General features: G+C 42.2%; 40 protein-coding genes. 14 read left to right on the forward strand and 26 right to left on the reverse strand.

Annotated features, from left to right (window positions below; translation table 11 throughout):
• Positions 1-197: 197 nt before the first annotated feature.
• The 5 genes from HHA43_RS09280 to rplM form a co-directional block, all read right to left on the reverse strand.
• The gene (locus tag HHA43_RS09280; RefSeq protein ID WP_168418858.1) at positions 198-848 is read right to left on the reverse strand and encodes a hypothetical protein; all 651 of its coding nucleotides are present in this window, start codon (positions 846-848) and stop codon (positions 198-200) included.
• A gap of 16 nt (positions 849-864) precedes the next feature.
• Positions 865-1293 carry a ClpXP protease specificity-enhancing factor gene (locus HHA43_RS09285; RefSeq protein WP_168418859.1) on the reverse strand — a complete coding sequence of 143 codons (429 nt, stop codon included), beginning with the start codon at positions 1291-1293 and terminating at the stop codon, positions 865-867.
• Between the two features lie 10 nt (positions 1294-1303).
• Entirely contained in the window at positions 1304-1957 is a 654-nt protein-coding gene (locus HHA43_RS09290; RefSeq protein WP_168418860.1) for a glutathione S-transferase N-terminal domain-containing protein, read from the reverse strand.
• A gap of 223 nt (positions 1958-2180) precedes the next feature.
• On the reverse strand, positions 2181-2567 hold the full coding sequence (gene rpsI / locus HHA43_RS09295; RefSeq protein WP_154321029.1) for a 30S ribosomal protein S9: 387 nt from the start codon (positions 2565-2567) through the stop codon (positions 2181-2183).
• Positions 2568-2579: 12 nt separating this feature from the next.
• Complete coding sequence (gene rplM / locus HHA43_RS09300; protein ID WP_004909012.1) at positions 2580-3008, reverse strand: 50S ribosomal protein L13; 429 nt, start codon at positions 3006-3008, stop codon at positions 2580-2582.
• Positions 3009-3274: 266 nt separating this feature from the next.
• Between rplM and HHA43_RS09305 the strand changes: the two genes are divergently transcribed.
• The 4 genes from HHA43_RS09305 (at position 3275) to HHA43_RS09320 (ending at position 6375) form a co-directional block, all read left to right on the forward strand.
• Complete coding sequence (locus HHA43_RS09305; protein ID WP_154321028.1) at positions 3275-3664, forward strand: hypothetical protein; 390 nt, start codon at positions 3275-3277, stop codon at positions 3662-3664.
• A gap of 62 nt (positions 3665-3726) precedes the next feature.
• Positions 3727-4695: a 4-hydroxythreonine-4-phosphate dehydrogenase PdxA gene (gene pdxA / locus HHA43_RS09310; RefSeq protein WP_154321027.1), complete on the forward strand. Its 969-nt coding sequence runs from the start codon at positions 3727-3729 to the stop codon at positions 4693-4695.
• A gap of 19 nt (positions 4696-4714) precedes the next feature.
• Positions 4715-5527, forward strand: coding sequence for a 16S rRNA (adenine(1518)-N(6)/adenine(1519)-N(6))-dimethyltransferase RsmA (gene rsmA / locus HHA43_RS09315; protein ID WP_168418861.1), 813 nt, complete (start codon positions 4715-4717; stop codon positions 5525-5527).
• Positions 5527-6375: a symmetrical bis(5'-nucleosyl)-tetraphosphatase gene (locus HHA43_RS09320; RefSeq protein ID WP_168461525.1), complete on the forward strand. Its 849-nt coding sequence runs from the start codon at positions 5527-5529 to the stop codon at positions 6373-6375. The genes rsmA and HHA43_RS09320 overlap by 1 nt, the downstream gene beginning before the upstream one ends.
• Positions 6376-6458: 83 nt before the next feature.
• Here the strand turns inward: HHA43_RS09320 and HHA43_RS09325 are convergent, their stop codons facing one another.
• The 6 genes from HHA43_RS09325 to hflX form a co-directional block, all read right to left on the reverse strand.
• Complete coding sequence (locus HHA43_RS09325; RefSeq protein WP_168418863.1) at positions 6459-6911, reverse strand: DUF2147 domain-containing protein; 453 nt, start codon at positions 6909-6911, stop codon at positions 6459-6461.
• 108 nt (positions 6912-7019) lie between these two features.
• Positions 7020-7463, reverse strand: coding sequence for a DUF2147 domain-containing protein (locus tag HHA43_RS09330; RefSeq protein WP_168418864.1), 444 nt, complete (start codon positions 7461-7463; stop codon positions 7020-7022).
• 179 nt (positions 7464-7642) lie between these two features.
• Positions 7643-8089, reverse strand: a complete 447-nt coding sequence (locus HHA43_RS09335; RefSeq protein WP_168542481.1) for a DUF2147 domain-containing protein — start codon at positions 8087-8089, stop codon at positions 7643-7645.
• Between the two features lie 88 nt (positions 8090-8177).
• The gene (locus tag HHA43_RS09340; RefSeq protein WP_096901575.1) at positions 8178-8852 is read right to left on the reverse strand and encodes an LrgB family protein; all 675 of its coding nucleotides are present in this window, start codon (positions 8850-8852) and stop codon (positions 8178-8180) included.
• A 9-nt stretch (positions 8853-8861) separates the two neighbouring features.
• The gene (locus HHA43_RS09345) at positions 8862-9233 is read right to left on the reverse strand and encodes a hypothetical protein (protein ID WP_096901574.1); all 372 of its coding nucleotides are present in this window, start codon (positions 9231-9233) and stop codon (positions 8862-8864) included.
• 34 nt (positions 9234-9267) lie between these two features.
• Positions 9268-10608 (reverse strand): ribosome rescue GTPase HflX, encoded by a 1341-nt coding sequence (hflX, locus tag HHA43_RS09350; protein WP_168542483.1) that lies wholly within the window; start codon positions 10606-10608, stop codon positions 9268-9270.
• 321 nt (positions 10609-10929) lie between these two features.
• On the opposite strand from hflX, the gene HHA43_RS09355 reads away from it, so the two are divergent.
• Positions 10930-11748 carry a lysophospholipid acyltransferase family protein gene (locus HHA43_RS09355; RefSeq protein ID WP_168418866.1) on the forward strand — a complete coding sequence of 273 codons (819 nt, stop codon included), beginning with the start codon at positions 10930-10932 and terminating at the stop codon, positions 11746-11748.
• 57 nt (positions 11749-11805) lie between these two features.
• On the opposite strand, the gene HHA43_RS09360 is transcribed toward HHA43_RS09355, so the two are convergent.
• Positions 11806-13368 (reverse strand): phospholipase D family protein, encoded by a 1563-nt coding sequence (locus HHA43_RS09360; RefSeq protein WP_416240604.1) that lies wholly within the window; start codon positions 13366-13368, stop codon positions 11806-11808.
• Between the two features lie 228 nt (positions 13369-13596).
• On the opposite strand from HHA43_RS09360, the gene HHA43_RS09365 reads away from it, so the two are divergent.
• Entirely contained in the window at positions 13597-14607 is a 1011-nt protein-coding gene (locus HHA43_RS09365) for a metallophosphoesterase (RefSeq protein WP_096901572.1), read from the forward strand.
• A gap of 56 nt (positions 14608-14663) precedes the next feature.
• Here the strand turns inward: HHA43_RS09365 and HHA43_RS09370 are convergent, their stop codons facing one another.
• Together HHA43_RS09370 and trhA are read right to left on the reverse strand one after the other, a co-directional pair.
• Positions 14664-15977 carry an MFS transporter gene (locus tag HHA43_RS09370; protein ID WP_168461520.1) on the reverse strand — a complete coding sequence of 438 codons (1314 nt, stop codon included), beginning with the start codon at positions 15975-15977 and terminating at the stop codon, positions 14664-14666.
• A 186-nt stretch (positions 15978-16163) separates the two neighbouring features.
• On the reverse strand, positions 16164-16811 hold the full coding sequence (gene trhA, locus HHA43_RS09375; RefSeq protein WP_168418869.1) for a PAQR family membrane homeostasis protein TrhA: 648 nt from the start codon (positions 16809-16811) through the stop codon (positions 16164-16166).
• A gap of 98 nt (positions 16812-16909) precedes the next feature.
• Here trhA and HHA43_RS09380 point away from each other — a divergent pair, with 98 nt between their 5' ends.
• Together HHA43_RS09380 and HHA43_RS09385 are read left to right on the forward strand one after the other, a co-directional pair.
• Positions 16910-18130, forward strand: a complete 1221-nt coding sequence (locus HHA43_RS09380; protein ID WP_168542487.1) for a class I SAM-dependent methyltransferase — start codon at positions 16910-16912, stop codon at positions 18128-18130.
• 23 nt (positions 18131-18153) lie between these two features.
• The gene (locus HHA43_RS09385) at positions 18154-18576 is read left to right on the forward strand and encodes a GNAT family N-acetyltransferase (protein ID WP_168542489.1); all 423 of its coding nucleotides are present in this window, start codon (positions 18154-18156) and stop codon (positions 18574-18576) included.
• Positions 18577-18675: 99 nt separating this feature from the next.
• Here HHA43_RS09385 and HHA43_RS09390 read toward each other — a convergent pair whose 3' ends face one another.
• The 4 genes from HHA43_RS09390 to HHA43_RS09405 form a co-directional block, all read right to left on the reverse strand.
• Positions 18676-19017 (reverse strand): hypothetical protein, encoded by a 342-nt coding sequence (locus HHA43_RS09390; RefSeq protein WP_168461516.1) that lies wholly within the window; start codon positions 19015-19017, stop codon positions 18676-18678.
• Between the two features lie 169 nt (positions 19018-19186).
• Positions 19187-21322: a 3-hydroxyacyl-CoA dehydrogenase NAD-binding domain-containing protein gene (locus tag HHA43_RS09395; RefSeq protein WP_168542491.1), complete on the reverse strand. Its 2136-nt coding sequence runs from the start codon at positions 21320-21322 to the stop codon at positions 19187-19189.
• A gap of 10 nt (positions 21323-21332) precedes the next feature.
• Positions 21333-22538, reverse strand: coding sequence for an acetyl-CoA C-acetyltransferase (locus HHA43_RS09400; protein WP_168542493.1), 1206 nt, complete (start codon positions 22536-22538; stop codon positions 21333-21335).
• A 233-nt stretch (positions 22539-22771) separates the two neighbouring features.
• A complete protein-coding gene (locus tag HHA43_RS09405) occupies positions 22772-23782 on the reverse strand; it encodes an AraC family transcriptional regulator (protein ID WP_168461512.1) in 1011 nt (336 codons plus the stop codon).
• Between the two features lie 210 nt (positions 23783-23992).
• Between HHA43_RS09405 and HHA43_RS09410 the strand changes: the two genes are divergently transcribed.
• From HHA43_RS09410 to HHA43_RS09425, 4 genes are all read left to right on the forward strand, one after another.
• Positions 23993-25111, forward strand: coding sequence for a CaiB/BaiF CoA transferase family protein (locus HHA43_RS09410; protein WP_168542495.1), 1119 nt, complete (start codon positions 23993-23995; stop codon positions 25109-25111).
• A 272-nt stretch (positions 25112-25383) separates the two neighbouring features.
• On the forward strand, positions 25384-27027 hold the full coding sequence (locus HHA43_RS09415) for a nitrite/sulfite reductase (protein ID WP_168418877.1): 1644 nt from the start codon (positions 25384-25386) through the stop codon (positions 27025-27027).
• A complete protein-coding gene (locus HHA43_RS09420; protein WP_168418878.1) occupies positions 27020-27505 on the forward strand; it encodes a DUF934 domain-containing protein in 486 nt (161 codons plus the stop codon). Before HHA43_RS09415 ends, HHA43_RS09420 begins: the two co-directional genes overlap by 8 nt.
• Positions 27506-27790: 285 nt before the next feature.
• Complete coding sequence (locus HHA43_RS09425) at positions 27791-28777, forward strand: diaminopimelate dehydrogenase (RefSeq protein WP_168542497.1); 987 nt, start codon at positions 27791-27793, stop codon at positions 28775-28777.
• A gap of 149 nt (positions 28778-28926) precedes the next feature.
• On the opposite strand, the gene polA is transcribed toward HHA43_RS09425, so the two are convergent.
• Positions 28927-31686 carry a DNA polymerase I gene (polA, locus tag HHA43_RS09430; protein ID WP_168542499.1) on the reverse strand — a complete coding sequence of 920 codons (2760 nt, stop codon included), beginning with the start codon at positions 31684-31686 and terminating at the stop codon, positions 28927-28929.
• 227 nt (positions 31687-31913) lie between these two features.
• Between polA and HHA43_RS09435 the strand changes: the two genes are divergently transcribed.
• Entirely contained in the window at positions 31914-34838 is a 2925-nt protein-coding gene (locus tag HHA43_RS09435) for a DUF2339 domain-containing protein (protein WP_228284173.1), read from the forward strand.
• A gap of 49 nt (positions 34839-34887) precedes the next feature.
• Here HHA43_RS09435 and HHA43_RS09440 read toward each other — a convergent pair whose 3' ends face one another.
• On the reverse strand, positions 34888-35811 hold the full coding sequence (locus tag HHA43_RS09440; RefSeq protein ID WP_168418882.1) for a mechanosensitive ion channel family protein: 924 nt from the start codon (positions 35809-35811) through the stop codon (positions 34888-34890).
• 9 nt (positions 35812-35820) lie between these two features.
• Entirely contained in the window at positions 35821-36642 is an 822-nt protein-coding gene (locus HHA43_RS09445) for a hypothetical protein (RefSeq protein ID WP_168418883.1), read from the reverse strand.
• A 103-nt stretch (positions 36643-36745) separates the two neighbouring features.
• Between HHA43_RS09445 and gspE the strand changes: the two genes are divergently transcribed.
• Complete coding sequence (gspE, locus tag HHA43_RS09450) at positions 36746-38233, forward strand: type II secretion system ATPase GspE (RefSeq protein ID WP_168418884.1); 1488 nt, start codon at positions 36746-36748, stop codon at positions 38231-38233.
• 138 nt (positions 38234-38371) lie between these two features.
• Here gspE and HHA43_RS09455 read toward each other — a convergent pair whose 3' ends face one another.
• The 5 genes from HHA43_RS09455 to HHA43_RS13170 form a co-directional block, all read right to left on the reverse strand.
• On the reverse strand, positions 38372-39196 hold the full coding sequence (locus tag HHA43_RS09455) for a carbon-nitrogen hydrolase family protein (protein ID WP_168418885.1): 825 nt from the start codon (positions 39194-39196) through the stop codon (positions 38372-38374).
• Between the two features lie 21 nt (positions 39197-39217).
• Positions 39218-39745, reverse strand: a complete 528-nt coding sequence (gene gigB / locus HHA43_RS09460; protein WP_168418886.1) for an anti-anti-sigma factor GigB — start codon at positions 39743-39745, stop codon at positions 39218-39220.
• A gap of 113 nt (positions 39746-39858) precedes the next feature.
• Positions 39859-40827 carry an RsbU family protein phosphatase GigA gene (gene gigA / locus HHA43_RS09465; RefSeq protein ID WP_168542503.1) on the reverse strand — a complete coding sequence of 323 codons (969 nt, stop codon included), beginning with the start codon at positions 40825-40827 and terminating at the stop codon, positions 39859-39861.
• A 101-nt stretch (positions 40828-40928) separates the two neighbouring features.
• Positions 40929-41846, reverse strand: a complete 918-nt coding sequence (locus tag HHA43_RS09470) for a VacJ family lipoprotein (RefSeq protein ID WP_168542505.1) — start codon at positions 41844-41846, stop codon at positions 40929-40931.
• 68 nt (positions 41847-41914) lie between these two features.
• Positions 41915-42169, reverse strand: a 255-nt coding sequence (locus HHA43_RS13170; protein WP_216076200.1) for a hypothetical protein, incomplete at its 5' end; no start/stop codon positions are given.

Genomic DNA, 42169 nt, shown 5'->3' on the forward strand with positions numbered 1-42169 from the left:
TCTTCGCGCTGATGGTAGTGTGGGGTTACCCATGTGAGAGTAAGTCATCGCCAGCTCATTATTCAAACACCCTCAACAAGCGTTGAGGGTGTTTTTTTATGCCTGAATTAAAATTAAAAAGAATAAAAATAAAGAACACCAAAAAATAAAACCATCAATGGATGGTTTTAAATTGGTCTAGTTTGACTGAAGTGTTATCAAGCAAATAATTGAGTAACAGCACACCAAAGAATAGCAAGAATCGCAATTGCAACAATAGGCTCTAAAACTTTAGACCATGTTGGAACAGTTGCTTCTATAAGCTCAATTTCTGCGTGATTGTCGTGGCTATGTTGTTGAACCATTTGATTAAACTCCTTCATTGATGCTTCTAATGATAGCTCTTCTTGTGGAATTGGTTTAGAGCCTTTTAGCTCTGTTAGTTCGTTTGTTGACCAAATCCAATCATCAGCCTGACCAGATAAATGCTCGATTTGGCCAAGCAATAACTCGCCTATGCCTTTATTACCAAAATTGCCAGTATGATCCAGTTGCTTGAGCTCAGCCAATTGTAAGGCTAGTATTTCACTAATGTTGTGCTCTAGTTCGGTTTTGCTTAGTGTGGATTCATTGGCAGTTGATGTGGTTAGGCGGCGTGCAACTTCTTGAATATAGAGTTCATCTTGGCTATCTATTTCCTGATAAAGTTTTTGATTATCTTCACGCCATAAACTTACCAATTTACCTAGGCTGAGTGCGTTAATTTCTTGAATATATTGATCACGCTCTACCGAGTCATATTGTTTCAAAAGCGATGGCTTTTGAAGTTTAATCTGCGCTGCAAAATATTGTACTAAATCAAAAGCCATTCACTACTCCATTGTTTTAATCTAATAATCTAAGGCTTGGTTTTTTCTTAGTTTGTTCGGGTTTTTCTTCAGTCTTTAATTCTAAAGCATCTTCATCATTTTGGATATGTTGATACTCGCTCGGATCAAAGAATAAGCCTTGTCCATTTTCTCGAGCGTAAATCCCTAGTACCGCATTCATTGGCACATATAAGTCGCGTGAAACACCACCAAAGCGTGCGGAGAATGTAATTGCATCATTGCTCATGTGTAAGGCGTGTACAGCATGTGGAACAATGTTTAATACTATCTGACCATCCTGCACAAATTGTTCAGGAACAAGCGTATTCGGCTGTGTAGCGTCTACCAATAAATGTGGCGTGAGTTGGTTGTCGCAAATCCAGTCATAAATTGCGCGAGCTAAATAGGGACGGGTCGGACTTAAGTTGATTTCAGATTCAGACATAATGTGCTCTTTAAGTATGAATTAAAAATTCCTGATAGCGGTTTTTTTCCTGCAATGTCATTGATTTTAAAAATGCAGGGCGATTAAAAATACGCTGGCAATAGAGAAAAATAGGTCTACAGTGTTGTTTGGGTAGCTCAATGCCCATGGCTTTGAGTCGTATAAATAATGGCGCTAGCATGCAGTCTAAAATATTAAATGTTTCAGACATAAAAAAAGGATAATGTTGAAACAGTGGTGTGAGTGAAATGAGTGTATCACGTAATTGTTTTTGTGCTGTACGTTGTGCTTGGCTATTTAAGCTGTCAGGGTGGCGCAGCATGTCATCGGCGAGCTTGAACCAATCGTGCTCAAAGCGCCAGATATATTGACGTTGTTCTGCGCGTGGCATAGGGGCATCGGCATAGAGCTTATTTTGTCGATAACGATCATCTAGATATTCTGAAATTATGCTGCTATTGAATAATTTGAGATCATTTTCTAATAATATGGGCAATTGATTGTAGGGATTGAGACTAGCGAGGTCTTCATCCTCATGATCGACAAGAATCAGTTGATATTTGATTTGTTTTTCGGCAAGAACGTAACGAATCCAATGTGAGCGAAAGTCGTCTGCATGACTATAGAGGGTGATGCCTTGTAAAGGTGCGTTTTCGACTGACATAATCCGATATAAAACCAAATGAATAGAATAGGATACTAGACTTGGTGACTAAAATCACGCAGCAAACCTGACAAAAGTGTATGAGATATTTATTGAGATGCTGATTGGGTTTTATAAGTAGCTAAAGTGTAGATTTTGGTTGAATCGTATATCTTGGTGTTGTTATGCAAATAAAAAAGCCTTGGAAAATCCAAGGCTTTTTGTGTCCGATTAGGTAAACGAATTAACGTTTAGAGAATTGTGGACGTTTACGTGCTTTACGTAAACCAAGTTTCTTACGTTCAACTTCACGAGCATCACGAGTAACGAAACCAGCTTGACGAAGAGCAGGTTTTAAAGTGTCGTCAGATGCGATCAATGCACGAGTAATACCGTGACGGATAGCACCAGCTTGACCACCAATACCACCACCAGCAACAGTGATGTAAAGGTCATATTTGTCAGTAGCTTCAAGAAGTTCTAACGGTTGACGTACGATCATACGAGCAGTTTCACGACCGAAATATTGCTCAAGAGTACGGTTGTTAATTACGAGTTTACCTGTACCAGCTGATAAGAAAACACGTGCAGTTGCGGTCTTACGGCGACCTGTACCATAATTAGTAGCCATGTGCTGTATCCCTTAGATGTCCAAAACTTGTGGCTGTTGAGCTGTGTGAGGATGCTCAGCACCAGCGTACACTTTCATTTTCTTGATCATAGCATAACCAAGAGGACCTTTTGGCAACATGCCTTTTACAGCGCGTTGGAAGATTTCTTCTGGTTTGTGAGCAACTAATTTCTCGAAATTAGTTTCACGGATACCACCAGGGAAACCAGTGTGGCGATAGTATTTCTTATCAAGTGATTTGTTACCAGTCACTTGAACTTGCTCAGCATTGATAACAACGATGTAGTCACCAGTGTCAACGTGAGGAGTATAAGAAGTTTTGTGCTTACCGCGTAAACGACGAGCGATTTCTGTCGCAAGGCGACCTAGAGTTTTGCCAGAAGCATCAACAACGTACCAGTCGTGTTGAACTTCAGCTGGCTTAGCGCTGAGAGTTTTCATTAAACCACTACCTATTATAGTTGGTTTGGACTATGGAAGCTGTCCAAACAAAAAGGAGTCCGAATTCTACCTGAAATTAACTAGAACCACAATGGAAATGTCACATTTTAAGCGCTATATTTTAGCGAGCTTAAATACAAAAGAAAAGTTGAATAAATTTGTAACATTCAACATTAAAAGCCTAGATTTATGCTGTTTTAAATCGCCTTTATAGGGTTATAAGTAAAGTTTTTAGTAGATAATATTGAAACAAAAGGGGGGATAGGATGTCGCAAGATTTGCAATCAGAAATACAGCAGCAGTCTGATCTACCTACTTCAAAATTCATTAAATTTATTGCTGGATGTTTTATTACATTGCTCAGTGTCTATATGCTGGCTTTTGTAGTATTGGGTGCTGTATATGGTGTGGATGTGTTTAGCATCTTATTACTGTATTCAATTTTTTTCCATTTAGCACTTTTCCCATTTTTATTGTATGGCGTTGGTGGAATCATTTTGCTGTGTTTAGCAGACACCCAATATCGGGAGGTGCTGAAAAAATCACAAAAAATATTGATGATGGGGCTGTTATTGGGTGTTGCTGTTACCGCTATTTCTGAATGGGCGCATGTGCAAGGGATTTTGCAGACTCGATTTATCTTGGACTGGAAATAAAACAATCAACTAAGATGGCGCTATACTTTAATTATCCTTAGATAAATCTGGACTGAGCATTTATGCGACCTTTATATGTCACCAGTGGTGAACCCGCAGGGATTGGACCTGATATTTGCTTGAGTTTGGCAGACCGAGTGGATGAGCGTCCAATTGTGGTATTGGCAGATCATCAATTATTACAACAACGTGCCGAAATTCTAAACCAAAAAGTCGAATTGATTGAATATTTAGGTCAGCAGCACGCAGCTGCAGTGGGGCAGTTGTATGTTGAACATGTGCCCTTGGCCGCAGAGGTACAACTTGGTCATTTAAATGCTCAAAATGCGGCTTATGTGTTAGAGCAATTACGTCGTTCTGCATCGTATGCCATGACGGGCAAAAGTGTCGGTGTTGCGACAGCGCCAGTACAAAAATCGATTATTAATGAAGCGGGCATTTCGTTTAGTGGACATACTGAATATTATCAGGAGTTTGCAGGTGTAGAACGTGTGGTGATGATGTTGGCGACTAAAACGCTACGTGTTGCCCTCGTAACAACGCATTTACCGTTACGTGCAGTCGCAGATGCGATTAGCAAAACCCGTTTGCAGCAGGTGATTGATATTTTGCTGCATGATTTAAAAAGTAAATTTAAGATCGAGCATCCTAAAGTGTTGGTGTGTGGTTTGAATCCACATGCGGGTGAAGATGGTTATTTAGGCATGGAAGAAATTGAAGTCATTAATCCTGTGCTGCAAAATTACCGTAACCGTGGGGAAAACCTAAGCCTGAGTTTGCCTGCAGATACGTTGTTTACCCCTGAAAATTTAAAAGATGCTGATGCAGTATTGGCGATGTATCACGATCAGGGTTTACCTGTGTTAAAATCTCAGGGCTTTGGTGAAGCAATTAATATTACTTTAGGCTTACCGTTTATTCGCACTTCAGTCGATCACGGCACAGCGCTCTCCCTCGCAGGTACAGGACTTGCGAAAAGTTCTAGCTTGCATGTTGCTGTCGATTTAGCGCTGGATTTAGCACGTTCATAATCTCAGCTTGGAAATCTTTATGTATCAAATTAATGCCCTAAACCCAAAGGAAGAAGGGCATCAGGCTCGTAAACGCTTTGGTCAAAACTTTTTACATGACCAACGTGTGATTGCCAAAATTGTACGCTCTGTTAACCCACGTCCGGGTGATAATATTATCGAGATTGGGCCGGGTTTGGCTGCATTGACCTCACCTTTAATTGGTGAGTGTGATGCCTTGACTGTAGTGGAGTTAGACCGTGATTTGGCTGCAGGCTTGCCAGGGCGTGTACCGCATCCCGAACGCTTGACCATTGTTGAAAGTGATGCCCTGAAATACGATTTTAGTGAATTATTTGCTGAAGGCCGTCCTTTACGTGTGGTCGGGAACTTGCCTTACAATATTTCGACTCCGTTATTGTTCCATCTCTTAGAATTTGGCGACAAAGTCAAAGACATGCACTTTATGCTGCAAAAAGAAGTGGTGGATCGTATTACCGCATCGCCAAACACCAAAGAATATGGGCGTTTGTCGGTGATGATGCAATATTACTGCAAGCCAACCTTCTTGTTTGAAGTGCCGCCTGGTGCATTTAACCCACCGCCTAAAGTGACTTCTGCTGTATTTCGCTTAGAACCCTATGCAACCAAACCAATTATTGCCAAAGATGAAAAGGCATTGGCACGTTTGGTGTCGCATGTTTTTACCCAGCGTCGTAAAACTTTACGTAATAGCTTAAAAGGCATGTTGGCTGAAGATGCATTTGAGCGTGCAGGGGTAGACCCAATGGCACGTCCTGAAACTTTAAGTTTGGAAGCATTTGTCGCATTGGCAGATCAAATGGTGAGTTAATGGCAGAAATTCGATACAACTATGTGATTGGCGATGTACAGGGCTGCTTTGAAGCCCTGAAACTGTTACTTAAAGAAATCCAGTTTGACCCTGATCAGGATTTTATCTGGTTTGCTGGCGACTTGGTTGCACGTGGTGAAAACTCAATTGGTGCATTGCGCTTTATTAAAAAACTGGTCGATCGCGGCGTTGCAGCAACAGTTTTAGGCAATCACGATTTGACGCTGTTAGCAGGCGCACGTGGCTTAAAGAAAATTAAAGAGCAAGACAATACCCGCGATGTAATTGATGCGATTGACAGTGATGATTTAATTGACTGGCTACGCAAACAGCCTTTGTGTCTTTTTCCGAATGAAAATACGATTTTGACCCATGCAGGTATTCCCCATATTTGGGATGCTGCACAAACAGCAGCCTATGCTAAAGAAGTCGAAGCGGTCATTGGGCATGAAGATTTTGCTGTGGTGGATGCATTTTTTAAGGAAATGTATGGGGCAGAACCTACAGTTTGGTCGGATGATTTAACGGGACATGCGCGTTTACGTTGTATTACCAATTATTTGACCCGTATGCGTTTAGCCAATTTACAGGGTGGTTTGGAGTTCAGCTTTAAAGATGCCTTAGATGACCCGATGCCAGAAGGTTTTAAACCGTGGTTTGAATATCCATCTTTAGCTGCGCAAACACATCAAATCGTATTTGGTCATTGGGCGGCATTGCAAGGGAAAAGGGTAGCTGACAATATTCAAAATGTAGATGGCGGTTGTGTGTGGGGCAATCAGCTCATGGCGTATCGTTTGGAAGATCAGCAATTGTTTGCAGTGGATAATCCGCTGGCAGAATGGTAACAATACTTTATCTTTATAATTTGAAAATGTGATGTCGAAATGAAAACAGCCACCTATTAAAGTGGCTATTTTTATCTTGAATTTTATTGAATCCGAATCCAAGTTTGGCTTCGACCTAGTGTAGATACCCCCATATAAGCGCGCAAAGTCAAGCGCTTACCTGTCGAGTTGAGGCGAATTTTTGCATCGTAAATACGACCTGCCAATGGATCAATTACGCGTCCTTTTTCGTAATTATTGCTGTCTTTGACTTGTTGTAAGCCTTTTAAAATGTCCATCCCTAAAATAGGTTGGTTAGTATAGGGCGCAGGGCATTTATTACAGAGTTCACGTGGGGTATAACCTGGACGTGGAGTTACTTTAATAATTTTACCCGTATAGGTTTGATTGGCTTCTTTACGAATTTCGATGACAGCTTTGGGTGAGCCTGTTTTATCATCAATTTGTTGCCAAGTGCCCGCTAAATCTTGTGCCATCGCCAAAGTGCTAAGGCTGCCGAAGATGACGGCTATTCCTAAAGCCAATTTTTGAATCATTTTATTTCCCTTACTCGGTCTTTGCAGCTAGTCTAATCTCTGAATAGGGCTTGAACAAAGCCCTGAGGATCTTGAAAAAATGACCGATGCGACACTATGCGTTAGATTTTATTGACGAATCCACGTTTGTGTCCGACCAATGGCGGAAATTCCGACATAACCACGCAAGGTTAGGCGTTTACCGTTGGCAGCAAGACGTCCTTTTAAGCTGTACATTTTGCCTGCAAGTGGATCAAGAATACGCCCGTTGGCATAGTTGTTGTTATCCACATGTTGTAAACCTTTAATAATTTCTAAGCCTACAAGTGGTTTATTGGTATATGGTGCAGGGCAATCGACACAAATGGTTTTAGGGGTATAGCCTGCACGTGGTGTGACTTTGACAATTTTACCCGTAAACGTGCCATTTTCCGCTTTGGTAATTTCAATTAAAGCCTTAGGTGAGCCAGTTTTGTCATCAATGCTTTGCCAAGTTCCAGTTAAGTCTGCAGCAAATAAACTGCCACTGAACATTAAGCTTGCAAATGCACCTATCAGTAAATTTTTCTTCATATCAGTTCCTTTGATTGCCGAAATTGATCACAGAGGTTTATTCAAGATATAAAGCGGGTTGTGGTAGGAGTCAAGCGATTTGAGAAAAAATTAATCTTAAAGTTGCGACTAAAATGTAAGAAAACTAATAAAAAATGCCACGAACGTGTGGCATTTTGAGTGAAAAGTAAAGCGATTAATTAGTCGCTTTTAATCCAAGTTTGGCTGCGTCCTAGAGCAGATACGCCCACATAACCACGCATGGTCAGACGTTTGCCATTGCTGCTTAATTTGGCTTTGGTGCTGTAGATATTGCCGTTTAATGGGTCAATAATTTTTCCACCAGAGAAGTTAGTACCACCTGTATGTTTTAAGCCTTTAAGTATATCCATTCCTAAAATAGGTTGGTTGGTATAAGGCGCAGGACAGTTGACACAGGTATCTTTAGGGGTGTAGCCAGGACGAGGGGTAACTTTGACAATTTTAGCCGTATAGGTGCCATTGGCTTCCTGACGAATTTCTAAAATTGCTTTTGATGAACCTGTTTTGTCATCAATATTTTTCCAAGTACCCGTAATATCTTGAGCTAGCGCAAAACTTCCTAACGCTGAGCAGATTAAGGCAACGGTGAGTCTCATCTTGACCATGTTCAATGTTCCTTGTTTTTGGCTAACTGTATATTTCATAGTAAAAAGAAAGTTAAAACTCGACAAGTCTAAATAAGTGATTGCTCAGTCACATTTTTTGTAAATACAGTATAAAAGTTGGCAGCCATACTGCGGTAAATACTGCATTGACGGCCATACCAAAGGCGGCATAACGTCCAGCTACGCTACCACGTTGCCAAGCTTGGGCGGTCCCAATTGCATGCGCAGCCAGACCTAAAGCCAAACCAGAGGCACGTTCATCATTGATGTGTCTTAAAATAAAAGGTGAGAAAGCAGCACCTACAACACCCGATAAAATCACAATCAAGACAGCCAGTTGAATTGGGGCTTCCAAAAGTGTGGCGATGTTAATGGCAATAGGTGTGGTTACGGCACGTGTAGCAAAGGCCATAATATCGGCACTAGACATGTGCAAGGCATAGGCCAGTCCCATAGGTAGGGCTACAGCACTGATGCTGGCAAACAGTAGAATACCTAAAATGGCTTTTAGTGGTAAATCGTCATAACGCATGGCGGCCAGAGGAATGGCCAGTGCCACCGTCACATAACCCAATAATTGATTAAAAATAGGGTTGGTTTGCGCCATGTAATTTTCGTAAGGAATCCCAAAAATGTATAACAGTAGCAGCACAAAGAACATGCCAAAGACAATTACAGGAATTTGCGGTACTTTTTGGTTGCAGGGTTTTGCCAGAACATAGGCAATGAGGGTAATTAAAAAGCCATATAAAACAGATAACATTTTAATCTCCTACAACCAGCGTTTTGCCATTTTGGCATAGAGCCAAAGCGGAATGAGGGTGCTGATACACAGTACAATCAGGAAGATTGGTATTTGTTTGCCCATGTGGGTCAGCATGATCAATGAACCTGCGCTAATAGGTAAAAAGGCAAATGCACTTTCTTTCATGATTTTGTTGTTGGTATCGACCAAACGAGCAGGAATTTTACTGAGTTTACGCCAAGTAAATAAGACCGCCAATAAACTGAGCAAGCCCACTAAATTGCCAAGTTCTGGGTGATTAAACTGAGTCATGATCCATACTGCGGCTTCACGAAACACAATAATCAAGAGGAGTGTGCCGATCCATGCTGGCCAGTCTATCTGTTTTATTCTGCTCATTTTGATCTTTCGTTAAAATTTCACTTATCACGTTTTAACCGATCTGATCGTCAATTTCAAATGCTTCTAACGGACGTTTAAATTGTTCCGCCTGCGCACCTAAAATTTCTTCAATCGGTAAATGTGCCTGTTTAATCAGTTGTTCCAATTTGTGAGGCGCCATATTGACCTGTAGCAGCAATTGTCCTTGATCATCATAGTGTTCAGATTGAATGACGTTTAGTTCATACAGTTGATTGCGCAATTTGCCATAGGCAGGTTGCAGTTTGAGTTCAAATGGCTGAATTTGTCCCATCAGACACTCATGCACGGCCTGTTTTAATAATTCCAGTCCTTGGCCTGAATGCGCTGAAACATAAACACGGTCAGGTTGATGCGGTTTGGCATAGACAATTTTGGCCGTTTCACCTGACGCATCAATTTTATTGTAAACCCGAAGAATAGGCACATCTGCGCCAATTTCTTTGAGTACGCCTTCCACCGCTTCAATTTGTTCCATCAGGTCGGGGCTGCTTGAATCAATCACATGCAACAGCAAACTGGCTTCCAAGGTTTCTTCCAATGTGGCTTTAAAAGACTCCACCAGTGAGTGAGAAAGGTTGCGTACAAAACCTACGGTATCTGCGAGGACTAAGCGACCAATGCCATCCCATTCTAAGCGGCGTAGCGTGGGGTCAAGGGTTGCAAACAGTTGGTCTGCCGCATAGACATCACTTTGTGCCAAAATATTAAATAGGGTAGATTTTCCTGCATTGGTATAGCCAACCAGCGACACGGTTGGAATAGCGGCTTTTTGTCGTGCTACTCTGCCTTGGGCACGGGTTTGACGCACTTTGTCGAGTTTGGCTTTGAGTTGCCCCATACGAATACGTAATAGGCGGCGGTCTGTTTCAAGTAAGGTTTCGCCTGGCCCACGTAAGCCGATACCACCTTTTTGGCTGTCTAGGTTGCTGCGACTGCGCACCAAGCGTGAAGACAGGTGTTGTAATTGTGCCAATTCAACTTGTAATTTACCTTCGTAAGTACGGGCACGCTGGGCAAAAATATCTAAAATCAGTTCGGTACGATCGACCACACGGCACTGCATCACTTTTTCTAAATTACGTGCCTGCGCGGGGCTGAGTGCATGGTCAAAAATCACCAAATTAGCATCGTGCTGTTGTACCAATACGGCAATTTCTTCGGCTTTGCCTGAGCCAATAAACAGTTTGGCATCGGGTTTGCTGCGTTGTGTGTAGACGTGTTGTACGACCTCTGCACCTGCAGATTCAGCCAAGAGCTGAAATTCTTCGGCATCTAAGTCTTCGAGTATTTGTACCTGAACACTCACCAGTACAACACGTTCGCCTTCTTGATGAGGCACAAAATTTTCCACTCAGCGCAATCTCCCTACTAAAGCTTTATTCTAGTAGAAAAACTGATCGTGCAGGGAATTAGATGACTGGATTTTTTTGTGCCTATCTTTATTGCTATTTAGGCGTTGGTCACAGCAATTGGGGGGATTTCTATACTGAATTTGCCTCATTTAAATTTTGCAAAAAGTCGCATTTTTAGCGGGCAGATTCGGTTTTTATTATCAATGCAAGTTCAGATTGAACAGTATAGAATGAGCAAAATATGTGTTGTTCGATCTATAGACCAAGTTTACTTGCGACTTATATTCGATATTTTGCGTTTAACAATTAGTGATCACCTTATGAACCCAGCTGTTGAAACTCATTCCTCTCCAATTCATGGCTTTGCCAAGTTTGCCTTATACAGCAAAAAAGTACTGGCCACAGCGGGAGCTATTGGCGAAGGGTTTTATCTGGTCTATCGTCACCAATTGTATAAAGACACCAACAACCCGCATAACACCCGTTATGTCCAGTATTTTTGCCGTCAGTTGTGCAAAGTTTTTAATATTGAAGTGCAAGTTCATGGTGAAATTCCGCATGATCCTGCGCTATGGGTCAGCAATCATATTTCATGGTTAGATGTTGCGGTATTGGGTTCAAGTGCTCGGGTCTTTTTTCTTGCCAAGGCTGAAATTGAAAAATGGCCGTTATTGGGTAAATTAGCCAAAGGTGGCGGGACGCTATTTATTAAGCGTGGTTCAGGAGATTCGGTCAAAATTCGTGAACAAATCACGCAATTTTTAAAGCAGGATATTCCTGTGTTATTTTTCCCTGAAGCAACGACTTCAGATGGTACTAAAATTAAAAAAGTACATGGTCGTATTTTAGGGGCTGCAATTGAAGCCAAACGCCCAGTACAAATTTGTTTGATTTGTTATGTGAATCAACAGGGTGAGCTAGATACCGTTGCTCCGTTCATTAATGACATGACTTTTGTAGACCATGTGAAAGATGTGTTGGAAATGCCTAAAGTAACGGCACATTTAATGGCACTGCCTGCAATTTCGGTAGAAGGTCACAACATAGAATCTTTAACTGCCGTGGTGCAAGCGAACATGACCGAAGGTTTGGCAGAGTTACATGCCAAAGTGTTGAAACCACAAGCGGCTGCATCATAAAAGCGGTATGAGCTGAGCTGATTTAAAAATCAGCTCATGCATATAAACAAGTTAAGACTACATAAAGCCTTCAATTGGCAGCCATGAGGCGACTTTCATGGCCCCACGTTGATACCATTTCATACCTGGCTCTTTTTTCAGAATTTTGGTTTCACCTTGTGGTGTTTTCATTTGCCACTGAATATTCTGCTGTGCATCTAGAACCAGTTTGTAGGCATATTTAGCCAAATTAGCATCCATAGTTTGGTGTACGGCACGGGCCAAAGGTGGGCTGTTTAAAATCACACCAATTTCGGTATTTAAATAAGCCGAACGTGGATCAAAATTAAAAGAACCAATAAAGACCTGTTTTTCATCTAAAGCCATGAGCTTGGCATGCAAGCTGGAACGGCTCAGACCTTTCATGCTGACTTTGGCTTTTTTGGAAATTTCATCGGTATGCGTGTTGAGGTTTTCCACTTCAGGGCGAGCCAAGAATTCATAAAGTTGCACATTGTTGGCCAGTAAATCCTGCCGATATTTGGCATAAAACGCATGTACCACAGGTACATCATTGGCTTTAAAGGAGTTGGTCAAGACACGTACCTGAATACCATCATCGGCTAAGTCTTTAAGTTTTTGAGCACCAGACTGTTCAGGGACGAAGTAGGCCGAAATAATATCGACACTATTGCTGGGCTTTTCCAAGTGATTGAGTAACTGAAAATTGAGATGCTCTTCTTTAGAGGCACGATCTTTAATTTTGCTTGGAGCATCTTTCACGACTTCGGCACTGACCCAATCAAACTGGATGTTGTGCATCATCCATTCTTCAATGGCTTTGGAGCGTCTAACCAAGTCTAGATAATTTTGTACAGTGGCTTCTTGGTAGTGTTGTTCGAGTTGTTGCTTTAGACCTTCATAACGCAAGGTGTAATGGCGTGGATTGACCAGTTGCTTGACTGAATAGGCATAGTCATCGTTCCAGTATTCATCAAATGAATGGATGATTTCATCGGAAGCTGAGCCGACCAGCATGACATCCACATCGGAAAATTGATAATTTTCACTGACGTTATAGTACTGATTACTCATATTGCGACCACCAATCAGAGAAATTTGGTTATCGGCAATAAAGCTTTTGTTGTGCATGCGACGGTTAATACGTTTTAAATCCAGAATCATGTCCATCGCACGATAATGACGAAAGCGATACGGGTTATATAGTTTGATGTCGATGTTGCTGTGCTGATCGAGTGCGAGATAAATGCCTTCCATTTTCTTGGCATTGTTATCATCTACCAGTAAACGTACTTTTACCCCACGATCTGCTGCGCGAATAATGGCATGTAGCGCAAGTGCGCCAATTTTGTCGTTATCCCAAATATAATATTGTAGGTCTAAAGATTTTTCTGCTCTATTAATCAGGTAGATACGAGCTGCTAAAGCTTCTAGCGGGTCATAAAGAACATGATAACCCGTCAGTTGTGGATTTTTTTCGCGTAGTGGCAACACAATTTTGGCCAAACTGGTTTGGTCGGTTGCAGTTTCAAACGCCATCTGAATTGGATGTTCAATTTGTTTGGGCAAGGTGCTGCAGCCTGAACTGGTCAGAATAAGGGCACAACTCAGCCATAACACATAGCGGCGTTGGAGGTTGCATCGAATGGATGAGCTGCGGTCTGCCAAATTCAATTCCTTTTTTTGCAGATGGGGAGAAAATAAGTCAAAAATAGAGTTTGAGTATAATTGTCAGCTATGAAAAGATAAATATGACAATGGTGTGTAGACGACGAGCAAAGGCACTGTGTTGCTATCTAAATAACAGCAACATTGAGCAGCTGCAGTATGACGTAACAGAGAACAATTATGTGGAATAATGATTCGGTGGTGTTGTATTTCTATATTGGCATGGCAATTTTAGCGGTGTGGGCGGTTTCGCAAGCATGGCGCAGTCAGGCCAATACCGAAACCATTCATCCGTTCAAAGCTTTTGTGCATTTATTAGCATTTTATTTGTCTTATCTGTTGCCGCCATTGGTGTTCTTTAGTGTCTATGCAGGAATGCAAGGCTATTATTCTGTTCACGAAGCGATTTTTGTATTTGTGGTTAGTGCCGTATTAAGTTATGCACGTTTTATAGAACCGCATTTAATTCAGGTTAAAACCACCAAATATCAGATTCATGCAGACCGCCGTTTATTAAAGCCTGTCAAAATTGCCTTAATTGCAGATTTACATATTGGTTTGTTTTCTGGGCATGAACGTCAACTCAAGCAAATTGTGAAAAAAATCAATTTGCAAAACCCCGATATTGTGGTCGTGGCAGGAGATTGGACCTATGAACCTGAAAATAAACTGGCTCAGGAACTTGCTGTATTAAAAGAGATTTGTGCACCTGTGTATTCGGTCAATGGGAACCATGACGAACAGTACCCAGGTCCGCCTATTCAAGAACTTTTACAAACGGCTTTGGCACAAAATAATGTAATTGATATTGAAGGGAAGATTGTCGAGTTTGACGAGTTCCGTTTGTTGGGTATTGGCGATTTGTGGGCAGGTAAAACCGACATGCGTTATATGCCCGATTTACCTCAAGACAAGCCGTGGGTGTTGTTATCACATAACCCAGATACAGTAGATATGGTACCTAAATTACCAACTCGTCCGCTGATGTTGGCAGGACATACCCATGGTGGGCAAGTTGAGTTGCCATGGTTAACCGATTATGTGATGAAAAAAGTATCGATTTTAGGGCATAAAAAAGGTTTATATCGGCATGATCATGCTGATGTTTTTGTGACGGTGGGCACGGGCATGGTGGGTGTGCCGTTTCGTTTTGGCGTGCCGCCTACCATTGATATTATTGAATTGTTATGACATTAATTTAAATAAAAAACCAGCCTCGGCTGGTTTTTTAATGTGATTTTATTTACTTAGATTTGATTGTTCACATCATCATGCTTGGTTTCACGAATCAGTAAAAAAGCCATTAAAGATAAGATAGATGCCGCACTCAGGTAATAGCCGACTGCTGCTAAGCCATAGCTGGTGGCAAGTTTAGTAGCAATGAGTGGGGCAAAAGATGCACCAAAAATACCTGCCAAGTTAAAGGTCAAGGCAGAACCTGTGTAGCGAACAGAAGTTGGAAAAATCTCGGATAAGACCGTACCAATTGGCCCATAGGTCAGTCCCATAATGGCCAAGCCAATGCACAGGAAAATAAAGACCACCCATGTACTGCCCGAAGCAAGCATATCGGCAAAGAATAAACCAAAAATCGCTGAGATAATACACACTGCAATTGACGTAGTTTTACGCCCAAATTTTTCTGCCAATACCGCAGACAAAGGAATAAAAGCCGCAAAGCATAAGGTGGCTAACAGTTGAAGTTTTAAAAACTCTTCACGTGAATAGCCTAATTGTTTGGTGCCCCATTGTAAGGCAAATACCGTGGTTAGATAAAACACCACAAAGGTACAAATAGCAGCTACGGTACCTAAAACCAGCATTTTAGAATGCTTTTTAAAGACCTGAATAAATGGCACATTCACTTCTTTTTGTTTATTGAGCACTTTTTGAAAGGCTGGGGTTTCATGTAATTTTAAGCGAATCCATAAACCTACAATGACCAGTAAGGCACTGGAAATAAATGGAATACGCCAACCCCACGCCATAAAGTCTTGTTCAGACATTAAAGCACCTAAAGTTAAGAAAGAGCCTGTCGCCAGAATGAAGCCAATGGGTGCGCCTAATTGCGGGAACATACCATACCAAGCTCGCTTGCCTTCGGGTGCATTTTCAGTGGCTAATAGTACTGCCCCCGACCATTCTCCACCTAAGCCTAAGCCTTGTCCTAAACGGCATAGTGCCAAAAGTAAGGGTGCAACAATACCAATTTGTGTATAAGTTGGCAGTAAGCCAATACAGACGGTGGAAATGCCCATGGTCAGTAAGGCTGCAACCAAGGTGGCTTTGCGCCCAATCCGATCACCCAAATGTCCAAACAGGGCTGCACCAATAGGACGTGCAATAAAGGCAATTGCAAAGGTGGCCAGTGACTGAATGGTGGCAGTCATTGGGTCGGTACTGGTCGGAAAGAACAGATAGGGGAAGATGATCACTGCCGCAGTGGCATAGATATAAAAGTCAAAAAACTCGATGGTTGTACCGACCAAGCTTGCAGTCAGTACTCGAAATTTAGAATTTTGAGTCGGCTGTTCAGCGGCAGCAGTAGATGAAGATGCCATACAGGACCTTATGTAAGTGAATTTGAAAATATAATTCAGCACAGACAGAAGAGGTGCAGCTGTAATCGCAAATACTTCTTGCAGTTATACTTTTTTGAACAAGAAATAAGTCAAAAGATGTTATCTCAGGACTTAATCAAATACTGAGAAATCCACACATGATGGATGACTGTATCTTTAGAGCGATTAAATCACATACAGATAAATTGACAAAAAGTGCGCTCCTGCACCAATCAAGACAAATACATGCCAAATTGCGTGGGTATATCTTACGCGTTTTAAGGCATAAAACAATGCACCCACCGTGTAAGCAAGGCCACCAATCAGTAAAAAAGTTAGTGCTTGGCTGCTTAAATAGGCCTGCATATCATCCATGACCAAAACGGCCAACCAGCCCATGACCAAATAAGCAATTAAAGAAATTTTATGAAAACGGTTGATAAATACCAGTTTGAACAAGGTGCCAATTAGGGCAATGATCCACAGTGCAATTAATAAATATTGTGCTTTGGGCGTAGGGATGGCAATAGAGAGAAAAGGGGTGTAGGTGCCTGCAATTAAATAATAAATGGCAGTGTGATCAAGCTTTTTATAAAAATAGCGGCGGTCTGCAGCAGTTGCCATGTGATACAGCATAGAGGCAGAAAAGAGCAACACCATACTAATGGCATAGGCCCATAAACCTAGCCATTGTCCTGTACTCAGGTATGCGCCTTTGATCAGTAAAAAAATACCGCCAATTAATGCCAAAGCTGCACCAATACCATGGCTCAGATAGTTAATCCGTTCCTCTTGATGGTCATAATCTGGTACTAAAGGCGCATTCAATTTCATAGGTGTTCTTTTTTATTTATACAACTGTATAGTAATTCAATTTTGCTTTTAGGGTAATAACATTTAAACTTGAATTGTAATTTTTTCAGGTTTTCACTATGTCGACTTTGGCTTCTCCCTCTGTGCAGGAACAACAATTCTTGGAGGCTTTTCAGCAAGCCATTGATACACAAAAACTTGATCGTGTGGTACTTAGCCAGTACAAAGGCGAATTGGAACAATTAGAAAAAATTACCCTGCGTATTATTCAACTCAATCAAGAGCAGGTATTGAGTTGTTTGTATCGTCATAAAACGCAGGATATCACCAAAAATTATCCTTTGGCGCAAGCCCAATCACAATTGAGTCAGTTATTGGCAGATTGTAAACAGGCGAATTTATTTACCCTAGATCAAGAAATTCAGCTTAAAAAGAATAAAAAGAAAGCCATGCTCAGTATGAGTAAAGCGGTAACGTCTGCTGCAAAACCCAAAGAGCAACAAGGGCATGATCGTGAAAAGCAACGCTATGTCGAGCAAAGTAGTCCTTTTTTACAGCCTCTAGGTATTACTGATGCGCAGGCGCAGATTATTCCAAGCATGGCGCGTAAGTGGAAACAGATTAATAAATTTATTGAAATTTTTGCGGGTGCATTGGCGCATATTCATCTTTCTGAGCAAAGCGTGCGTGTGGTGGATTTCGGTTCAGGTAAGGGCTATTTGACCTTTGCACTGTATGATTATTTGCAAAAGCAGCAATTGAAACCTTGGGTTACAGGGGTGGAATTGAATCCGAAAATGGTCGAGTTTTGTCAGTCTGTAGCAAAGGCGGCAGATTTTCAGCAGCTGGACTTTTTTCAGGGTGATGTCCGTACCTATCAACCTGAACACTTGGATGTCATGATTGCATTACATGCCTGCGATGTGGCAACAGATTTTGCAATTCATACGGGTATTCGCCTGAATGCACAAATGATTATGTGTGCACCGTGTTGTCATAAAGAATTGCGTCCACAATTGCAAAGTCCGAGTGTGCTTAAACCAATGTTGCAGTTTGGCATTCATGCAGGACAGCAAGCAGAAATGTTGACCGATACCATTCGTGCATTATTGCTTAAAGCCTATGGCTATGACACCAAAGTGTTTGAGTTTGTCTCGTTGGAGCATACCAGTAAAAATAAAATGATTTTGGCGACCAAGCGGGCAGATGTTCATCAACCTGATCAAGCAGTTTTGGCTCAAATTCGCGAACTGAAAGCCATGTATGGTATTCAGAAACATTCTTTGGAATTGTTGTTGAATGATCAGTGGGATCAGCAGGGGATTGGCTGTAAATGCTAAGGTCGATGGGCTTGGAGTAAATAATGCAAAATTATGAAATTCAGTCGGATGATTGGGCGCGCCTAGCTGCAGATGCTAAACCCATTCGTGAGCAGGTGTTTATACAAGAGCAGCACATTTCCCCTGAAGATGAGTGGGATGCACAAGACGCAATTGCCTTGCATTTTGTTGTTTATCTAGCAGGGCAAGCTGTTGCAACAGCACGCTTGTTGGAAAATCATAGTATTGGTCGTGTGGCTGTATTGAAGTCGCAGCGTGGTTTAGGTCTCGGACGTGTGTTGATGCAGCATATTATTCAACTGGCACGGCAGCAGTGCCGCCCAGAGGTCAAGTTGTCTGCACAGGTGCATGCAATTCCGTTTTATCAAAGTTTAGGTTTTTACGTTGAAGGTGAATCATATTTAGACTGTGGTATTCCGCATGTGGATATGCGTTTGCAGTTCTGATTTTTCCTCATTTATTTTTTATTATTTGGCTTTTATAAAAAATCGCCATGTTTCATTGGAAACATGGCGATTTTTTTGATTGATTTCTGCTAGCGCAAATTAATGTCCATGCGTGTTGGCAGGTGCTTGCTCGTGGCTTTCAGGCATAGCAGCATGTTCAGTTTCAGTCATAGCATGTGCATCTGCTGTAGGTGCAGCTTTTAACGCTTCTCGAGCTTCACGGTCAGCTTGTGCCTTTGCAATTGCTTCTTGTGACATAGCTGGTGCATTTTTAAACGCATGTTGTTGGGTATTTTGCTTTTGTTGCTGGCTTGGCATGTAATCTGGTTCATTGGTAACGGCCAACCAGAAAATAAACATGAATATTCCACCCAAAATACAGAAAATAAAGAGTGCTTTCCAACCCCAAGGCGATTTTTCAGGAGTAAGGTGTTCAGTCATGTGTATCTACCCAATTTGAATCTATATCTTAAAATTATGTAACTTTATAACATAAAATGCATAAAAAACGGATTAAATTCTGTGCGTGTTAGCTTTTTGGGGTGATTTTAATCAAATAAAAAGAGGGATGGTGTATCCCTCTTGAATTGTGAAGTATGGGACTAAATGGCTAAATGACTTTAGCACCTGCAGCAACACGCTCTTGCAAGAGTTGAGGTGGGCTAAAGCGCTCACCATATTCTGCTGATAATTGCTGCGCGCGTACTAAAGCCTGATCTAAACCATATTGATTAAGGAATTGCAAAGCACCACCCGTCCATGCAGGGAAGCCAATACCAAAAATTGAACCAACATTGGCATCAACCACAGATTCTAAAACACCTTCTTCTAAGCAGCGTAAGCTGTCTAGCGCTTGCACAAATAAGAACCGATCAATCATGTCTTGTTCAGATATTTCAGTGTTTTTATACCAGTGGCTTAAGCCTGCCCACAGTTGTTTTTTGCCTTGTTCTGGGTAGTCATAAAAACCTGCACCTGCGGCTTTGCCTTGACGTGAAAACTGATGAATCATGGTTTGAATGACATCATCTGCAGGAGAAGCGGCGCGATCTTTCCCCTGTGCTTGCAATGCTTTACGCGCTTCTTGTGCCACGTGTTCCGACAGTGTTAAAGATACTTCATCTTGAATGGCAAGTGGACCTACAGGCATACTTGCTTTTAAAGCTGCCATTTCAATTTTTGCAGGGTGCACGCCTTCGGCCAGTAAACGCAAACCTTCTTGTACAAAGGTGCCAAACACCCGACTGGTAAAAAAGCCGCGACTGTCATTCACCACAATTGGGGTTTTGCCAATTTGTTGCACAAAATCGAAAGCCTTAGCCAACGTGGCTGCATCTGTATTTTTTCCTTTAATAATTTCCACCAGCGGCATTTTATCGACAGGGCTAAAGAAATGCAGACCAATAAAACGGTTTTGATTTTGTGCTGCTTGCGCCAACTCACTAATGGGTAAGGTCGAGGTATTAGAGGCCATCACACCATCTTCAGGCAAAAATACTTCTGCTTCCTGTGTAACTTGTGCTTTAAGTGCAGTATTTTCAAATACAGCTTCAATGATTAAGTCACAGCCTTGTAAATCTGTTGCCTGTGCGGTTGGATGGATCTGGGCAAGAATTTGTGCAGCACGTTCTGCATGGATACGGCCTTGGGCAACTTGTTTATCGAGCAGTTTTTGGCTGTATGCTTTGCCTTTTTCAGCCTGTTCAATAGACACATCTTTGAGCACCACCGCAATGCCTTTAGTTGCGGTTGCGTAGGCAATTCCTGCGCCCATCATGCCTGCACCTAAAATCCCGACTTTTTGTACTGAATTGACAGGAATCTCTTTAGGGCGGCTCATCCCAGATTTAATTGCATTTAAGCCATGCCAGAACGTGCCAATCATATTTTTAGAAATTTGGCCTGTCGCAAGCTGAGTAAAATAGCGTGATTCGATTCGCAGCGCCGTATCAACATCGACCTGAGCACCTTCAACCGCTGCCGCCAGAATTGCTTCAGGCGCAGGGTAACAGCCTTTGGTTTTATCACGTAAGATGGCAGGGGCAATTGAAAGCATTTGTGCTACAGCAGGTGTTGCAGGTGTTCCGCCTGGAATTTTATAGCCTTTGGCATCAAACACTTGTTGTGATTGTGGGTGTGCCAAAATCCATGTACTGGCTTTGCTGAGCAGTTCTGTTTCATTGTTAGCAAGCTCATGCACCAAACCCAAACTTTGTGCTTTTTCTACACTCAGTTGTTTGCCTTCCATTAAAAGTGGCAGGGCAGTTTGTAAGCCTAGTAAGCGCACCATCCGCACAATTCCGCCACCGCCTGGTAATAAGCCTAGCGTTACTTCAGGCAGACCAAATTTAGTTTTGGGGTTATGAATAGCAATACGATGATGACAGCACAATGCCAGTTCCCAACCACCGCCAAGTGCTGTGCCATTCAAGGCAGCCACCACAGGAATACCACGGGTTTCGATATAACGTAGCTGCGCTTTTAAGCTTTCAATCATCTCAAAAAAAGCTGTGGCCTGTTCAGGTTGAGTCTGAATCAGTTCATCTAAGTCACCGCCTGCAAAAAAGGTTTTTTTTGCAGAGGCCATGATAATGCCCGCTACTTGTTCATCAGCCTGTAATTGTTGTATGACCTGTTGCAGCGCATCTCGAAAGTCTGCATTCATGGTGTTGGCAGATTGATTTGGCGAGTCAAAAGTTAGAATGACAATATTATCGGCATTTTTTTGATAGTGAATGGCGCTCATTTTGTACTCCTTATACTCGCTCAATAATGGTGGCAATTCCCATACCACCACCTACACATAATGTGGCCATGCCGCGTTTTTTATCTTGTCGTTCTAACTCATCCAACAAAGTGCCTAAAATCATGGCACCTGTCGCACCTAAAGGGTGCCCCAAGGCAATTGCACCACCATTTACGTTCACTTTGGCAGGGTCAACTTTCAGTTCCGTGATAAAACGCATCACCACAGCGGCAAAGGCTTCATTGACTTCAAATAGGTCAATATCTTCAATGTTGAGTCCTGCTTTGGCCAAGGCTTTACGTGCTGCAGGTGCTGGCCCTGTAAGCATGATCGCAGGGTCTGTGCCGACCAATGCAGTGGCTAAAACTTTAGCGCGAGGTTTTAAGTTTTGTTGCTGTACCGCTTGTTCAGATGCAATCAAGACCAGTGCTGCACCATCTACAATACCCGATGAATTGCCTGCATGATGCACATGATTGACTTGTCCAGCTTCAGGGTATTTTTGCAGGGCGATGGCATCGAACCCCATTTGCCCCATCGTTGCAAAACTTGGTTTAAGCTGAGCCAAGCTTTCAGCCGTGGTCTGTGGTTTGATAAATTCGTCTTGTGCCAAAATGACCACACCCGCCTGATCTTTAACTGGTACGATGGAGCGCTCGAAATATCCCAAAGCTTGGGCTGCTGCTGCTTTTTGTTGAGATGCAGCTGCAAATTGATCGACCTCGGTGCGGCTATAACCATCGAGTGTGGCAATTAAGTCAGCCCCGATACCTTGTGGAATAAAGTCACAGGCCATATTGGTTTCAGGATCAAATGCCCAAGCACCGCCATCTGAACCCATTGTCACACGTGACATAGACTCCACACCGCCCGCAACAATTAAATCTTCCCAACCTGAACGAACTTTTTGTGCTGCTAAATTAACGGCTTCTAAGCCTGAAGCACAAAAGCGATTGATTTGTACCCCTGCAACATCATTGTCCCAACCTGCGGCAATTGCTGCAGTTTTGGCAATATCTGCACCTTGATCACCTATAGGTGTGACGCAGCCTAAAACAATATCATCGACTTGAGAGGTGTCTAAGTTATGTCGTTGCTGTAATTCATTCAATAAGGTGGTGAGTAGGCGAATAGGTTTTACTTCATGTAAAGCACCATCTCTTTTTCCTTTGCCGCGCGGGGTGCGAATGGCATCAATGATATAGGCCTCGCTCATAATCAATCCTTTGTCGATAGTTTTCTTAGTGATTGCTTTTGAGTGTAAACAGAAAATGCTGAAGTGCAATGATGAGAACGGTACAGGTCAGTGAAGTTTTTTGCCAATACTGCAGTATGGTTTGATTACTGTTGTGGATGAGGAAAGTGCTGTGTGGTACTTAAAAAAAGCCCTTGCAGTGTGCAAGGGCGATTAACTGGAATCACAGGTGAGTGTGAATTTTTAGTTGTGAATTAATGATAACCATGCAACTGACGATATAAACCAGGGGTTACACCAGTCCACTTTTTAAATGCACGGTGGAAGGTACTGGTTTCACTAAAGCCAACTTGTTGTGCGACATCTTCAAGGGTCAGTTCAGGATTGAGTAGCAAGTGAATCGCTGCATCACGACGCAAGGCATCTTTCACCCCTTGATAGCTTTTGCCTTCTGCTGCCAAACGACGACGTAAAGTTTGTGGCGATAAGTACAGCATAGAAGCAACATCGTTCAGGGTTGGCATTTCTTCGCCAATCTGACTCTTTAACACATCGCGAATACGTGAAGTTAAAGAATTGGTGTTTTTAAATTTCACTAACAATTGTGCAGGTGCAGTTTTTAAGAACTCGTCTAAAGTTTCCTGCGTTTGACGAATTGGTAAATCCAAATAGTCAGCTGCAAAGGTAATTTCGGTACGTGGCATATCAAATTGCATTACAGGTGCAAAGAATAGCGCATCGTATTCATCTGCATGTGCAGGACGAGGATAGCCAAAATGCACACGCTCTAAAGGCAAGCGACGCTCTATTAGCCAAGAGGCCAAGCCGTGCCAAATCATTAACATGCTTTCAGTAATGAAGTGATCAGGATCCATAGATTGTGGAATAGACGGCACTAGGCGTGCTTCGTGTTTGTCACGTTCTAAGGTTACAGACCAGTCATCACCAAACAGTTTGTAGAATTGAGAGGAGAGTTCTAAGGCATCGCCCAGTGTTTTGGCGTGAATCACCAATTGACACATAATTGCGAATGTTCCTAAACGACGTGGTTGGCTGTCAAAGCCAACGTGCTCGTCTTGAGTCACCATCCACAACATTTTTATAAAGCGCGTGTATTGTTCAGGTGAAATACGTGCTTTCGGTTGGCGCAGCAGTTCCGCCTCAATACCGACATGAGATAATAAGGTTTCGACATCCATACCGAGTCGTTTGACACCTGTGAGCGCAGCATTGACAAAATGGATACTAATGGTATCTCGGCTCATGTTAAATCCTTCAGTCTCTTTTGTATTCACGTAAGCTTGACCTAAATGACGCTAAAAAATTGAAATTGGCAATTTACAATACCAATTTTACTTATTTTACATAATAAATTGCCGAAATGATCAAGGTAAATGGCTGAAGATGACATTGTGTTACAGTTTTAGTGTTTATAAGATAAACGGAAAATCAGAAAAAATGGCGTAATCACAACAATGACACATGCACTGAACGGTTTAAAAGTTTTAGATTTTTCCACCTTGTTGCCTGGCCCATTTGCAAGTTTATATTTGGCAGATATGGGTGCAGAGGTGATTCATATTGAGTCTGCGACAAGGCCTGACTTAATTCGTATGTTTCCGCCCTATGCCAATGGACAGGCCACTTCACACAGTTATTTAAACCGCAACAAACAGTCCATTACTCTCGATTTAAAATCGCCAGACAGCATTCAATTGATTTTGGACAAAATTGGTGAGTTCGATATTGTATTGGAGCAATTTAGGCCTGGTGTGATGCAGCGTTTAGGGCTGGACTATGCCAGCTTGGCAAAAATTAATCCACGACTGATCTATTGTTCCATTACAGGTTATGGGCAAACGGGCGATTATAAACATCGGGCAGGGCATGACATTAATTATTTAGCCTTGGCGGGAATTGCAGGGCACAGCGGACGTCAAGCAGGCGGGCCGCCACCGCTAGGTATTCAGGTGGCCGATGTAGCAGGTGGTTCATTGCATGCTTTGGTTGGAATTTTGAGTGCGGTGATTGAGCGTCAGCGCAGTGGCTTAGGGCAATATATTGATATTTCGATGACCGATTGTGCAGCCACATTAAACAATATGGCAGCTTCTGCCGTTTTGGCGGCACAGGAGCCTCAATATGCTGAGCAATCTTACTTAAATGGAGGCAGTTATTATGACTATTATGAAACGGCCGATGGTCGTTATCTTTCGGTGGGCAGCTTAGAGCCACAATTTATGCAAGGCTTGGCACAAATTTTAGATTTGCCCATTTTGCTCGAAAAAGGCACATCTTTAGACCCGCAAGACCATATACAAGTGAAACAAGCCATTCAGGCCAAGATTAAAGCGCAAAATTTTGCCACGTGGCAGCATATCTTTGCACAACACGATGTTTGTGTAGAACCAGTTTTAACTTTAGATGAAGCTTTACATTCCCCCTTGGCACAGCAGCGTGGTTGGACTGTAAATGTTCCAATCCAAGGCAATGCCACACAAACCGAAACTCAGTTGGCTTGTCCTATTAAATTTTCACGTTCAAAAATGCGCTATGACTATATTGGGCAGGCTTTAGGTGTAGGACAATGGTGATCATGCTCAATAGCTAAAAATATGTAGGAAACTCAACTTAAACACGAAATAAAAACGAAGATAGATGCTTTAGCATAAAAAGTGCTAAAGCATGCATTATTTTGTGATAGCTATGTAAAAGGTCTGGAAATTTCGGCAAAGGCTTGCAGGCTGTGCCATTGCAATGTCTTATCAATAAAATCGCTAAGAAATATGTAAAAAACACATTTTGTTGATAGATTGAATCTCGCTATGCTGTCAGCCGTGATAATAGAAATGACTAGCTGTACGCCATGTATTTATATACTGATTTCGATCAGCAACTGATTAATGAACGTGTTGCACAGTTCCGTGACCAAACGGAACGTTATTTAGCAGGCAAATTGACTGAAGACGAATATCGTCCATTACGTCTGCAAAATGGTTTGTATGTACAACGCTATGCGCCAATGTTGCGTATTGCTGTGCCTTACGGTCTGATGAACTCTAAGCAGTTGCGTAAAGTGGCGCAGCTGGCCAAAGACTATGACCGTGGTTATGCACACGTATCAACACGTCAAAATATTCAGTTTAACTGGCCTGCACTTGAAAATGTGCCAGATATGCTAGCTGAGCTTGCAACAGTACAAATGCATGCTATTCAAACCTCAGGCAACTGTATTCGTAACACCACCACAGACCAATATGCAGGCGTTGTGGCAGGTGAAATTGCCGACCCTCGTCCGACTTGTGAATTAATTCGTCAGTGGTCTACCTTCCATCCTGAATTTGCATTCTTGCCACGTAAGTTCAAAATTGCTGTTTCAGCACTTGAAGAAGTGGATCGTGCAGCGACTGCGTTTCACGACATTGGCGTATATATTGTTAAAAATGCGGCAGGTGAAACGGGTTACCAAATTAAAGTGGGTGGTGGTTTAGGCCGTACGCCAATTATTGGTAGTGTGATTCGTGAATTCTTGCCACGTGAAGATTTGATTGCTTATTTAGAAGCAGTATTGCGTGTCTATAACTTACACGGTCGCCGTGACAATAAATATAAAGCACGTATCAAGATTTTGGTAAAAGCGTTAACGCCAGCAGTATTTGCAGAAAAAGTTGAAGCTGAGTTTGCACATACAGTGAAAACTTTAAAAATTGATGCAGAAACTTTGCAGAAAATGGATGAAAACTTCACGCCATTTGCTTATCAAAACTATGCCGATGAAGATTTTAGCGAACTGTTTGCACAGTATCCAAAATTCAAGCAATGGTTCAACATCAATACCAATGCACATAAAGTGCAGGGTTACCGCATTGTCACGATTTCTTTAAAACGTGCGGGTATTGCACCGGGTGACATGAGCACCGAAGAAATGAATTTGATTGCAGACTTGGCCGATCAATATACCTTTGGCGAGTTGCGTACCACACACGAGCAAAACATTGCTTTGGTAGATGTACCACAAAAAGACTTATTTGCCTTGTGGCAAGTGTTAGATGCCAACAACTTGGCACGTGCGCATATTGGCTTTATTACCGATATTATTTGCTGCCCAGGCGGTGATTTCTGCTCGCTTGCTAATGCAAAATCAATTCCAATTTCAGAAGCGATTTCACGCCGTTTTGATGATCTAGATACCATCTACAACCTTGGTAAATTGGATTTGAATATTTCGGGCTGTATGAATGCATGTGGTCACCACCACGTGGGGAATATCGGAATTTTAGGTGTCGATAAAAAAGGCGCAGAATTCTACCAAATTACCCTCGGTGGTCATGCCGATCATGACGCTTCAATTGGCGATATTTTAGGGCCATCATTTGCTGCTGAAGTGATTCCAGATGTCGTGGAAGAAATTTTAAATACCTATTTAGACTTGCGTACCGAGGGTGAAGATTTTATCGACACTTATCGTCGTGTCGGCATCCAGCCATTTAAGGAGCGTGCTTATGCTTAATACCGCACTGCCTGTGCTCGCAAAAGATGGCACGATTGCAGAAAATACTTATCAAGTGATTGCTGAAGATGCTGCATTACCTCAAGGTGATGTAGTGTTAAGCGTTGAGCAACTTGATCAGTTGGCGCAAGTTTCAGGTAAAAAAGCGTTGTATCTCACCGTAGATGCTTCTCCAGAAAACCATGAATTTCCGCTTGCTGAACTAGATGCGATTTTTATTGAATTCGCTGGTTTTAATGATGGTCGTGGTTATTCGTTTGCAGCGTTATTGCGCCGTCAGGGTTTTCAGGGCGAACTTCGTGCCGTAGGTGATGTATTTAAAGATGTACTGAACTACATGAAGCGTGCAGGTTTTGATACTTTCGTGATCAAAGAAGGTAAAGATGTCAGCGAGGCAGCTGCCGGCTTAGCCGACTTTACCCATCCTTATCAAGCATCGACTGCTGTACCAAAACCGAATTATCAGACAGGTGCTTAAGTTTAAACACTTAAGTATTAGACCTGAAAACAGTATTGATTCTGTTGCAAAAAAAGCCTGCATTGCAGGCTTTTTGTTTGTTTGAAATTTAGAGTATGGATTGTTTTTTCGTTATTCTTCATGCTTTAATTTGGTGCAAAGTACTGTAGTATAAACACGCTTCTGCACCTCGAAATTCTGCTGTGGTGTTGTGTGCTGCATGCAAAACGCATCAAGATGGTGATTTAAAATAGATCATCATCTGATTTGTTTTTTAATTTTTTCATGATGAAGTGATTTGTCTTTATGCAAAATTCTATCCGTATTGGTATTGCTGGTTATGGCAATTTAGGTCGTGGTGTTGAAACGGCTATCCAGAAAAACCCAGATTTACAATTGGTGGGTATTTTTACTCGTCGTGCACCTGAAGCGGTTTCGCCTTGTTTTGCTGAAACACAAATGTTTCACGTAGATTCATTGTCAGATTTCCAAGACAAAATTGATGTGCTTATTTTATGTGGTGGTTCAAAAGACGATTTACCACAGCAAGGCCCTGTATTGGCTAGCCAGTTCAATATTGTCGATAGTTTTGATACCCATGCGCGTATTCCTGAATATTATGCTGCTGTAGATGCACCAGCTACAGCTAATCAGAAAACTGCCATGATTTCTATTGGTTGGGATCCTGGTATGTTCTCCATCAACCGCTTATTTGGTGAAGCATTGTTGCCAGATGGCGAAACGTATACCTTTTGGGGTAAGGGTTTAAGTCAGGGACATTCAGATGCAATTCGTCGTGTGGATGGCGTTAAAGCGGGCGTGCAATACACCATTCCTTCAACTGAAGCGATGGAAAAAGTACGTAGTGGTTCGCGCCCTGAATTAAGTACCAAAGACAAACATACCCGTGAGTGTTATGTGGTACTTGAAGATGGTGCAGATGCAGCAGCTGTGGAACAAGCAATTGTAACCATGCCTGATTACTTTGCAGATTATGACACCACGGTTAACTTTATTGATGAAGCGACTTTAGCTAAAGATCACCAACGTATGCCGCATGGTGGCTTTGTGATTCGCAGTGGTAACACCAGTGATGAACACAAGCAAGTGCTTGAGTTTTCTTTAAAACTAGAGAGTAACCCCGAGTTTACTGCAAGTGTTCTCGTCGCTTATGCACGTGCTTGCTACCGTTTAAACCAAATGCAGCAGTATGGTGCTAAAACCGCTTTTGATGTTGCACCAGGCTTACTTTCAATGAAATCGCCAGAGCAATTGCGTAAAGAAATACTCTAAATTTGCCCTAGGGGTTAAAAGCAAAAAAGGACTCAATTGAGTCCTTTTTTGTGGCTGAAATGTTTAGGCGAAGATGTTGCTGTTTTTACTCAAAGGGCAAATATTTACCGTCTTTGCTTTCATTCGCTTAGGTGAAAAGCACTAATCCTTTAGTGCGCCTCATCCCAGTTATTGCCTTTACCTACTTCTACCAGTAATGGCACAGAAATTTCCACCACAGATTGCATGACTTGCGCCAACTGTGGTGCAAGTTCATCGGCAGCATCCGCATCGACTTCAAATACCAATTCATCGTGTACTTGCAATAACATTTTGGCCTGTGCCTGAGGCAACATTTTATCGACTTCAATCATCGCCATTTTAATAATGTCAGCAGCAGAACCTTGCAGTGGTGCATTAATGGCCGCACGTTCAGCCGCTTTACGTACCATCATATTCCGTGCATCAATATCTGGTGTGTACAGGCGACGCCCTAAAATGGTTTCTACAAAACCTTGTTCAAGTGCAACTTGGCGGGTACGTTGCATATATTCATAAATGCCCGGATAGCGCTGGAAGTATTGTTTGATGTAGTTTTGTGATTCTTCACGAGTAAAACCTAGCTGACGAATCAAGCCAAATTCAGACATACCATAAAGTAAGCCGAAGTTTACGGCTTTGGCCTGACGACGCTGGTCTGAAGTCACATCTTCCAAAGCAATACCCAAAACTTCTGCAGCAGTACGACGGTGTACGTCTTGCCCGTGATTAAAAGCATCAAGCAGGGCATCATCTTGTGAAAAATGAGCCATCAAACGTAATTCAATTTGTGAGTAGTCGGCTGCCAACAGCACACGGCCTTCAGGTGCAACAAAGGCTTTACGAATTTGGCGGCCAATTTCAGTACGAATAGGAATGTTTTGTAGGTTTGGATCGGTGGAAGATAAGCGTCCCGTTGCGGTCAAGGCTTGGTGATAACTGGTATGCACCCGATGCGTATCCTTATTTGCCTGTTTCAGCAAACCATCGGTATAGGTGCTTTTTAGCTTAGATAAGCCACGGTAGTCTAAAATTAAGCCACTGATCGGATGTTCAATTTTTTCCAGAACACTTTCACTGGTGCTGTATTGACCTGTGGCCGTTTTCTTGCCGCCTTTAAGCCCAAGCTTATCAAACAGAATTTCACCCACTTGTTTAGGTGAGCTGACGTTAAAGTTTTCACCAGCCAACTTTACAATTTGATTTTCCAAATCTTGCATGGTTTGGGCAAAATCGACACCTAATTGATCTAAAAATTTCAGGTCAAGTTGAATGCCGTTTTCTTCCATACAGGTCAGCACACGAGCCACAGGCATTTCAATGTTGTGCAAAATATTGACCAATTCAGGATGTTTTTGTAGCTTCGCAGACAGCACTTCATATAAACGATAAGTGACATGCGCATCTTCTGCAGCGTAGTGTGCAGCCGTTTCAATTTCAATTTGATTGAAGGTTTTTTGTTTAACGCCTTTGCCTGCAATTTGCTCATACGATGTAGTCAGGTGACTTAAATATAAACGTGCCACATCATCCATGCCGTGTCGAGTTGCAATTGAGTTGAGCACATAAGATGCCAGCATGGTATCGAAATACCAACCTTGTAAATGAATACCATGATTTTCAAGCACATGCGCATCATATTTTAAATGGTGCCCAATTTTCTCGACCGCATTATTTTCTAAAATAGGTTTGATTTGCGCCAAGATTTGATCACGGTTGAGCTGCTGTGGTGCGCCTACATAATCATGTGCTAAAGGCACGTAATAGGCATCTTTTGCATCAAACGCCACAGAAAAACCAACAATTTCCGCAACTCGATAATCTAGACTGGTGGTTTCCGTATCAAATGCGAAACGCTGTGCCGTATTCAGACGTTGCAGTAAGGCATCCCAGTGCTGTGCATCTAAAATGGTGTGATAGCTTGCAGAACCCAGTTGATCATCTACGCTACTTTGAGTGGCCTGATCTTCTGTCGCAATTTCACTGGTTGTCGGTGGTGTCACTGTTTTTGCCGCTTGCTGATAATTACGGTTGTTTGGATTATTTGGATGATCCAGCGATTGCAGCTGATTACGGAACTCAAGTTCGGTATATAAATTACGTAAGGCTTCGACATCTGGTTCTTGTAGTTTTAGCTCAGAATAACCAAAGTCCAAGTCCAAATCACAAACGATACTGGCCAGTTGATGGTCTAATGCGATGCCATCTGCGTTATCTTTAATATTTTGTCCAACTTTGCCTTTAATATTGTCGGCATTTTCTAAAATAGCACCAATGGAGCCGTATTCGGTCAGCAATTTGGCTGCAGTTTTGGCACCAATACCAGGTACGCCCATAATGCCATCCGAGGCATCGCCCATTAGGGTCAGGTAATCAATAATTTGATGAGGCCATACTCCAAACTTGTCAAACACCGCCTGAACATCCATCGGCTTTTCTTTGAAGCTGTCTTCAAGGGTGACTTTTTCAGTCACCAATTGCGCCATGTCTTTATCGCCAGTAGAAATCAGTACTTGCTGTCCTTCGGCCTCTGCACGTTTGGCCAGTGTGCCAATAATGTCATCGGCTTCAGCGCCAGGCAGCATAAATAACGGAATACCCAAGGCACGAATTAAGGCATGTAAGTATGGAATTTGCTGAGATAGCTCTTCAGGCATACTTGGGCGGTCACCTTTATAGATAGGTGATAATTCATGGCGAAAAGTTGGTTCAGGCGTATCAAAAATAACAGCCATGTGGGTTGGCTGGGTGCGACGCATGAGTTTTTGAATCGCAGAGATTGCTCCACGAATTGCATTGGTATGTAAACCAGTTGACGTGGTTAATGGTGGTAGTGCGTGAAAGGCACGAAATAGAAAATATGAGCCATCGACCAAGACAAATGGTGGCATGGATTGATTCCTTCTGCAAATAAGCAGTTTATTGTACGTGATTTTTGCAGTTGTCGCAGAAACTGATTTTTAGTGCAAGTGGACAAGCGGTCGAAGCGGTTACTGAATTGCTGATGAATCCTGATTCAGAATCAGGCTGGCTGTTGTATGATCAGAGCCAAGAGAAAATATAAGCACAATGAAGAGCAATGCAGACAAGGCAGAGTGAAATTCGAATCATTTGGTTCATGGTATTGATGGTTGTTGCAATGGGTGCATGGTGGTTGGATGTACCCATGCTGAGTTATGTGTGCGCGATTGCGGCGGGTATGAGTATCATGCTGTATGGTGGGCGCGTGCAACAAGCCTTGGAATACAACATAGATGCACGAACTATGCGCTATGTACCTACTTCAAAAGTGCCGATGTATTTGGCAGCAATGATTGCCATGCTGGGTATGTTGCTGGATTGGTATTTGATTGTGTCGCTTGCTGTGGGTGCATGGATTTTTCTGTTGTTGCGTTGGCTTTCTCGTTTGGAGCAGGCAGTTTATCAAATTCAGCAACGGCAGCAAACAAGTGCATCTCAAACAGAGGTGTCTACTACAAATACATCAGCACCGTATGTAACCACTACAGATGTAGCAGCAACTGTTACCCTTCAAAATGCTATACCTGAAAGGAAATACACGCCAGAAGATGACATTGCTGAATCGAGAATTGATTTAGCACAGACTGGGGCAGACAATTCTTCTGAGTTATCGACTCAGTCAGTTCCATCTCAAGCTATTTTGGCAACTCAAGCAGAACAGTATTTTGTTGAAAGTCATGCTGTAAATCAAGATTTCATTCATCCACCTGCGCAGACATCATCACAAACACGGACATCTCATCCTAGTTTACTCGAGCAGGCGCAAACATGGTTATTGCACGGCAATCCTGTCTTGAAAGTCGCCATTGTCGTATTGTTAATAGGTGTGGTGTTGCTGCTACGCTTTGCCACCGAACATTGGCAATTTAGTTTGGCAGTCAAACTCATGTTTGTTGCAGCTGTAAGTGCTGCGGTGACTGTATTGGGTTATTTGCTACGTGCAAAAAATCGGAGCTTTGCTTTAGGGGTGCAAGGTTTAGGTTTGGCAGGGCTGTGTCTGACCTTGTTTTTTGCCTATTACAATTTGGTCATTCCCAATTTAGCGATAGCCAGTGTGTGTTTTATCGCTGTAATGTTGCTCACACTTTGGCTGAGTTTGAAACAACAGTCCATCGAACTGGCATTAATGGCAATGTTGATTGCTTATTTTGCGCCCTTTACCTTACCTGTTCGCAATGCTACAGCCATTGAATTGATTGCCTATTATTTAGGGATTAACGTCGCGGTAGCAATTTTAAGCAGTGTGCGCCCTTGGAAATACCTGAATCAGGTTGCATTTTTAATGACGGCTATCGTGGGTGGTGGCTATGCCTTTTATCATGGATATGTGTTTGAACGTCAGGTTTTAAGTGCTTTATTGTTGGCACATGCGGCAATTTTTATTTGGCTCGGTTTTCGCTTTAGTCAACTCTTGGCACAGGATGATGTCGCCACTTTCCAATTCAAACCTATTTTGGACCTTGCCCTGATTTTTGGTGCACCTATTGTCGCCTACGCCTATTTATATGTGATGTATTTTGAAGAAACTCGATGGCAAGCGGCTTTTAGTCTGGTCTTTGCTGTGGTTTTTGCAGCCTTATATACGCTGACCCGACAGCGTTCACAAACCAAGTTTATTGCACAGAGTTATTTTAGTCTGATGCTGATTTTCAGTTTGCTGATACCGCCTATTTTATTGCCTGAGCAATGGAGCGTGATTGGGTGGGCACTGCAAGGTGTGGCAGTTTTTGCTTTTGCTTTAATTAAAGTCTCTTCAATCAGTCGTTATTTGGCTTTAGGTTTGTTCGCTGTTGCAGGGCTATCAGGACTGTATTACTTGGTGGAGCTGCCATATTTTGAACCCAGTATTTACTGGGTGCTTAGTCTGAGTTATGCCGCTGTGGTATTAATGGCCAACAGCAAAGCAGATTTTCGAGAACAACTCAGCACAGGTACGATCAGCATATTTTGTTTCATGCTGCTGTCTGCCAGCAGTCTGTGGTTGTGGTTAGGTCTAGATAGCTTAGCTGGCGAATATGCCATGGTTTGGACGCTGCTGGCAATCGTCACAGCCTATGTATGTATGAATGAAGTCATACTTTCACGACAGGCCACGTGGTCTTGGCTACTGCCAAAGTGGTTGGGACTCACTCCAGTCATGTTCGCTGCTTTATCTTTAGTGATCAGCCGTGATTATGATGGGGCAATCCAATGGGTATCAGGCACAGAGCGAATGCTATTTGCACTATTTGCACTTTTACTCAGTGTTTTGTGGTTACGCCCTTTATGGACGGTACGCACCGATAAAGTCTGGGTGAGTTTAGGGCTGATTCCTGCCTTAGCACTGGCAAGTTTAACGCTGTTACCTGAGCATCCTTATAGCAGTGTGGTGATTTTACCGCTGATATTTGCAGCATGGTGCTGGTGGCAAAAGCCAGAGTCAGACTGGCGTATGTTCTGGTATGCGCGCAGTAACTTGGTCTTAATGCTATTTTGGATGTTGTGTTCACAACTGCTCAATGAGCAGGCATTTTATGGCTATGTTTTGCCAATTTTGAATCCATTTGATCTGGTCAGTATCGCCATGTTGGTGGCTATTTTATGGATGCTGAATTTACAGCGGAAAACTGATTTAGATCAGGGCTTAGCTGCGGTGATTATGGTTGTCAGTCTGCTATGGTTAAGCAGTTATGTTCTTTTGCGTGCCTTGCATTTGTATTTAGGTACGCCAATCAACGAGATTGCCGTTTGGCAAGATGCCACCGTACAGTTAAGCCTGACTGTACTTTGGGTCAGTTTGGCATGTATTGCAATGTGGATTGCCAGTTTCAAGCAATTACGTGCCTTATGGATTCTAGGTAGCAGTATTTTGGTGATGGTGACCTTGAAACTGGTACTTTTGGATTTATCCAATATTGGCACTCTTATGCGGGTACTCTCATTCTTTGCGGCAGGACTGGGTATGCTGCTGATTGCCTATATTGCTCCAATTCCTGAACCTGATCTTGCTAAAAACAACAGTTCGCCATCTTCTAAAACTTAAGATGGCGCTCAGGTTGTATTTATGACGAAGTGGGTGTGATTCAAAACGATTACTTTAAGTCAGGTTCTCGTTTGAGTTCTTTAGCATTGGCGTACTGATCAAGTTCGTCATTGCTCAAGGGGCGTGATAATGGATGATCAACAAAACCCATTTTTGGTACAGGAATTTCAATGCAATTGTCCAAGAAACCATTACGAATACGTTCTTGCATTTCATCACGTACTTTTAAGAAGTTTTCTTGCTGACACCACACTGCAAATAACAATTCAATTGAAGACTCTCGGAAAGCTGTAACCGTCACTGCTGGTTTTGGGTCAGATAAAACTAGCGGATATTGATTGGCGACACTCAGCAAGACTTCACGTACTTTAATAATATCTTCATGGAAATTAATGGCGAGCGTAATTGGAACACGCCGTATTGGAAATTTGGACAGGTTATGTACAGGGGCACGAATTAATTGTTCATTGGGCAAACGCACATAAATATTGTCTTGGGTCAGTAATTTCACTGAAAGCAAGTCAATTGAAATCACTTCACCCTCAATGGTATGCCCACGAATCAGGGTAATTTGAATGGTATCACCCACCTCAAAAGAGCCTTCACCAATCAGGAACATACCACTAATTAAGTTAGAGGCTGATGTTTGGGATGCAAAACCAAGTGCTACCGTTAAAATACCTGCTGCGCCCAAGAAAACACTTAGCTTAAAGCCTGCCTCCTTAAGGCTAGCCATCACAAACAGCAGAAAAATAAAATAGAAAATTCCGCGTCGCCAGACCAGGCGTTGATGTGCATTAAAACGCGCACCGATGGTACGTACAAAGGTATTGGAAACAAAACGTGCAATTAAAAAACCAATGAGTGACAGTACCACTGCTACCAAAATTTCGGTCAAGCGATCTGTATTGACACTGGTAAATATCCCTTTGAGGCTGTTGGTGATTTCTTTGGAAATATTGGAATCTGCCATGACATCCTCTTAGAAAAATGACTCAAACATATTAAACAACGCACCTGCCGTTTCACGTGGTGGCTGTAAATAGGTGACTTCACCTGCATGTGGTGGTGTGCGGTTTTCAATCCGAATCCGTGGCGGGCGGTCTAAACCTTCATGCATGACTCTAATTTGTGAAGTCCATAAACGGCCTGTACTTTCACTAAAAAATAAAGGCAGCGCAGGTACAGGTACACTCATACGGTCAAAGCGCAATTGCTGATTACTGGTATTGTGAAATTCAATTGGAGTCACTGCACGAAAGGCACGTGGTTTGAGTTGATGTAATTCAGTACGACCATCCACCGCCGTGGCATAGCAAATTTCACCCGTACGATGATTCGGGCCAAACCAAGTGTCTTTGGGGCGAATAATAGGCAGGTCAAAAATGGGTTCACGTTGACCATCTACAAATCCTGCCATCCAAAGTGGCGTGCTGATATACAGTGTACCGCGTTGCCCTGCAGGAATATAAATTGGATCGACAGGTTTAATCACCACAGAGCGGTCTGCTAAACGTGGCATCAGTTGTAATTTGCTCTGTGTCGATTTGAACATATAGCGTTCAACTTTCACAGGTTGTGGAAAAGCAAATTCAGGATCATCAATCGTGTGCCATTGCTGTTCATAATCATATTGAATTTGCGGACGATAGTATTCCAAACGCCATTCTTGCATGCCGCGGGTTAAACGCAATAACAATGAACCAAATTGCCATGCTTTAGGACGATTAAGCTCAAACTCATAGTCACCCCACCATTTTAATTTGGATGAATCGAGTTCCGAAATCTCATGATTTTGTGACAATGGCCTATCCCTTTGTTGATAAATCAGTGAAAAACAGACTTCACGCTGTCATACGCTTAGAGTACACTCAAATTAAATTTTTTCATCATTATTATAATCGCTGATGCAAGTACTGAAACAATTACAAATACCGTATAGCTTTGCCAAACGGCATGGGGTACTGATTCGTTATGAAGGCGATCATGCCTTTATTGTACGTCGTGAAAATACTCCTATGCTTGCGATTCAAGAAGCACGTCGTTTTTTGGGGCATCCTGCGCAGCATCAACTTTGTAGCGATCAAGAGTTTCATCAATTATTAAGCAGCAGTTTTGCAGGCGATACTGGTGAATCTCAGCAAGTCGCGGCAGGGCTGGAAGATCATCCTGATTTACTCAGTTTGGCAGACTCTGTACCTGAAGCAGAAGACTTAATGGATCAGGAAGATGATGCACCCATTGTGCGTTTAATCAATGCCTTGTTGTCTGAAGCGATTCGGGTTGGTGCATCCGATATTCATATTGAATCATTTGAAAAGAAACTGTCGGTGCGTTTACGGGTTGATGGTCAGCTACGTGAAATTGTACAGCCTCGTCGTGAATTGGCGCCGTTGTTGGTGTCACGTATTAAAGTCATGGCCAAGCTCGATATTGCTGAAAAACGTATCCCGCAAGATGGTCGTATTTCGCTTAGATTGGCAGGTCGTGAGGTGGATGTACGTGTTTCAACACTGCCATCTTCACATGGTGAGCGAGTGGTGATGCGTTTGCTGGATAAGCAGGCAGGTCGTTTGAACATGACCCATCTAGGGCTTATGCAAAATGACTATGAACGTCTAAAACAATTGGTGCATCGTCCACACGGGATTATTTTGGTCACAGGGCCTACGGGTTCGGGTAAAACCACGACTTTGTATGCTGCATTGTCAGACTTGAATGATGGCTCTAAAAATATTTTGACCGCAGAAGACCCAATTGAATATCAGTTGGAAGGGATTGGGCAAACACAGGTCAACACCAAAGTGGATATGACCTTTGCACGTGCTTTAAAAGCGATGCTGCGTCAAGACCCAGACGTGGTGATGGTGGGGGAGATTCGTGATTTAGAAACTGCCGAAATTGCGGTGCAGGCGTCTTTAACAGGTCACTTGGTGCTATCTACATTGCATACCAATACTGCCATTGGTGCGGTTACCCGTTTAAAAGATATGGGAATTGAGCCTTTCTTGCTGTCCAGCTCCCTAATTGGCGTAATTGCACAGCGTTTGGTGCGTACCTTATGTTCACAATGTGCCACGTGGCATGACGCAGATGACTTTGAAAAAGAACTGTTTAAAAATGTGACAGATGCGACCGATTTAAAACTGCCGCAACCGAAAGGTTGTGATCATTGTTCACATATCGGTTTTACAGGGCGTACCGCCATTTATGAAATTGTGCCTGTAGATGAAGCGATGCGTCGTTTGATTCATGGCAATGCCGCAGAATATGAACTAGAAGATTATGCAAGAAAGCAGTCTGGCTCAATTCGTGAAGATGGTTTGCGCAAAGTTTTGGCAGGTAAAACTACCTTGGAAGAAGTCTTGCGTGTGACCAATGAGGCAGCTGAATAAGTTAGGCGATGACAGATCATTAAATGCTGATCTATAAAAAGACTTAAGGATGTTGAGGCATATAATCTAAAATAAAAAAGGTTGATCACAAAAAATGATCAACTTTTTTTATGGGTATTATTTTATGAAATCAAAATATTAAAATTGCAACAAACGACGATGCTGCATTAAGGGCATAGATTCACGGACTTTACTTTGTTCTGCTAAATCAAAGGGTACAGTAATCAGTTGAGCGCCTTCATTTTCCACAATTGCCAATAGTTGCCCACGTGAATTGGCTGCACCTGAATGCCCCCAGGTTTGGCGTTTTTCACCATGCCAACCTTGTTGTGCTGCACCCAGTACTTGACACTGACTGTCCATGCCACGTGCCTGCAACAACAATTGCCAATGCATTTGGCCTGTAGTGTAAGTAAAGGCTGAGGGTGCTGTTAAAATATTTGCACCTTGAGCACGTAAAGTTAAAGCCAATTCAGGAAAGCGCAAGTCATAACACACCATCAAGCCAATATTGCCAAAAGGTGTTTTTGCAACTACCGTTTCAGAGCCAGGTTCAAAAAATTTAGATTCCTGATAACCACCAACAGAGTCACCCACTTGCACATCAAACAAATGAATTTTGTCATAACGTGCTTCAGTTTTTTCAGGACTAATACATAAACTGACCGTGCGTACACGACCATCAGCAATTGTGGAGCCATCAGGGCGATAAGGGCACGGCAAAGTCCCCGCCACAATCCAGATTTGATGTTGATGTGCAAGCTGTTCTAAACGCTGTTGAATAGTTTCAAACTTTGCAGCAGTTTCACGTTGCTTGCCCGCTGCAAAGCAGACAAAATTTTCAGGAAAAACGATCAGTTCTGCACCATCGGCTTTACTTTGTTGAATCAATGTCTCAATGGTTTTGAAATTTTCTTCCAAATCGTTTTGAGAATTCATTTGTGCAACAGAAAGTAAAGTCATGGGTGCGCTCCAGTAAAGAGATCAGACATTTTGCTGGTTGTTTTCAGCACATTGATCCAGCGTATCTTGTTCTTTTTGTAGCTGTTTGACCAAAGGCTCAAACATATTTTGGTTGTTCTCATTCAGCTTCATGAGAGTTTTGTGTGCATCAAGTACGGTGGTTAGCATATTGCTATGAGTAACATGCTCTTCCACTAACTCGCGTGTGCAGACGGTTGGATCGCCACAGTAATTCAGAATCACAAACACTTGTCCTAAGCCCATGCTGTTGGCTAAGGTAGTAATGTCTGGATTGGTCGATAGCATGACGGCTTGAATTTGATGCACTTGTTTGAGTTTTAAGCCTAGTTTAGCCAATACGCCCAAAACTGTGCTGTCAATAAATGTGGTTTGAGTTAAATCTACAATTGCACCCACCACATTGGATTGCTGTTCAATTTTACTGAGTAGTTTGTCTAGACTAATACAAGATTGGGCACGCACTTCGCCAAAAAGCTTAAAGATATGCGTTCCATTCAAGCTTGCATATTCAACATGACCTGTTGACATATAAATGCCATTTGCAGAGAAGGATTAAATAATTATCCCATAGCGACTATGTAGACTCAAGTAGCTTACAGTCGTATATGCGAGGTGTAGATGTTAAGCGATTGAATAATCGTTTATTTTGTACGGCATAAACTCAAAATGGCAATGTCATCTGCCACATGGTCAGGGGCTTGGAAGGACTGATTTTGCAAATGAAAGATCAATTGCTCAAACTGTTCATTCAAGCCACCACTGTAAGGTTCAAGCGCACCATCAGAGCAAATAATAAAACGTGCCTGTTTATTTAAAACACATTCAAATTCTTCCACCTCTAAATCTTCAGTCAGCCCCAAAGGAAAGCTGCTGGTATTTAAAATTTTAGGTGCTTGATTGGGCTCAAAAATAATCGCAGGAGGATAATGCCCTGCACTGGACCAACGTAATTGGTGGGTTTCAATGTTTAAAATCCCACTAATCATGGTGATATGTTTTTCAATATTTTCTTGAACCAACATACCATTTAATTTTTTAATCAATTCACGTGGTGTTTTAGAGCGGCCATGAAACGCGGCCATCCATGACGTGAGCAGACTGCTGGTCACACCATGTCCAGAAACATCGGCCAAGTAGAACATAATTTCTTTGTCGCTGATTTTCCAATAGTCAAACCAATCCCCCGATAAATAAGCCGAAGGTTTAAACAACGTTTCAACTTGGTAATTGCAAAGCTCAATTGGATTCGGCAGTAATTTTTTTTGTAGTTCTGCAGCAGAAGGTAAGTCACGACTGTCTTGATTACGCTTATATTGCGCATCAATTTTGCGTAGGGCGTGTGGTGGGTTTTCGGGTAAACGATTCCATAACCAACCCGCTAAAGCACCTTGTTCCCAAGCCTGAACCAAGGCTGTACCTTCATCTTCAAAGGCTAAAACAATGGTGGGTAAATTCCATTGATGGGTTAAATAGTCTTGCACATCGGCAATGGCAATAATGGTTGGATCATACAAACTGATGTCATCTATGTGAATCATTTGCACACTAGGAAGTGTGTCGAGCACCTGTTCTAGATATGGAATATCACGTGTGGGTTGAATGAAATACATAGAGGCTTATGTTGACCCTGAACCTAAACAAAGCGTTACTATAACAATGCCTGAATACTCAAGGAAAGTAAAAACTCACCTTGAGTAAAATGTTTTACAAATTATTCTTTGCTTTCATCAGGCAGATTTATTTCTTCTTGATCATCAAAAAACTCTTCGGTTTCATCGTCCACGAAAGAAATACTTTCGGCATCTAGTCCTTTCTTTTCTGCAATTTCAAAGTTTTTACGTTGCAAATAAATATCACGTATTGCCGCATATTTATCGCCTTGTAAAACTTGTTCTACATCTAAAAGCTGAGAGCGTGTATCTAGACCACGCATGACTTGCTCAGACCAATATAAACGGTCATTGCCATCTAAAATATACTTTTGCGGACGAGCCTGACCATCTACTAGCGTTCCAAAACCATCACGGAAGGTGCTTGGGCCGTAAATTGGCAACATGACATAAGGCCCCGATGGCACGCCATAATAGCCTAGGGTTGTACCAAAATTTTCTTCTTCAGTGTCTAAACCTAAACGACGTGCAGGGTCAGCCATGCCTAAAGTGGTGATGGTGTTTAAGCTAAAACGTCCAAGAGTTTTAACTGCACGTAATGGACGACCTTGAATCAGTTGATTGACTGCATTCCAAGGTTCACCTAAGTTTTTACGAAATTGACGATAAGAACCGCGCACTTCTCCAGGTACTTTTTCTGTATATTGCACCGCAAGTGGACGTGCAATATTGCGGTCCAAAATGTCGTTTAAAGCATAAATTTGACGGTTCAAAGGTTGAAGTGGGTCTTTAACTTCATCGGGCTGAGCTGCATTGGCATTCACTTTTAAATCTTTGGCTTTTACATTTTTTAATTCTTTAAGCGCATCTAAACGACTGCTTTTGGTTTCAGTCGTATCTGTAACCATAACTTCAGCAGTTTCTGATTCAACTTCTTCAACTGAAGCGGTTGTTGCATGCGTAGAGGTGATGAATCCTAAAGAAAAAAGGCACACCCAAAGATATTTTTGTTGATACATAAAGAATCCTAGCGCTTAAATCTAAGTAAGCAAAAGCTGTTAAATAGCCGATGCGGATATAGTAACAGTTAATTTGAACGATGTATTAAAGCAAATTTGCTCAAAATATGTGTTAAAAAAATTAAATTGAACAAAAAAACAACGCCTGTAATGATTTTTATGAAAAAAGCCTTGCATGGCAAAATATTTGGCCTATAATGCACATCCATCGGCGGTGATGTTGATAAAAACTTGTTGAAAAACAACAGCTTGGTTGATTGATTTAAGATTAATTGAGTTTGTTTTGAGTAGATGGGTTTGAAAATAAAATCAACATTGCATGT

This window comes from Acinetobacter sp. A2 (assembly GCF_012371325.1).
In the GTDB taxonomy this organism is placed as follows: Bacteria; Pseudomonadota; Gammaproteobacteria; order Pseudomonadales; family Moraxellaceae; genus Acinetobacter.

What these genes read in the sequence shown, in the direction of transcription:
- rpsI (WP_154321029.1), bottom strand. Translation starts at nt 2,567, where the DNA reads ATGGCTACTAATTATGGTACAGGTCGCCGTAAGACCGCAACTGCACGT.
- HHA43_RS09345 (WP_096901574.1), bottom strand. Translation starts at nt 9,233, where the DNA reads ATGAGCAGAATAAAACAGATAGACTGGCCAGCATGGATCGGCACACTC.
- HHA43_RS09285 (WP_168418859.1), bottom strand. Translation starts at nt 1,293, where the DNA reads ATGTCTGAATCTGAAATCAACTTAAGTCCGACCCGTCCCTATTTAGCT.
- pdxA (WP_154321027.1), top strand. Translation starts at nt 3,727, where the DNA reads ATGCGACCTTTATATGTCACCAGTGGTGAACCCGCAGGGATTGGACCT.
- HHA43_RS09390 (WP_168461516.1), bottom strand. Translation starts at nt 19,017, where the DNA reads ATGACTGAACACCTTACTCCTGAAAAATCGCCTTGGGGTTGGAAAGCA.
- HHA43_RS09290 (WP_168418860.1), bottom strand. Translation starts at nt 1,957, where the DNA reads ATGTCAGTCGAAAACGCACCTTTACAAGGCATCACCCTCTATAGTCAT.
- gigA (WP_168542503.1), bottom strand. Translation starts at nt 40,827, where the DNA reads ATGTATTTCATTCAACCCACACGTGATATTCCATATCTAGAACAGGTG.
- rsmA (WP_168418861.1), top strand. Translation starts at nt 4,715, where the DNA reads ATGTATCAAATTAATGCCCTAAACCCAAAGGAAGAAGGGCATCAGGCT.
- HHA43_RS09335 (WP_168542481.1), bottom strand. Translation starts at nt 8,089, where the DNA reads ATGGTCAAGATGAGACTCACCGTTGCCTTAATCTGCTCAGCGTTAGGA.
- trhA (WP_168418869.1), bottom strand. Translation starts at nt 16,811, where the DNA reads ATGAAATTGAATGCGCCTTTAGTACCAGATTATGACCATCAAGAGGAA.
- HHA43_RS09370 (WP_168461520.1), bottom strand. Translation starts at nt 15,977, where the DNA reads ATGGCATCTTCATCTACTGCTGCCGCTGAACAGCCGACTCAAAATTCT.
- HHA43_RS09405 (WP_168461512.1), bottom strand. Translation starts at nt 23,782, where the DNA reads ATGAGCCGAGATACCATTAGTATCCATTTTGTCAATGCTGCGCTCACA.
- HHA43_RS09355 (WP_168418866.1), top strand. Translation starts at nt 10,930, where the DNA reads ATGAACCCAGCTGTTGAAACTCATTCCTCTCCAATTCATGGCTTTGCC.
- HHA43_RS09435 (WP_228284173.1), top strand. Translation starts at nt 31,914, where the DNA reads ATGGTATTGATGGTTGTTGCAATGGGTGCATGGTGGTTGGATGTACCC.
- HHA43_RS09385 (WP_168542489.1), top strand. Translation starts at nt 18,154, where the DNA reads ATGCAAAATTATGAAATTCAGTCGGATGATTGGGCGCGCCTAGCTGCA.
- HHA43_RS09410 (WP_168542495.1), top strand. Translation starts at nt 23,993, where the DNA reads ATGACACATGCACTGAACGGTTTAAAAGTTTTAGATTTTTCCACCTTG.
- HHA43_RS09420 (WP_168418878.1), top strand. Translation starts at nt 27,020, where the DNA reads ATGCTTAATACCGCACTGCCTGTGCTCGCAAAAGATGGCACGATTGCA.
- HHA43_RS09395 (WP_168542491.1), bottom strand. Translation starts at nt 21,322, where the DNA reads ATGAGCGCCATTCACTATCAAAAAAATGCCGATAATATTGTCATTCTA.
- HHA43_RS09305 (WP_154321028.1), top strand. Translation starts at nt 3,275, where the DNA reads ATGTCGCAAGATTTGCAATCAGAAATACAGCAGCAGTCTGATCTACCT.
- HHA43_RS09330 (WP_168418864.1), bottom strand. Translation starts at nt 7,463, where the DNA reads ATGAAGAAAAATTTACTGATAGGTGCATTTGCAAGCTTAATGTTCAGT.
- HHA43_RS09340 (WP_096901575.1), bottom strand. Translation starts at nt 8,852, where the DNA reads ATGTTATCTGTTTTATATGGCTTTTTAATTACCCTCATTGCCTATGTT.
- HHA43_RS09400 (WP_168542493.1), bottom strand. Translation starts at nt 22,538, where the DNA reads ATGAGCGAGGCCTATATCATTGATGCCATTCGCACCCCGCGCGGCAAA.
- HHA43_RS09325 (WP_168418863.1), bottom strand. Translation starts at nt 6,911, where the DNA reads ATGATTCAAAAATTGGCTTTAGGAATAGCCGTCATCTTCGGCAGCCTT.
- HHA43_RS09425 (WP_168542497.1), top strand. Translation starts at nt 27,791, where the DNA reads ATGCAAAATTCTATCCGTATTGGTATTGCTGGTTATGGCAATTTAGGT.
- HHA43_RS09380 (WP_168542487.1), top strand. Translation starts at nt 16,910, where the DNA reads ATGTCGACTTTGGCTTCTCCCTCTGTGCAGGAACAACAATTCTTGGAG.
- polA (WP_168542499.1), bottom strand. Translation starts at nt 31,686, where the DNA reads ATGCCACCATTTGTCTTGGTCGATGGCTCATATTTTCTATTTCGTGCC.
- HHA43_RS09320 (WP_168461525.1), top strand. Translation starts at nt 5,527, where the DNA reads ATGGCAGAAATTCGATACAACTATGTGATTGGCGATGTACAGGGCTGC.
- rplM (WP_004909012.1), bottom strand. Translation starts at nt 3,008, where the DNA reads ATGAAAACTCTCAGCGCTAAGCCAGCTGAAGTTCAACACGACTGGTAC.
- HHA43_RS09280 (WP_168418858.1), bottom strand. Translation starts at nt 848, where the DNA reads ATGGCTTTTGATTTAGTACAATATTTTGCAGCGCAGATTAAACTTCAA.
- HHA43_RS09440 (WP_168418882.1), bottom strand. Translation starts at nt 35,811, where the DNA reads ATGGCAGATTCCAATATTTCCAAAGAAATCACCAACAGCCTCAAAGGG.
- HHA43_RS09470 (WP_168542505.1), bottom strand. Translation starts at nt 41,846, where the DNA reads ATGTATCAACAAAAATATCTTTGGGTGTGCCTTTTTTCTTTAGGATTC.
- gspE (WP_168418884.1), top strand. Translation starts at nt 36,746, where the DNA reads ATGCAAGTACTGAAACAATTACAAATACCGTATAGCTTTGCCAAACGG.
- gigB (WP_168418886.1), bottom strand. Translation starts at nt 39,745, where the DNA reads ATGTCAACAGGTCATGTTGAATATGCAAGCTTGAATGGAACGCATATC.
- HHA43_RS09415 (WP_168418877.1), top strand. Translation starts at nt 25,384, where the DNA reads ATGTATTTATATACTGATTTCGATCAGCAACTGATTAATGAACGTGTT.
- HHA43_RS09365 (WP_096901572.1), top strand. Translation starts at nt 13,597, where the DNA reads ATGTGGAATAATGATTCGGTGGTGTTGTATTTCTATATTGGCATGGCA.
- HHA43_RS09455 (WP_168418885.1), bottom strand. Translation starts at nt 39,196, where the DNA reads ATGACTTTACTTTCTGTTGCACAAATGAATTCTCAAAACGATTTGGAA.